Source organism: Acinetobacter sp. 1566109, assembly GCF_000582255.1.
Classification (GTDB): domain Bacteria; phylum Pseudomonadota; class Gammaproteobacteria; order Pseudomonadales; family Moraxellaceae; genus Acinetobacter; species Acinetobacter nosocomialis.
This window is the reverse complement of sequence record NZ_JEYB01000015.1, coordinates 1-57,671: the sequence shown is the minus strand read 5'-3', so window position 1 is coordinate 57,671 and position 57,671 is coordinate 1. Positions and strand designations below refer to the sequence as shown.

The 57,671-nt window shown below is 39.5% G+C and carries 57 protein-coding genes and 1 other RNA gene (1 of these 58 running past the window's edge); 17 read left to right on the top strand and 41 right to left on the bottom strand.

Annotated features, from left to right (window positions below):
* The 19 genes from J582_RS12820 to J582_RS12745 all read right to left on the bottom strand — a co-directional run.
* Window positions 1-193, bottom strand: partial view of a phage head closure protein gene (locus J582_RS12820; RefSeq protein ID WP_032048019.1) — the 5' portion only. It extends 167 nt beyond the left edge of the window; the window shows 193 of its 360 coding nt (coding positions 1-193); its start codon is at window positions 191-193; its stop codon lies off the left edge, out of view.
* Window positions 193-480, bottom strand: a complete 288-nt coding sequence (locus J582_RS12815; protein WP_032048018.1) for a head-tail connector protein — start codon at window positions 478-480, stop codon at window positions 193-195. The genes J582_RS12820 and J582_RS12815 overlap by 1 nt, the downstream gene beginning before the upstream one ends.
* Window positions 480-2,027 carry a terminase large subunit gene (locus J582_RS12810; RefSeq protein ID WP_032048017.1) on the bottom strand — a complete coding sequence of 516 codons (1,548 nt, stop codon included), beginning with the start codon at window positions 2,025-2,027 and terminating at the stop codon, window positions 480-482. Before J582_RS12810 ends, J582_RS12815 begins: the two co-directional genes overlap by 1 nt.
* Window positions 2,002-2,394: a hypothetical protein gene (locus J582_RS12805; RefSeq protein ID WP_050674835.1), complete on the bottom strand. Its 393-nt coding sequence runs from the start codon at window positions 2,392-2,394 to the stop codon at window positions 2,002-2,004. The genes J582_RS12810 and J582_RS12805 overlap by 26 nt, the downstream gene beginning before the upstream one ends.
* Before the next feature lie 13 nt (window positions 2,395-2,407).
* Entirely contained in the window at window positions 2,408-2,791 is a 384-nt protein-coding gene (locus J582_RS0104655; protein ID WP_050674834.1) for an HNH endonuclease, read from the bottom strand.
* Window positions 2,769-3,917, bottom strand: coding sequence for a phage portal protein (locus tag J582_RS12800; protein ID WP_050674833.1), 1,149 nt, complete (start codon window positions 3,915-3,917; stop codon window positions 2,769-2,771). The genes J582_RS0104655 and J582_RS12800 overlap by 23 nt, the downstream gene beginning before the upstream one ends.
* The gene (locus J582_RS12795; protein WP_032048013.1) at window positions 3,914-4,423 is read right to left on the bottom strand and encodes an HK97 family phage prohead protease; all 510 of its coding nucleotides are present in this window, start codon (window positions 4,421-4,423) and stop codon (window positions 3,914-3,916) included. Before J582_RS12795 ends, J582_RS12800 begins: the two co-directional genes overlap by 4 nt.
* Complete coding sequence (locus tag J582_RS12790) at window positions 4,424-5,629, bottom strand: phage major capsid protein (RefSeq protein ID WP_032048012.1); 1,206 nt, start codon at window positions 5,627-5,629, stop codon at window positions 4,424-4,426.
* Between the two features lie 431 nt (window positions 5,630-6,060).
* Window positions 6,061-7,746 (bottom strand): AAA family ATPase, encoded by a 1,686-nt coding sequence (locus tag J582_RS12785; RefSeq protein ID WP_050674832.1) that lies wholly within the window; start codon window positions 7,744-7,746, stop codon window positions 6,061-6,063.
* The gene (locus J582_RS12780) at window positions 7,747-8,055 is read right to left on the bottom strand and encodes a hypothetical protein (protein ID WP_032048008.1); all 309 of its coding nucleotides are present in this window, start codon (window positions 8,053-8,055) and stop codon (window positions 7,747-7,749) included.
* On the bottom strand, window positions 8,048-8,320 hold the full coding sequence (locus J582_RS0104645; protein WP_032048007.1) for a hypothetical protein: 273 nt from the start codon (window positions 8,318-8,320) through the stop codon (window positions 8,048-8,050). Before J582_RS0104645 ends, J582_RS12780 begins: the two co-directional genes overlap by 8 nt.
* Window positions 8,317-8,517: a helix-turn-helix transcriptional regulator gene (locus tag J582_RS12775; RefSeq protein ID WP_032048006.1), complete on the bottom strand. Its 201-nt coding sequence runs from the start codon at window positions 8,515-8,517 to the stop codon at window positions 8,317-8,319. Before J582_RS12775 ends, J582_RS0104645 begins: the two co-directional genes overlap by 4 nt.
* A 142-nt stretch (window positions 8,518-8,659) precedes the next feature.
* Window positions 8,660-9,415, bottom strand: coding sequence for a hypothetical protein (locus tag J582_RS12770; RefSeq protein ID WP_155766477.1), 756 nt, complete (start codon window positions 9,413-9,415; stop codon window positions 8,660-8,662).
* Between the two features lie 10 nt (window positions 9,416-9,425).
* Window positions 9,426-10,637 carry a tyrosine-type recombinase/integrase gene (locus tag J582_RS12765; RefSeq protein ID WP_032048004.1) on the bottom strand — a complete coding sequence of 404 codons (1,212 nt, stop codon included), beginning with the start codon at window positions 10,635-10,637 and terminating at the stop codon, window positions 9,426-9,428.
* A 181-nt stretch (window positions 10,638-10,818) separates the two neighbouring features.
* Window positions 10,819-11,178: a transfer-messenger RNA gene (gene ssrA / locus J582_RS25695) on the bottom strand.
* A 162-nt stretch (window positions 11,179-11,340) separates the two neighbouring features.
* Window positions 11,341-13,326, bottom strand: coding sequence for a gamma-glutamyltransferase (gene ggt, locus J582_RS12760; protein WP_032048003.1), 1,986 nt, complete (start codon window positions 13,324-13,326; stop codon window positions 11,341-11,343).
* Between the two features lie 303 nt (window positions 13,327-13,629).
* Window positions 13,630-15,153 (bottom strand): DHA2 family efflux MFS transporter permease subunit, encoded by a 1,524-nt coding sequence (locus J582_RS12755; protein WP_024438424.1) that lies wholly within the window; start codon window positions 15,151-15,153, stop codon window positions 13,630-13,632.
* A gap of 6 nt (window positions 15,154-15,159) precedes the next feature.
* On the bottom strand, window positions 15,160-16,311 hold the full coding sequence (locus J582_RS12750) for an EmrA/EmrK family multidrug efflux transporter periplasmic adaptor subunit (protein WP_032048002.1): 1,152 nt from the start codon (window positions 16,309-16,311) through the stop codon (window positions 15,160-15,162).
* 267 nt (window positions 16,312-16,578) lie between these two features.
* Window positions 16,579-17,076 carry a thioesterase family protein gene (locus J582_RS12745; protein ID WP_004703260.1) on the bottom strand — a complete coding sequence of 166 codons (498 nt, stop codon included), beginning with the start codon at window positions 17,074-17,076 and terminating at the stop codon, window positions 16,579-16,581.
* A 142-nt stretch (window positions 17,077-17,218) separates the two neighbouring features.
* Between J582_RS12745 and hemB the strand changes: the two genes are divergently transcribed.
* Together hemB and J582_RS12735 are read left to right on the top strand one after the other, a co-directional pair.
* Window positions 17,219-18,232, top strand: a complete 1,014-nt coding sequence (hemB, locus tag J582_RS12740) for a porphobilinogen synthase (RefSeq protein ID WP_000222569.1) — start codon at window positions 17,219-17,221, stop codon at window positions 18,230-18,232.
* Window positions 18,233-18,257: 25 nt separating this feature from the next.
* On the top strand, window positions 18,258-19,373 hold the full coding sequence (locus J582_RS12735; RefSeq protein WP_032048000.1) for an NAD(P)/FAD-dependent oxidoreductase: 1,116 nt from the start codon (window positions 18,258-18,260) through the stop codon (window positions 19,371-19,373).
* On the opposite strand, the gene J582_RS12730 is transcribed toward J582_RS12735, so the two are convergent.
* Both J582_RS12730 and J582_RS12725 read right to left on the bottom strand, forming a co-directional pair.
* Entirely contained in the window at window positions 19,365-20,270 is a 906-nt protein-coding gene (locus J582_RS12730) for a TIGR01777 family oxidoreductase (protein WP_032047999.1), read from the bottom strand. The two genes, J582_RS12735 and J582_RS12730, sit on opposite strands and share 9 nt — an antisense overlap.
* Before the next feature lie 83 nt (window positions 20,271-20,353).
* Window positions 20,354-20,806, bottom strand: coding sequence for an ABZJ_00895 family protein (locus tag J582_RS12725; RefSeq protein ID WP_032047998.1), 453 nt, complete (start codon window positions 20,804-20,806; stop codon window positions 20,354-20,356).
* A 380-nt stretch (window positions 20,807-21,186) separates the two neighbouring features.
* Between J582_RS12725 and J582_RS12720 the strand changes: the two genes are divergently transcribed.
* On the top strand, window positions 21,187-21,564 hold the full coding sequence (locus tag J582_RS12720; protein WP_001059437.1) for a VOC family protein: 378 nt from the start codon (window positions 21,187-21,189) through the stop codon (window positions 21,562-21,564).
* 73 nt (window positions 21,565-21,637) lie between these two features.
* On the opposite strand, the gene J582_RS12715 is transcribed toward J582_RS12720, so the two are convergent.
* Window positions 21,638-22,111 carry an OsmC family protein gene (locus tag J582_RS12715; RefSeq protein ID WP_032047997.1) on the bottom strand — a complete coding sequence of 158 codons (474 nt, stop codon included), beginning with the start codon at window positions 22,109-22,111 and terminating at the stop codon, window positions 21,638-21,640.
* A gap of 164 nt (window positions 22,112-22,275) precedes the next feature.
* On the opposite strand from J582_RS12715, the gene J582_RS12710 reads away from it, so the two are divergent.
* Together J582_RS12710 and J582_RS12705 are read left to right on the top strand one after the other, a co-directional pair.
* Complete coding sequence (locus J582_RS12710; RefSeq protein ID WP_032047996.1) at window positions 22,276-23,544, top strand: exonuclease SbcCD subunit D; 1,269 nt, start codon at window positions 22,276-22,278, stop codon at window positions 23,542-23,544.
* 9 nt (window positions 23,545-23,553) lie between these two features.
* Window positions 23,554-27,150, top strand: a complete 3,597-nt coding sequence (locus J582_RS12705; protein ID WP_032047995.1) for an AAA family ATPase — start codon at window positions 23,554-23,556, stop codon at window positions 27,148-27,150.
* Window positions 27,151-27,272: 122 nt separating this feature from the next.
* Here the strand turns inward: J582_RS12705 and J582_RS12700 are convergent, their stop codons facing one another.
* Window positions 27,273-28,115, bottom strand: a complete 843-nt coding sequence (locus J582_RS12700; protein ID WP_006581385.1) for an undecaprenyl-diphosphate phosphatase — start codon at window positions 28,113-28,115, stop codon at window positions 27,273-27,275.
* A gap of 106 nt (window positions 28,116-28,221) precedes the next feature.
* Entirely contained in the window at window positions 28,222-28,914 is a 693-nt protein-coding gene (locus J582_RS12695; RefSeq protein ID WP_032010894.1) for a YggS family pyridoxal phosphate-dependent enzyme, read from the bottom strand.
* Window positions 28,915-29,040: 126 nt separating this feature from the next.
* Here J582_RS12695 and J582_RS12690 point away from each other — a divergent pair, with 126 nt between their 5' ends.
* Together J582_RS12690 and J582_RS12685 are read left to right on the top strand one after the other, a co-directional pair.
* Window positions 29,041-30,078, top strand: a complete 1,038-nt coding sequence (locus tag J582_RS12690) for a type IV pilus twitching motility protein PilT (protein WP_006581387.1) — start codon at window positions 29,041-29,043, stop codon at window positions 30,076-30,078.
* Window positions 30,079-30,105: 27 nt separating this feature from the next.
* On the top strand, window positions 30,106-31,224 hold the full coding sequence (locus tag J582_RS12685; protein ID WP_031997952.1) for a PilT/PilU family type 4a pilus ATPase: 1,119 nt from the start codon (window positions 30,106-30,108) through the stop codon (window positions 31,222-31,224).
* A gap of 70 nt (window positions 31,225-31,294) precedes the next feature.
* Here J582_RS12685 and fur read toward each other — a convergent pair whose 3' ends face one another.
* The gene (gene fur, locus J582_RS12680) at window positions 31,295-31,732 is read right to left on the bottom strand and encodes a ferric iron uptake transcriptional regulator (RefSeq protein ID WP_002052029.1); all 438 of its coding nucleotides are present in this window, start codon (window positions 31,730-31,732) and stop codon (window positions 31,295-31,297) included.
* Between the two features lie 111 nt (window positions 31,733-31,843).
* Here fur and J582_RS12675 point away from each other — a divergent pair, with 111 nt between their 5' ends.
* A complete protein-coding gene (locus J582_RS12675; protein ID WP_001170994.1) occupies window positions 31,844-32,242 on the top strand; it encodes an outer membrane protein assembly factor BamE in 399 nt (132 codons plus the stop codon).
* Window positions 32,243-32,297: 55 nt separating this feature from the next.
* Here J582_RS12675 and J582_RS12670 read toward each other — a convergent pair whose 3' ends face one another.
* The 10 genes from J582_RS12670 to J582_RS12625 all read right to left on the bottom strand — a co-directional run bounded on the left by J582_RS12670 (window position 32,298) and on the right by J582_RS12625 (window position 42,300).
* Window positions 32,298-32,621 carry an RnfH family protein gene (locus J582_RS12670; protein ID WP_032047993.1) on the bottom strand — a complete coding sequence of 108 codons (324 nt, stop codon included), beginning with the start codon at window positions 32,619-32,621 and terminating at the stop codon, window positions 32,298-32,300.
* Complete coding sequence (locus J582_RS12665) at window positions 32,621-33,688, bottom strand: membrane protein (RefSeq protein WP_032047992.1); 1,068 nt, start codon at window positions 33,686-33,688, stop codon at window positions 32,621-32,623. The genes J582_RS12670 and J582_RS12665 overlap by 1 nt, the downstream gene beginning before the upstream one ends.
* A gap of 152 nt (window positions 33,689-33,840) precedes the next feature.
* The gene (locus tag J582_RS12660) at window positions 33,841-34,296 is read right to left on the bottom strand and encodes a bacteriohemerythrin (RefSeq protein ID WP_000782976.1); all 456 of its coding nucleotides are present in this window, start codon (window positions 34,294-34,296) and stop codon (window positions 33,841-33,843) included.
* A gap of 252 nt (window positions 34,297-34,548) precedes the next feature.
* Window positions 34,549-35,397: a class II glutamine amidotransferase gene (locus J582_RS12655; protein ID WP_032047991.1), complete on the bottom strand. Its 849-nt coding sequence runs from the start codon at window positions 35,395-35,397 to the stop codon at window positions 34,549-34,551.
* Window positions 35,398-35,505: 108 nt separating this feature from the next.
* The gene (locus J582_RS12650) at window positions 35,506-36,288 is read right to left on the bottom strand and encodes a GNAT family N-acetyltransferase (protein WP_004710230.1); all 783 of its coding nucleotides are present in this window, start codon (window positions 36,286-36,288) and stop codon (window positions 35,506-35,508) included.
* Window positions 36,289-36,406: 118 nt separating this feature from the next.
* Window positions 36,407-37,315 (bottom strand): acetylglutamate kinase, encoded by a 909-nt coding sequence (argB, locus tag J582_RS12645; protein WP_002052003.1) that lies wholly within the window; start codon window positions 37,313-37,315, stop codon window positions 36,407-36,409.
* Between the two features lie 14 nt (window positions 37,316-37,329).
* Window positions 37,330-38,748, bottom strand: coding sequence for a phosphomannomutase/phosphoglucomutase (locus J582_RS12640; RefSeq protein WP_032047989.1), 1,419 nt, complete (start codon window positions 38,746-38,748; stop codon window positions 37,330-37,332).
* 188 nt (window positions 38,749-38,936) lie between these two features.
* Window positions 38,937-39,389, bottom strand: coding sequence for a dUTP diphosphatase (dut, locus tag J582_RS12635; protein WP_002052045.1), 453 nt, complete (start codon window positions 39,387-39,389; stop codon window positions 38,937-38,939).
* Between the two features lie 24 nt (window positions 39,390-39,413).
* Complete coding sequence (locus tag J582_RS12630) at window positions 39,414-41,453, bottom strand: UvrD-helicase domain-containing protein (protein ID WP_002052000.1); 2,040 nt, start codon at window positions 41,451-41,453, stop codon at window positions 39,414-39,416.
* Between the two features lie 193 nt (window positions 41,454-41,646).
* Window positions 41,647-42,300 (bottom strand): OmpA family protein, encoded by a 654-nt coding sequence (locus J582_RS12625; protein WP_032047988.1) that lies wholly within the window; start codon window positions 42,298-42,300, stop codon window positions 41,647-41,649.
* A gap of 245 nt (window positions 42,301-42,545) precedes the next feature.
* Between J582_RS12625 and J582_RS12620 the strand changes: the two genes are divergently transcribed.
* The 6 genes from J582_RS12620 (at window position 42,546) to J582_RS12595 (ending at window position 46,906) form a co-directional block, all read left to right on the top strand.
* Window positions 42,546-43,472: an acyltransferase gene (locus tag J582_RS12620; RefSeq protein ID WP_002051994.1), complete on the top strand. Its 927-nt coding sequence runs from the start codon at window positions 42,546-42,548 to the stop codon at window positions 43,470-43,472.
* Between the two features lie 14 nt (window positions 43,473-43,486).
* Window positions 43,487-44,533, top strand: a complete 1,047-nt coding sequence (locus J582_RS12615; protein ID WP_004710238.1) for a hypothetical protein — start codon at window positions 43,487-43,489, stop codon at window positions 44,531-44,533.
* A gap of 121 nt (window positions 44,534-44,654) precedes the next feature.
* The gene (gene minC, locus J582_RS12610) at window positions 44,655-45,377 is read left to right on the top strand and encodes a septum site-determining protein MinC (RefSeq protein ID WP_032047986.1); all 723 of its coding nucleotides are present in this window, start codon (window positions 44,655-44,657) and stop codon (window positions 45,375-45,377) included.
* 70 nt (window positions 45,378-45,447) lie between these two features.
* Window positions 45,448-46,260: a septum site-determining protein MinD gene (minD, locus tag J582_RS12605; protein WP_032047985.1), complete on the top strand. Its 813-nt coding sequence runs from the start codon at window positions 45,448-45,450 to the stop codon at window positions 46,258-46,260.
* Window positions 46,261-46,262: 2 nt separating this feature from the next.
* Entirely contained in the window at window positions 46,263-46,535 is a 273-nt protein-coding gene (gene minE, locus J582_RS12600; RefSeq protein WP_000896934.1) for a cell division topological specificity factor MinE, read from the top strand.
* An 83-nt stretch (window positions 46,536-46,618) separates the two neighbouring features.
* Window positions 46,619-46,906: a PA4642 family protein gene (locus J582_RS12595; RefSeq protein ID WP_001218560.1), complete on the top strand. Its 288-nt coding sequence runs from the start codon at window positions 46,619-46,621 to the stop codon at window positions 46,904-46,906.
* A 49-nt stretch (window positions 46,907-46,955) separates the two neighbouring features.
* Here J582_RS12595 and rhtC read toward each other — a convergent pair whose 3' ends face one another.
* Together rhtC and J582_RS12585 are read right to left on the bottom strand one after the other, a co-directional pair.
* A complete protein-coding gene (gene rhtC, locus J582_RS12590; RefSeq protein WP_004888379.1) occupies window positions 46,956-47,576 on the bottom strand; it encodes a threonine export protein RhtC in 621 nt (206 codons plus the stop codon).
* A gap of 150 nt (window positions 47,577-47,726) precedes the next feature.
* The gene (locus J582_RS12585; protein ID WP_032047984.1) at window positions 47,727-50,759 is read right to left on the bottom strand and encodes a DNA translocase FtsK; all 3,033 of its coding nucleotides are present in this window, start codon (window positions 50,757-50,759) and stop codon (window positions 47,727-47,729) included.
* 269 nt (window positions 50,760-51,028) lie between these two features.
* Between J582_RS12585 and trxB the strand changes: the two genes are divergently transcribed.
* The 3 genes from trxB (at window position 51,029) to J582_RS12570 (ending at window position 53,661) form a co-directional block, all read left to right on the top strand.
* Window positions 51,029-51,976: a thioredoxin-disulfide reductase gene (trxB, locus tag J582_RS12580; protein WP_002052068.1), complete on the top strand. Its 948-nt coding sequence runs from the start codon at window positions 51,029-51,031 to the stop codon at window positions 51,974-51,976.
* 119 nt (window positions 51,977-52,095) lie between these two features.
* Entirely contained in the window at window positions 52,096-52,827 is a 732-nt protein-coding gene (aat, locus tag J582_RS12575; protein WP_032047983.1) for a leucyl/phenylalanyl-tRNA--protein transferase, read from the top strand.
* An 18-nt stretch (window positions 52,828-52,845) separates the two neighbouring features.
* Window positions 52,846-53,661: an arginyltransferase gene (locus J582_RS12570; RefSeq protein ID WP_002052085.1), complete on the top strand. Its 816-nt coding sequence runs from the start codon at window positions 52,846-52,848 to the stop codon at window positions 53,659-53,661.
* Window positions 53,662-53,704: 43 nt separating this feature from the next.
* Here the strand turns inward: J582_RS12570 and rimI are convergent, their stop codons facing one another.
* From rimI to tuf, 4 genes are all read right to left on the bottom strand, one after another.
* Complete coding sequence (rimI, locus tag J582_RS12565) at window positions 53,705-54,160, bottom strand: ribosomal protein S18-alanine N-acetyltransferase (RefSeq protein ID WP_032047982.1); 456 nt, start codon at window positions 54,158-54,160, stop codon at window positions 53,705-53,707.
* A gap of 108 nt (window positions 54,161-54,268) precedes the next feature.
* Complete coding sequence (locus J582_RS12560; RefSeq protein WP_032047981.1) at window positions 54,269-55,144, bottom strand: metal-dependent hydrolase; 876 nt, start codon at window positions 55,142-55,144, stop codon at window positions 54,269-54,271.
* A 239-nt stretch (window positions 55,145-55,383) separates the two neighbouring features.
* Window positions 55,384-56,265, bottom strand: coding sequence for a metal-dependent hydrolase (locus J582_RS12555; protein WP_004710249.1), 882 nt, complete (start codon window positions 56,263-56,265; stop codon window positions 55,384-55,386).
* A 203-nt stretch (window positions 56,266-56,468) separates the two neighbouring features.
* On the bottom strand, window positions 56,469-57,659 hold the full coding sequence (gene tuf, locus J582_RS12550; protein WP_002157016.1) for an elongation factor Tu: 1,191 nt from the start codon (window positions 57,657-57,659) through the stop codon (window positions 56,469-56,471).
* Window positions 57,660-57,671: the final 12 nt, after the last annotated feature.

Sequence of the window (57,671 nt, the reverse complement as noted above, 5' to 3'; positions counted from 1 at the left end):
GGGTTAAAAGTCTTGCCTGAATTGTGCTTTTTATGGCTTGAGCTGCCAAAATATCTTTTGTTGATAAAGGTTGATAATCGCCATAAATCCGTGTGTATTCACTCCATGTCTTAGTAATAGCCCCAGTATTCGGATTCTGTGTGCTTGTCGATTTTTCCACAATAACAAGTTTGTCCATTGCACCTATATTCATTAGTACACCTCTTTAGTGATGTAGGGATTTAAAAGCAAATCAAATGCACGATTGTTATTTAGCACCTGATCTGCCTGCATAGATCGGTTTAAATAAAGGTCTGCGCCCAATAAAAGAATTGCTGATTTAATGGGCGCTGGTGCATCTACAACCTTACCCCAATCTAAACCAAGAAAGTTTTTTATATGCTGTTCGGCACTGTCCAGATAAATTTGAATCGTTGCATCATCAAAATCATGCAATATTCTAAGGTGTTGTTTCATCTCGGTTAAAGTAACTAAATTCATTAAAATATTACCTCGTCATTTACGTCTAATTCGATGTTCGCCATTGCTCGCCCTAAAGCCATAATACTGGCGACAATGCCATCTATTTTTTCACTTGATTTCTTTTTACTTGGTTTTGTGTTGCCTGCTGCATCAATTTCGACAACAGTATTGGCACACATCCAATTTAAAACTGGGTTGTTAGGATGTTGAAAATCTCCATTAATTAACATTGTTTCAAATTGTTTTGATGGGGCTGACATACTGCCATAACCCTGACCGAATCCAACAACCTCAAATCCATCTGCTTCTAGGTCTGTCATCAATTGGCTGGCATTCCATCTATCTATGGCAATTTCTTTAATCTGGTACTTCTCACCCAGTTCATGGATTTTTAATCGAATAGCTTGCTGATCAACTGCTTTAGAATCTGTTGCAATCAAATATCCATTTTCTACCCATTGCGGATATGGAACTTTATCCTTTCTCGATCTCTCCCAGATTTGAATCTGTGGAACAAAGAAATACGGAACTACATAAAATTTACCATCAATTGGAAAACCTAAAACAAGGGCGGTAATGTCCTGAACGGATGAAAGGTCTAAACCTATGTAACAAGGCAATCCAGAAAAGTCTGGATAATTTTCATTTTTACAGTCATCCCAAACCGAAGAACTCAACCAACGTGAATCTGATTCTGTCCATTGATTCAGGTACAAGCGTCTAAAAGTGTTTTCATATGCTGGGACTTGCTGGGCTTTCAAACATTCTTGTTCATAAAAACTTTGGTCTACAGTGTGTCCCATACTTGGACAAGCTGCTTTCCATACTTCTGGGTCTGTCCAATCTGCATCATCTGGGGCTGAATAAATGCAAGGCAGGAATGTTGGGTCATCTATGATTCCATCTTGAACTTTTAAAGCATAGTCCCAAATCTCAAAACAAATAGAATTTTTATCAAAGCCTGCTGTGCTGGTATATAAAATAAGGCTGTTATTTCGTGCCAATGTACCAGTTGTAAAAACGTCTACAAGCTCACGATCATCAATACAGTGTAATTCATCAATGCCACAATAATGGACATTCAATCCATGCTTGGTACTAGCTGAACTAGATAAAACTCGATAAACACTCCCAGTATTCGGAACAACAATAGAACGCTTATAAATTTCTGATCTGGTACTTAATTCAATTTCATTTTCAGTCATAGCCTTTGCAGCATTAAAGCAAAGTGCTGCTTGATCTGTGTCTGCTGCTACATTAAAACATTGTGCTGCTGGTTCATTTTCACAGTGCAAACAATACAAAGCGATAGCTGCTGCAAGTTCAGTTTTCCCTTGCTTACGACTGATAAATAAAGCTGATTGCCTATAACGTCTTTTACCATTGTCCAATCTTCTCCAGCCGAACAATTCTCTTAAATATTTTATTTGCCACTCTAGCAGTTCAAATGGTTTTCCACGCCATTGTCCTGTGCTATGTGTAAGACATTCAGAAAAGAAGTCGATAACTTTATCGGCTTCATCTTCATCAAAATAATAGTTAGCTAAAGAATCTGGACTTGTCATTTTTCTTTCCTTTTTCTGGTGCAACTATTCCGCCTTTACTCGATGGGGTAAATCCGAACTCCTTAGCCATTAAGCGCAATGCGTTAAATACTCTCATGTCTGGTATTTCCCCAGCTCTACGACCTTCGATGTATGCACCTAATAAATCACAGTAGGTTGCTAATGGTTCTACAGTGGCAATATTCAATAATTTATTTATCGCCATTTGTGGGGCTAATTTATTCCATTGAATCAATCCCTCACCAACCAACCAATCGGGGGCTATGGTTTCGGCTGGTAGGAACTCTGGCTCTGCATCATTCAAAGGACGTTTACCAGGATTGCCAGCTAGTTCTTTTAGGGCTGTTGGTTTTCTTGGATTTGCCATATTTCAAAATCCCTCAACTGCGTTCATAAAAATGTGATTGGGTGGGCGGTTCTCTATCAAAAAGTTTTTCGTGATTTTTTGACGTGTTCCAGTGGTGGTTCGGGTCAAGTGGTCGACCTTTCACATCACATCCCCAATTCACATGCTTACCCATATCTTGTGCTGTTTTAATCGAATGACATTCATGGCACAGCAACATAAGGTTATCTAATGTGTTGTCATCACCATCATTATTGATATGGTCAACATCAGTTCCCGATACTGTTAGTCCACGTTTAATACATATCTGACATAAGCCACTATCACGAGCAATAACGGCCTGTCTGATCTCCTGCCATAGTCTGCTATTCAATGGGATAGCTCGCTGCTTTGGCTTATACAGTGTGTGATTCTTCATTGTCCTGATCCGCCTTAATGCCTATTGGTAGATTCTCCAGCTCTCGTACTTCATCAATGGTCATCCATTTATTCTGTAATGCTGACTGGTAGAACGCTGCACGATTGGCATTATCACCACGTAACAAGCCATCTAAGTTATGTTCACAATAGAACTGTGATGTTAGGCATGTGTTATTAATTGCCTGTTCCCACATCAATAAATGACGCTTTAATGTTAGGGTCACAAACTGTCTGGCTAACTCCACACTGTTGGAGTAATTGGCATTATCCAAAACACCTACTATGGTGGGCTGAATACGAAATAGTCTGCATACTTCCAATACACTGAACTGCCTACTCTCCAACCATTGGCTATCAATCAAACTCATACTGACTGGTTTAAAACTTGCCCCACTTGGTAGGACTGGTGTAGTCCCATGATTCTTCACACCTGAATAGTTCTTTTTCCAGCTATCAGAAATGTTTTGTGCTTGATCTTTGGTGGTGGTTGGTAGTGTTTCAATTACTCCATTCATTGAAGTACCATTATTAAAGGTATTTGTCCCGTGCTGTTGCTCAGATAATGAAAGGGCTATTGTGTCCTGTGCTACCTGTATCGGGCTTCTTCCTAAATATGGTGTGCTGTCGCTTGGGTGGTAGCGTAAATGTAGGACTTCATCTTGTAGTAGTCGTTTAGTGCTACCATCATGTAAAACAATGTCATATACCAAATTCCCATTATGATTGAGTAGGACAGTCACACTGTCTGGATGTAATGGAATTAATGCTTTAATCCCTCGGTTATCTCTCACAATTTCAGCATAGCCATTGCCACGTAATAAAACATGACGCTGTAGCATTTCCCTAAATTCTAGGGCTGTTTGCCAACCATTCGGCTTGTCATGTATTAATTTATACAAGGGATGTTGCTTGGCTTTTTCTCTGCCGGTATCTGTTCGTTTATAGACTTCAAAAGGTAGACTGGCTATCGTTTCAGATATTGCAGATATACAAGCATAAACAGTGCTAATACTCTCGGCTGTTTTAGCATTGACTAAAGGTGTGTTTAATACATTGGCAAAATAAGTGTCATATGCTGGAGTATTATTCCTTTGCTCAATTTTCTTTCTTTGTCGTTTATTCATCGTAAACATTCCAGATATTTTTTAGCATGGCTTAGTTTTGTGGTTTTACGCTTTGATCGTAAATCTACACTTGTCGCTTCATAAGCTGGGTCACTTGTTAGAGTGATTTCAAATAGATCAACGTCCAAAAGTTCACGACTGGTATTTGTCCAATTTTCTGATCGAACAATAAAACCAAAACTACAACCTGATAGATCACCACGCTTGACCAATTCAGCTACATCATTACCCAGTGTGGTGTTAGGTAAATCAAGTTCAAATCTCAAGCCTTTTTCATCTTCTGAAAGTCGCAATGTGTTTGAACCTAAACGCCCTAACAATTGGCTGGTGTCATGCTCATAAATCGCTTTAATTTTTGGGGCATCCAAAGAGGAAAGGGAACGTGTAAACGCCCCCTTTCTAATTACTTCTTGGATATTCCCTATCATGGTTGGGCTGTCAAATACGGCTGCATACCCTGATAAGGTGCGCCCCTTAGATTCAATACTAAAAGAACGCTTTTCCATTTATGCACCTGCTACCAAGAATGCTTTAGGGTGTCGGACTGCTACATCACAAGTCGCCATTGCACGAACTTGGATACCGCCACGGCTATAAGCTGGTTCTGCATAAGGATTCACTAGAATGTCGATCTCTGACCATACACCAAGTAATACTTGGCTAAAGTCCCCTAGAATCAATTTATCTGCAGGCATATTAGCTGATACATTGAAAGGCAATTCACCGACTTGACCGCCTGAATATAAGAACTGTCCTGTTCCAGTGGATTTCTCAATCCCTGCCAATGTAGTTTTAGTGGTGCTTGTACCTAACCATTTTAGATTGGTGATATTTTCATCTTCAATTTTTTGAATCAAATCTAAAACTTCTTGCCATGTCGCTGGGATTGTTCCAGTTAAAACGCCTATAGTATTTAAAATCCCTAATGGGTCTTTAACGCCTGTACCAGACAAAATTGCTTTATCAATATTCTGACCGACTAAATAGCTCAAGTCCTCACGAACAAGGCTTTCAATATCAGGGCTTGATTGTTGAATTAACTGGCGGGACATTTCAGTCTTACCGCCTGTATGTTTTGGCTTTAAGGTAATTGCATCAAAAGACATTTCATCTTCTGGAACTGCTTCACCCTCAGAAATCCAGCCAAGCGATAAACCTGTACCAAATTTAGGAATAACCACATCACCAGATAGTCCAGTTAATGTACGAACGCCCATAGATCGGACAATATTTGAAGCTCGTAATGCCCCAATAAAATCTTGTGGTCTGTAATCAGTGCCGATAATAGGCTTTGCAGTTGTGGTGGTATTTGCTCGTGTTTCCAGCGCATCAAATGGAATGAATGCACCTTGTGCTTTTCGTCCACTGCGTTTTTCTGCTTCTTGGTTATATTCTAGTTCTGCACCAGATAAACCTTGTCCATTCATTTGTGAACGGATGATATTGGATACTGATACTGAACGCTTTAATTGTTCAAAGTCTTTATTTTGTCCATCACCGATATGGTCGGCTGGTGCTGATCGTTCAAGACTGCGTAAATATTCAGTGCGGTCAATTTGTTTTTGGATGCTTCGTTCTTCATTTTTCAATGTGTCGAACTGGGTAGATTCTTCTGCCGTTAAATCTCGGTTTTCTGCCGTTGCCTTATCAGCAATCGCTTTCATCTGATTTACGGTGTTAGATCGTTTTTCAATTAATTCAGTTAAAGTCATTTCTCTGTATCCTGATCAAGATACAGCCTAAATATCATAAGAGATATGCAAAAATCATAGTCTTAGATTCATATAAATCTATATAAAATTTGCTAAATAATTTAGATTTGTTTAACATCTATCTCATGCTTGTTTTACGAAACAAGAGCATAAAAACTAATCCATACATCAACAAGGGTTGCTCTGTTCCGATTGGTCTTTTTAGCCCTGCTATTCTTGCGAATTAAGCGGGGTTTTTTAATGTCTATATACCTTGAGCAAGTTGAGCAACATGAGCAAGTTGACTGTAAAGCTTTGATTTAAATAAAAATTCAAGTTGCTCGTCATGTTGCTCACCCTATTTTAGCTTGAGCAAGTTGAATACTTATATATTTCATATAGTTAACGTCATGTTGCTCATGTTGCTCAACTTGCTCATTGGTGTAGTGAGGTTAAAAGTGGGTTGGCTCATCCAATCTATGAATTTTAGGAAGTGACCAAAACCAGACTTTTTCGCCTTGTGGTTTAAATGGTTTTATGTTTAATTTTTCTTGCGCTCTCCTAATTGAAGCTGGACTAAATCCAGCATCTTTTGCCTGTGCTTGAACTTCTTTGGTTGGCATATTTTCGACTGAACTTAATAGATCAATTAAAAACTCTTTAGCTAAATCTACAGTTGAACTATTGCTTTCGCTTGTTTCAGCCTCATTCAATAATTCTTTGGCTGTGCCCTCAATTGTTCCAAGCCATACTGTTTTTGTTGTTTCGATATGCTCTAAAACAGTTTCAGATTCGATTTGATAACGTATACCTCCCTCTAAAATTGAATTATTACTTTTGGCACGAACAAGAATACAATCGCCCTCATCTTCTCGTTTAGCTGCACTCCAAGCCATACGAGCAAGGGCGGTAAAAGCTTGTGAACCTATAATCCTATCTGCTGGACTACTTCCAGAAGTACCTTTAGCAAAATGGGTTATCCCCAGCACTGAAAATTTATATTCATTGGCTAAATCTACTAAAGGCTGTAAAGATCGTCTTACATCGTTTGCTTTGTTCATATCCCCACTGACTGCGGAAATAATCGGGTCAATCATTAAAAGTTTTACATCAGGATTTAATTTGATGTATTCCTCAATTTTAGGGAAGTCTTGTGCTGGGTCAAAAGGCTCTAATTCTCCTTTCTCGTTGGTTCGACCTGAAATGATAGATACCTTAGTAATATCTGCACCATTGGCAATCAATCTAGGTTTTAAAGTATCTGCTGGGTCGTCCTCTGTTGAATAAATTAAAACTTTACCAACATTGCTACACTGTGAACCATCAGGAAATACACCTCCAGTTGTAATAGTGGCAATCAAAGCAAGTGTTAAGTTTGTTTTTCCACATCCACCAGCACCAGCTAGAATTGTCATTTTTCCTAATGGCAACCATCCATCCCAAAGCCATGTAATTGGCTGGGCTTCAATGTCACTCATATTCACAATCTGAAGTGTGGTATTAGAATTGACTTCTGTTGGTTTAATCTCAGAAGCCTTACCTAACAAAATGGATTGAATTTGCTGATCTGTTAAACCAGAAACATCAGAATCAAAATGAACTTTTAAATCACTGTTGTAATTAAGTGATTTATTGGTAGCAATAATTCTTGGTTTCTGATCATCAAAATAGTTATCCACCAATTCAAAAGCTGCATTAATACGGCTATGAAATACAGCAACATAATTTAGTTGCGATAATCTAAAAAATAAGTTTAAATTGTCTGTAGCAATAAAACTTGATGGGTTTGATTTGCCAAAGTTACAAACTGGAATCCCAGCACCTACTTTAATAGGCTGGGATTTCTTTTTTGTATTTAGCAATTGATAACCAATTAATTGACTACTCTCCAAATCATATAAAGGAATTGCCTTGTAGCCTGAGATATCTCTTTTATTAAAGATAGTTTCATCAGCTACAGTTCTAAAATTTCCCTTATCTTCATTCTGAACCAATACATTTAAATCAAAATCTTGAATCGAATAACTATGTACTACATTTTTAGTGTAGTTATGCATGTGTGAGAAAATAGGCTTTTGTTTTGGGTCTATTTCCTCAAACATATCTACAGTTGTATCCCAAGAGGGTTTTATATTCATTTATTCCCCCTTATTATCATCAAAAGCTAAAGGTAGGATTTTCTCAATCATTTCTAATTTTGTTTGAATTTCGAATATAAGATTGGCAACAATTTCACCTTTCATTACTAATTTTTCACCATCTTCAAAACAGTTCCATGTTGCTATAGATATATTCTTAGCACTGTTCACAAGGTCAACAACTACGTCCTGAGCATTTAAATGATTGGCATCTTTATGGGGTACAAAAAACTCATTCGTCAGACAAAGTAATGGAAAATAATCTTTATTGATTGGATTCGGTTTTCGGGTGTTATTTTGATTAGGCATGATAATGCGCTCCTTGTAGTTTTGGAGCTTTACCATTCACGACCAAGTGAGGGTGGCAAAGCTGAAAAGGGTTGGTCGACAGGTCTACAAGGTTCCCTGCACACTCGAAAGTGTCCCTCTCCAGCTTCACCATAACATGCGAACGCATAGAGATATTACGCACAAAAAAAGCCCTTGCGGACTGTGCGCCTCGTAGAATATAGCCGACCAAAGCTAACTTTGAGATTTTGCTCAAAGCAAGATAACTATAACTAATATTTTTCATGCTGTCACCTCATTACGTGCAGCTTTTTTAATTTCTACCCACTGTTCGATCTCTTTTATGTCGAAATAGACTGGGGCTTGTTTTGTGTCTCCTAATTTAATTGGCTTTGGAAAATCTTTATCCTTGAGCATTATTTTTCGTAAACCGTCACGGGTAACACTCAATAGATCACAAACTTCATTAAACTTTTTAAGCATTTACATAACTCCATACAGTTGATGTATGAAATTATGTTTTTGTTTTTTATATAAAAATAGAAATCCCCTATAATGTAAATTATAAGGGATGGTGTTTATTTTGTTTTCAAAATAAATAAAAATAGTTGATAAAAATCAATAATTAAAATGGTAGGTCTCCCTCAATAATTTGACCATTAGAATCGTCTTTATTTTCTTGTTTATTTGATTGTTTTTTAATCAACCTCATGTGTTGTTTCTCTAAGTTTTCAAAAGCATCTACAAGGCTTCCTTTAATCCTCCTCCCCCCTTTCTCGAAATTGACAATCTCAGCAAGATTACTTATAGCTGTTTCTCCCATATTTTCAAAACCATATTTAGGGCTATGTTCTTTAATCCATGATTCGAGATAATTTTTAACAGTTTGATTGTCTAATTCTGCATATTTTAATTGTTGCCAAGCATCAACTATCAAAGCTAACTTATTGGAATAAAAAGGATGTTCTTCATTTAATATTTCATTATCTGGTTCTAATGGAAATAATGCTTCAGGGTATACCCCTCTTTGTTTAAGCCATTCAACTAATATAGGTTTTTCGATATAAGTCATAACTGGATTAATAATCTTAACCTCATTATTATTACCGTATGAACCAACATTGCTATAATAGCTAATTCTTGAAGTTTCAATTTTATCTAACTCAATACTCCTCAAAAGAGAATTAAGTACAAGCGGAAAATGCCTTGCTGCATTAGTACCATTGTTTATGTAAAATCTATCATGCACATCAAAGTCATTAGTACTATCAGCAGCATCTCTAATTTCATTTGGACTTGCTCCAACAATTAAACAAGCTGACTCTAATAAATTCATTGAATCAAGAAGTTTATAAACCTCAAAATCAGTTAAATTTTTCATAATGTTTCCTCTATTCTTTTGTTTTAATAAGTAAGTCCAACTCATCCGCCCACCATTGCTGCATTTCTATTCTGTCCTCAAAGTGTGCTTCTTTATCATAAATACCTTTAACGCCTTTCTTTAAATGAGCAAGGGCAGACTCTACAACTTGTCCCATTGTCGGATATTTTCTATTCCATGCAGAACTCGCAATATGTCTAAAGCCATGTGGACTTTGTTTATCACCATATCCCATACGGCGCAAAGCCATGATAAAAACTGTATCTGATCTAGGTTTATCTAAACTTGTACGACTTGGAAAAAGCAATTCTGAATTACCACTATATTTTTTTAACTCTTTTAATAGTTCAATAGCCTGCTTAGGTAATGGGATTGCATGTTCAATACGAGTTTTCATTCTTTCGGCTGGTCTTACCCACATTGCCTTTTTAAAATTAAACTCGTCCCATCTCGCTTCCCTCAATTCCGATGGTCGAGGGAAAAGCATCACTAACAATTGCAGTCCTATCCTTACATCTGGAGTTGGATAATTATTAATTACCTGTAAAAGTCTTGGTAATTCCTCTAGGGATACATGCTTCATATTCTTAGATTCTGCTGGGTCTAAAAACTTATTCACACCATCTAAAGGATTGTATTGTATCTTTCCTTTAACTTTTGCAAGGTCATATATCTCTCGGCATAATGAAGCCATCCGCTTAACTTGCTCATTAATTCCCAACTCTCTTTGTATCCCCAGAAGATGCTCAAACCAGTCTTTAGGCATAATATTTCTAAAATCAGATTTACCAAAAGTTGGATAGATATGTTTTTCTAATGCCCCGACATTTCTAGTCCATGTACCCTCAGTCCATCTTTGCCTTTTAGTATCTAGCCATTCTTGTGCAATTTGTTCAAATGTGGAATTAACCTTTTCGATCTCAGCTATACGTTTTTCTTTTTGAGTTGGTATAGGTGTGCCATTAGATGAAGCATTCATTAATTCAAAAGCTAATTTTCTTGCTTTTGCACCTGATACTGTGGGGTATGAACCTAATCCACGCCAAGCCCATTTATTCTCAGGTGTTTTATACCTTAATTGCCAAGACTTAGTACCATTCGTTTTGATACGGAAATAAAGATTATCACCATCTAAAATACGGAATTCCTTTTCATCTGGCTCTAAACTTTCCAATGTGGTATCTGACAAACGCTTACCAGTCTTTACTTCTGATCTTTTCATAGCTATAAAATGTATCCCCAGTTTCAATTATCATAATGGGCTACAAATAGGGATACAATATACCTCGTATTATATGAAGTTAAGTATATTTATTTAAAGTAATAAAAAAGCCCTAAACCGTTGTGGTTTAAGGCTTTCGTACTCATATAAATTTATGTAACAATATATGATTTTGATATTTTGGTGGAGATGGCGGGAGTTGAACCCGCGTCCGCCAGCACTACGCTCGAGAATACTACATGCTTAGATATCGTCTATTGTTTTAACACCAAGTGACCCGACGAACAGGGTACAAGATGCGATCCTCTAAGTTTGGTATAAAGCCCCGAGGCTTGACTCTATACGGACTTGTGTGCGTGCGCTTCAGTCGGGTTCCCAGACCACAAGTATTCTAGGAAGCGGACAAGCGGCCCTTAGGCAGCTAGAGCGTAAGTTTCGTCGTTTGCGACTATTTAAATGCAAATTTTATTTACGAGAGAAAATGCGCTCTCGGCATGCATCTATGAGTTTCATCACCGGCGTCGAAGCCAATAACATCCCCATGAATGTCTGCACATCATAGCATAACTAAAATAAAATGCTGTGCATTTTATCAACACTCTGCCACTGATGAACATACTTACATAATTGAGTGCCTTTTGTTTTTTTCAAGGCCCCTTATAAAAAAAGCTGCCAAAAATGACAGCGTTTTTTAAAGTTTGCTCTATAAGGCACCATTACCTAACACAATACCTTCACGGCGTGGGTCTACCCCACCTGCGTATTTACTTTGATTATTTATATTTACTTTCATAATCGTTGAAATACCACTGGTTTGTGCAGTGTTAGAAATGCCATGCCCTTTTGCTTTTAAACCTTCAATTAAGTCAACTAAGGAAAGCTGTACATTCGAGCTATCAATATTGGTATTTGGACTATTGGTCGCGCCAAAGTTTACAAGCGAAGTGGCCTGCTGTGCATTTAAGTTCCAATCCAATGCACCCACTAAAGTTTTAACTACATATTGAATAATCGTACCGCCACCTGGTGAACCTGTTGCCATATAAAATTCATCTGGCGTGGTGCCTTTAAATACTAAGGTTGGCGCCATAGTACTACGTGGGCGTTTGCCGCCTTCTACACGGTTGGCAACTGGTGCCCCAGTGCTGTCATAAGGGTTTGCGCTAAAGTCAGTTAACTGGTTTGACAGCAAGAACCCATCCACCATGTGGAATGAACCCATGCTCGATTCAACAGTCGATGTCATTGAAACCACATTGCCATAGGCATCTACTATCGTAAACTGAGTTGTACCATGCTCAACAGTGGTGTCTACACCTGCCGCTGTATTGAAATTACCTGCTGGTGCTACGCCCATACTCTGGTTCGGGTTAATCAGTGCTGCACGTTGCTTTAAGTAGTTTTTATCAATAAAACTTGGAATACCCTGTGCTGGCAAACGAACAAAGTCGGTATCTGCCACATATTTATCACGGTCAGCATAGGCCAAACGCTCTGCTTCAGACACTAAATGCACGCCCATGACATCGGGCACACCACCTTCATTTTCAGGGTTTTTAGGTGGATAAAGCGACATATCAAAGTTTTCTAAAATACCTAGCGTCTGTGCAACTGCAATTCCTCCCGAAGATGGAGGTGGCATGGTACATACATAGTAACGGTCACGGTACGTCGTACAAATCGGGTCGCGTTTTTTCACCTGATAGTTCGATAAATCCTGCAAGGTCATCAAACTTGGGGTAATAGGAGTTTTTGCTGGGTCGTCACCCACGGTTTGCCCTGCTTTTGCCACAATGGCTTGCGCAATTGGACCAGTGTGCAGTGCGTTTGCCCCTTGTGAAGCGAGTGCTTCAAGTGTTCTAGCATAGGCTTTATTGGTCATGGTCTCACCGACTTTACGTGGTGATCCATCTGGGTAGAAATAGGTCGCGATTGCATTTGCATCGAGTGCTAAGCTGTTTGCATTACTTGCAATTGCATCTGCCAAACGCCCCGGAATGCGGAAACCGTTGTCAGCCAAACCAATCGCTTCACCAAAAAGTTGGTTCCACTTAAGTTTGCCATGCTCTTTTTGTGCTTGTTCAAGCAAACGCATCACGCCCGGCACACCAATCGAGCGACCGCTACGGCGGGCACTTGGTACAGGTGCAGGTGAATTTGGGTCATATATATTTTGGCGAATTAAATAAAATTCGTTGGCTGCCGCTGGTGCGGTTTCACGGCCATCATAAGCAGTGACTTGTTTGGTTTTGGCATCGTAATACATCATAAAACCACTACCGGCAATCGTACTCGACTGTGGCTCGACTAACCCCAGCACCGCTTGTACTGCTACGGCTGCATCGACTGCACTACCGCCTGCTTTTAACACATCACAACCTGCTTTTACCGCAAGTGGCGTGTTTGCCACCACCATATATTTATCTGAATATTTAACCGTGTTACCAAGTTTGTAACCCGATGCACCCTCTGGCGCGGCGGGGTCACCATTTTGGTTTGAACCAACCACCACACTTGAACCGTCTTGTGCCAGTTTGCTACAACTGGTCGGGTCATTATCTACAATTAAATTGGGCGGGGTTGTATTTGAATCATCCTTGGGCTGATCTGACGAGGAGTCATCTCCACATCCTTGTAATAAACCGACTGCTAATAAACTACTGAACAAAAATGAATATCTTTTATTCACGTGATAACTCCAATATATACGCCTGCCTATCCATGCAATTGCCATGCAAGCTTCTTTGTTTTCAGGTCTTCAGTTTTTTAATCTTTGATAAAAATAAAGTTTTAATAATATTAAATGATTAAGGGTGTTTATTTTGTGCTCTGTGTGATGTCTCCTTAGTTGTTATCACACTCTTTTATAACTGATTTGCCCAATTCTGGCATGCTTTATTTCTTTAAATACAGGCAAAATCTGCTATTTATAAACCTGCTCATTTTGTAGTAGGCCTAAAAAAAGCACCTCCGAAGAGATGCTTTTTGATATTTAGTGAGAAGGCATACCGCTAACCTGTTTGGGTTTTGGACACAGCCAAATGACCAGCCCTGCAAAGACAAACACAATCGCAAATAGCAAAAACACATGGTTTGCCGACATGGTAATAGCTTCTTTATCGACAAGGTTTGAAATAATTCCAAGCGTCGAGTCAGCCGTAAAACCATTTTGCAAAAGTGTGTTTTGTACTTCAGTGGTATGTAGGTTTGACACCATTTCACTACGGGCAACTTTGGCATGGTCGTCCCATACCGTTACAGCAATTGAAGCGCCAATCGCCCCTGCCATAGTTCTTAAAAAGTTCATGAGGCCCGCAGCAGATGCAATCTCTTGCTGGAGTACCGAACCAAGTGCAATGTTAGATAGTGGAATAAAGAAGAACGGTACTGCAAAACCTTGCAAAATTTGCGGCCAAGCCAGTGCCATAAAGTCGGCATCTGTAGTCCAGAATGCCCGCATTAAGGTCACTATACCCAGCAAAATTAAACCAAAGCTCGCCAGCGCACGCGGGTCATGTTTGGTCGAAAGTTTTGCCACAATCGGTGACATGGTCAAACTACCAAAACCCATGGTTGCGGTTAAATACCCGGCCCACGTGGCGGTATAGGAAAGGTTCATTTGTAGCCACTGCGGTATCAATACAATACTGCCAAAGAATGCGCCAAAGCCAAGCGACAAGGCCAGTACCGAAATTGCAAAGCCCCTATGCCTAAAGACTTTGACATCCACCACAGGGTGTTTGTCGGTGAGCTCCCATATCAGGAACACCACAAAGCCAATAGCGGCAGTTAAGCCTAAAACAATAATGCTCGTGCTGTTAAACCAATCTCGTTCGTGCCCCAAGTCGAGCATAAGCTGTAACGCACCAATCCACAGAATTAATAGACCTAAACCAACAGTGTCGATTCTTAAAGAAATGGTTTCTGTTTCGGCTACTCTTAACAAGCGCATTGCTGCTAATACACAGACAATACCAACCGGTAAGTTAATAAAGAAGATCCAGTGCCAAGACAGGTTGTCACTAATCAAACCACCCAAAATTGGCCCTAAAATTGGTCCAACGACTGTGGTCATTGCCCATAGGCCCATCGCCTGTGCATGTTTTTCTTGAGGGAAAATACGCATAAGCAAGGTTTGGCTGAGTGGCATAAGTGGACCGCCACAAAGGCCCTGCCCAATACGGAAAAACACCAACATTTCTAACGATGTTGCCAAACCGCATAGGAAAGAAAAGACCGTAAAGCCAATTAAACCAAAAATAAAGACCCGTACCGTCCCAAAACGACCAGCCAGCCAGCCCGTTAAAGGTACACAAATCGCTTCTGCAACTGCATATGAAGTAACGACCCATGTTCCTTGTGTACTTGAAACAGCAAGGTTACCGGTAATGTGCGGTACAGAAACGTTGGCAATGGTCGTATCAAGTACGACCATAAAGTTCGACAAGGCAATAACAAACGCTGCCAGTAGTAAACGTCCACCGCTTAACTCGGCAAAAGGTGTTTGCGTTTTCATAAGCGTTTACTTCGCAGATAAGTCGACTTTTGCTTCCATCGACAAGCCAACACGTAATGGGTGTTCAGCAAGTTCTTTCGGGTCAAGTGCAATACGAACCGGTAAGCGTTGAACTACTTTAATCCAGTTACCTGTTGCGTTTTGAGCCGGAATTAAGGCAAAGGCAGAGCCTGTACCACCAGAGAAGCCCACCACTTTGCCGTGGTATTCAACATCATCGCCATATAAATCTGACGTTAATGTCACTGGCTGACCTGGGCGGACTTTTTTCAGCTGACTTTCTTTGAAGTTAGCATCTACATATAAATCGTTGAGCGGCACAATCATCATCATGCTTGTACCCGGTGCAACGCGTTGACCAACTTGAATATTACGGCGTGTAATCACACCATCAACTGGTGCACGAATCACGGTACGTTCCAAGTCAAGCTGAGCTTGTTCTACATGCGCTTGTGCAACCTGTACATCTGGAGTCGATGTTTCGCTTACACCCTGAATTAACGCTTCGTTAGCAGCTAAAGTACTTTCGGCAGCTTTACGGCTAGAAGTCGCTTGTGCCAAGCCAGCTTTAGCAAGCTCTAGTCCTGCTTTAGCAGTTTCAACTGCACTTTGTGCTTTGGTGAGTTCTTCTTTAGATACCGCACCAGAAGCAGCAAGCTGCGCACGGCGATTAAGCTCTAAAGCAGCTTTGTCATAGTCGGCCTGTGCTTGTGCAACTTGTGCTTTGGCACTGTTAATTTCGTCAGCACGAACCACAACTTGAGAGTTTAAAGAACTACTGTTTGCCGCAGTCTGTTTGTATTGGCGTTTTGCTTTGGCAAGTTCTGCCTCGGCTTGTGCCAATGCAATTTTGGCATCACGGTCATCAATACGAACCAGCACATCACCCCGATGTACTGTTTGAGTATCATTTACCAAAACCTGAGCGACCTGACCACTCACCATTGAGGTAATTTGCGCGGTTTCTGCACCGACATAAGCATTATCTGTACTCACCGAGTGATTTAAAAATAATGCCCAAATTGCATATAAAATAGCGGCGATCAATAAAATCAGCGCAAAAAAACCAAGAAATTTTTTGCGCTTGTTTTGGTTGTTGTCATCCGAGGCAGATGTTGTTGGCACTGTTTCTTGTACATTGCTTTGTGCATCAGTCATGGTATGTTCCTAAAGATGAGTTGGCTTTGCCATCAATCTTGCACTACACCTTGTTATAGAGTTTTTATTATTCTATAAACAAGACATATCGCATTGTCAAAGCAGTCAATTTTAACGCTAAAACCTCATGATGTGAGAATAAAAAAATATAACTCATGCGTTCGTTCTAATTAAATTAATGTTTATCTCAAGATTTTTATGAAAATTCCAGCTTTTCAAGCATTAAAAAAAGCGCACATGGCGCTTTTAAATCGTTCAATTCATCGCCTAATAGGCATATGAAGCGATACCCGCAGCGATGGCTTTATCTTCATCATTGACCATCGTCATACGCATAGTGCAGCCCTTACGTCCTAAACGTAACACTTCCGCGCGTGCAATAAAATACTTACCGCGTCCCGGCGCTAAATAATCTACACGCATATCTACAGTTGCCAATCGCGATACTTGCTTAATGGTTTCGGTTAAAGTTTCTGGGGTCGAACGGCGATAGAGATGTTCCATTGCTACAATTCCACCAATACTGTCGAGCAAAGTTGCAGCAACGCCGCCATGCAAAATCTGAAATGCCAGATTACCAATCAGGTTAGGTTGCATCTCGATATAACCTTCAATGTGACCATCTACCACACGCATAATCATTCCACTATGCTTAAAAAAAGGAGAGCTATTAAACGCCTTACATAATTGGTTGAGCACCACAGTCAGGTCAGTTTTTGCACCTAAATGGATGTTCCCAGTCCAATTTTTCTTTTCATCACTCATACGTTGCCTAAATTTAAAAGCATGATAAACACCCATAATTTTGTACAAATCCAGCATTATGGGGCTACAATACAGCAGTCGGTTGACAGTAATGGAATATCCGCCAACCTATCCTAGTGTAATACCGAACATCGAGATTGTTATGACTTATACGTTCAATCGTCCTGCATTTCCAGCTACTCGCATGCGCCGTATCCGTAAAAATGACCAGTTGCGTGCGATGGTCAGCGAAACACAGCTCACTACCAATCACTTGATTTATCCAGTATTTGTATTACCGGGACAAAATCAGACCCAAGATATTCCAAGTATGCCAAACATTCAGCGTTTGTCGGCAGATTTGTTACTGAAAAAAGCTGAAAGACTTCTGGAATTGGGCGTATCAAAACTGGCTCTTTTTCCAGTTACCCCGCAAGAAGATAAAAGCCTCACCGCAGAAGCTGCATGGCGTGAAGATGGTTTAGTTCAAACCACTTGTCGTTTGCTTAAAAAAGAATTACCAGAAATGGTGTTAATTACTGATGGTGCCCTCGACCCATACACCACGCATGGTCAAGACGGCATTATTGATGAAACTGGCTATGTGCTAAACGATGAGACTGTAGAGTGCTTAATTAAACAAGCGTTAAGTCACGCAGAAGCAGGTGCCGAAGTGATTGCACCAAGTGACATGATGGATGGCCGTATTGGCGCGATTCGTCAAGCTTTAGAAGCTAATGGTCACATCTACACCAACATCATGGCCTACTCTGCGAAATATGCGTCTAGCTTCTATGGTCCGTTCCGTGATGCTGTTGGCTCTGCATCCAACCTCAAAGGTGGTAATAAATATAACTACCAGATGGACTTTGCCAACCGTGCCGAAGCGTTACATGAAATCGCGCTTGATATTCAAGAAGGCGCCGACATGGTGATTGTAAAACCGGGCATGCCATATCTGGATGTGGTACGTGAAGTGAAAGATACCTTTGGTATTCCGACATTCATTTATCAAGTGAGTGGCGAATACGCAATGTTAGCTGGCGCAATTCAAAATGGCTGGTTATCAGACTCAGTCATTTTAGAATCACTCATGTGCTGCCGCCGTGCTGGTGCAGACGGAATCTGGACTTACTTTGCAGAAACCGCTGCTGAAAAACTCAAGGAAATGAACTAAGTTCGCAGAGAAAGGATAACACTGCATGCATATTGCAATCATTGGCGCGGGCATAAGTGGATTAATGTCTGCGCTGGAGTTGGTTGAACAAGGCTGTACCATCAGCATTTTTGATCAACAACAAGCGGGACAAGCAGCCTCTTGGGCTGGCGGAGGCATTCTCTCTCCGATGTACCCGTGGCGTTATGTGCATGCAGTGAACCAACTTGCTCAATTTGGTAAAGCCTCTTATCAAGCATGGAACCAAAAGCTCTACCCTATTACAGGGATTGATTTTGAAATTCATGACACAGGCATGCTGATTTTTGATGAAGAAGATTTTGACGTTGGTTTGTCCTACGCCGAGCAACATCAAGAACCGATGCAGCGCTGTGAATATTTACAGCGAGATGCGCTAGAGCAAGTCAATCCGCATATTTCCGATCAGTTTCAAGAAGCGATTTATTTCCCTGAACTATCTAATATTCGCAACCCACGCGTATTACAGTCGCTGATTCGCTATTTAAAACAACATCCAAATGTTGAGTTTTTTGAACACACTCCTGTTAAAAAACTGATTCAACAAGGTGATGCCATACAAGCGCTCCAAACTGAAGATGGTCGTAAACATACAGCAGACCATTTTGTAATAACTTCGGGCGCTTGGAGCCATTACTGGAACTCTCAATTACAACTCGAAATTCCAGTCGAACCTGTTCAAGGCCAAATGCTGTTATTTAAAACTCCTGCTCACTGGCTACCGACCATGTGTATGAATCGAGTCATGTATTTGATTCCACGTATGGACGGTCATATCGTGTGTGGGTCAAGCATGGCACATCGTGGTTTTGACACCTCTACCGACGAAACGACTCAGCACAATATTTTAGAAGCATGTTTAGAAATGGTGCCTGAACTGGCCGATTTCCCGATTGTACATCGCTGGGCAGGACTTAGACCAAGTTCACCAAATGGCGTTCCGTACATTGGCAAAATGCCTGAAATGGATAACCTATGGGCAAACTTTGGTCACTTTAGAAATGGTTTGTGTATGGGCACAGGTTCTGCACAATTGCTTCGTCAGCTTATGCTAGGGCAACCAACTTTAGTTGATGCCAAAGCATATTCACCAGAGCGTTTGCAAAATAAAATCTTAGCCTGAGGCGAGTATATTCTCTAAAGCCATTTTTAATTGAGGATAAGCAAACTCAAATCCTTCTGCTTGTAAGGCAGCGGGTTTAACGTATTGCCCATTCAAAATCAATTGCGACTGCTCTCCTAACAAACAGCGGAAAACTGTGCTCGGCGCCGACAACATTGGTTTCTTATTTAAAACTTGTGCAGCTTGTTCAACAAAAGCTTGTTGGGTCACATTTTCTGGCGCTACCACATTATGAATTTGAGCAGATTGAGGATGCTGAAATATAAACTCGATGGCATTTAACACATCTTCAATATGTACCCAAACCACAGGCTGGTGCCCGTGACCAATTTGACCGACTAAATTGAGGCGTATAGGAAATAATATTTTAGGCAAAATGCCGCCGCCCTGCCCGAACACTACACCTAAACGAATAATTTTAGTATTTTGCTGAGCGTCTGCTAAAGCTGCGCGTTCCCACTCTTGGCAAAGCTCGGACATAAAAATAGGCTGTGGCGAGCTTTGTTCAGTGCACACCTCTGTCCACTTTTCTTGAGCATCTATGCCGTAATAGCCAATTGCGGAGCCAGAGACAATCACTTCGGGAAAAATTTGAGATTGCTTAAGCCACGCATAAAGTTTTCGGGTCGTATTTACACGGCTTTCAATGAGTTGTTTTTTACGTGACTCGGTCCAGCGTTTCTCACCAATATTGGCACCCGCCAAATTCACTACATAATCAATTTTATGGGTTGAGATATCTTCGAACTTTCGTACCCACTGCAAGGCAGGATGGTCAGATTCCTTTCCAGCCTGCCGTGTCACCGCAATCACGTTATAATTTTTTTGTAATAGGAACTTAATTAAATGCGTTCCAATAAAGCCACTGGCACCAGTAATTAATACATTCTTATTCATATTTCCTCCTAAGCTGAGGATTCAAGTTTTATTTTATTGTATAAGACTCATTTATATTTAATCGTATGAGTTTTCGTAGTGATCTATTGCACATTAAACATTTTGTCTGCCATACGCTGTGCCTGTTTGCCATAAAACCAGTAAGTAATTAAATACAGCGGAATAGCCAACATTAAAATCATAATGACCATAATACTTAAGAACTGAGGCTGCTTGAGGTAAAGCATAAAGTTTTGCAAAATTTCAGGGTCTTTTCTTGAAAATAAAAACAGACCGAACAAAACACCACACAAGTTATAGCCCCAAAATATGAGGGTAAAGCCTAAAGTAAATTTCTTTTTTTCTGATACAGTCGGTGCACGGCGTTCTTTCTTTAAAAATCTAAATAAGACAAAAATCATTGCGCCTAAGTATGGAACGGCTGTTAAAATACCGCCTACACTCGCTGGTAATAGTGCTGCAATTACACCTACAATTAAGGTAAGCACGAGGCACAAAGCAAAAAACCAGAGAAAGTAAGAGCGTAATTTGGTCATATTTTTGCCTAATTTATGGGTTCAAAAAATAATTATAAATTTTTTTCGATTTTTTTTCATTTTTCTGTCAACCAATCCTGATCTCTTGACGTTATATAGGGTAACAAGGTCGCAGCAACCGAATACTTCCTTTGCACGGCATCCGCAAAATTGTTTCGGTGACCTTTCATTACGACTCTTTCTTCCTTCGGATTAGGTTTTGTTAGCAGCCGAAACCCTTGATGAAGTCTTTGACCGACGATTCTCTCATCACTCGAATCGTCGGTTTTTATTTTCTAGCATTTTCATTTATTTTACGCTCACCATACACAATAGTGCTTTCGTGGCTATAAAGGCTATGCGTATACTTTTTAACATCATAAAAATATGATTTAAATAATATGAACAATATTGCCTATTTCGAAATCCAGTCTTCAAACCCTGCACGCGATGCGCAGTTTTACCAAGCTGTGTTTGGTTGGCAATTTAAACTCGATGAAAGCTTACCGATTGAATATTACCGCATAGAGACACCTTCAATTATGGGTGGGCTATTAAAACGCCCCGCTCAAACACCTCCAATGGAATATGGCACCAATGCATTTACCTGTTCGGTTCAGGTGGAAAACTTCGATGAAGTGGCTGCAAAAATTTTAGCGCAAGGTGGTATTGTCGCAATGGATAAATTCGCTATTCCGGGCCGTGCTTGGCATGGTTACTTTGTCGATTTAGATCACAACGTTTTTGGTATTTTTCAAGTCGATGAAAATGCAGCTTAAAGATTTTATTTAACGACTTTAATTATTTTTAATTTATAGCCACCGCCTCTTATCGGTGGCTATTTCATATTAATTATTCAGCAAAGCTAAAACTCGCTTCACATATAATTGGAAAATTTACCGAATTGGCAATCATACATTCGTGATGTGCTTCTTCATGCAGTTTTGCTGCAAGCTCTTGATCAGCACCTTTTTCTAAAACAACCTCGGGTCTTAAAATAATTTGGGTAAAATGACCACGTTTGACCGGATCTGTATCTTCCATAAAACCAAGTGCATGATCGACATAACTCACAACGTGAATATGATTGACTGCACAAAGGTGTAAATACCAAAGCTTATGACAAGCAGAAGCTGACGCGACCAATAAATCTTCCGGGTTCCATCTGGTCACATCGCCTAAATAGGCAGGGTCTGATGAACCAAGAATAGTCGTCTTTTGAGGATGCTGAATACTAAAGTCTCGTTTATATGAACGATAAGATGAAGTGCCTGTGCCTGTATTGCCTTCCCACTGTATTTTTACTTCGTATTTATGAATAGTCATTTTATTCTCAAAGTTCATGGTTTGACCTGATAGTAACAAAGCAGAGTTTAAAGTGAAAAATTTAATTCAAGTTTTACTATGGGCTTAAATAACGAGCACTTTAAAATGTCTTGATAAAATCTCCTGCCAATTTATGCTAACGTATCTGTGTTTATTTTGGCTTGATGTCTGTTTCTATGTCCGTACATTTTCTACATACTTCTGACTGGCATTTGGGGCAGTTTTTTTATAATCACTCTCGACATTACGAACACCAACAATTTTTAAGCTGGTTGCTCACTCAAATTCAAGAAAAACAACCACATGCCCTGCTTATTGCTGGCGATATTTTTGATGTTATTAACCCGGGTTCACAAGCACAAAAACAACTCTACCAATTTTTAGCAGATGCGCACCGCATTGCACCGCACATGCAAACACTCATGATTGCGGGTAACCATGACTCAGGCTACCGTATTGAACAGGTCGAACCGCTTTTAGAAAAATACAATGCGAAAACTGTGGGCGTGGTTCGCTGGAATGAAGATAAAACTCTAGATCTCGATCGGCTACTTTTACCTATTTATAATCAAAATCAGGATATTGTGGCATGGTGCCTTGCCCTGCCTTTTTTACGCTCGGCCGAAATTACGGGCTTTAACGAACATACCACTAATAGCAAAAACGCGATTGCTTATTTGCACCAGCAACTCATTGCAGAAGCCAAACGTCGTAAGACACCGGACCAAGCCCTTATTTTGATGTCACATGCCCATATGCAAGGTGGCGAGACATCCGACTCTGAACGCCCAATTATTATTGGTAATGAAGAGGCGCTTTCAACGACATTATTTGAAGATGCGGTCGACTATGTCGCTTTAGGACATCTACATAAACCACAAAAAGTAGGTCAGCCACACATTCGTTATAGCGGTTCACCCATTCCACTTTCTTTCAGTGAAATTAACTATAAACACCAAGTGGTTGAGGTCAAAATTGACCCTTCTCAAGATACTGACAACCGTTTGCAATTTGAAGCTATCGAAATTCCACGCTGCATACAATTGCACCGTATTCGTGGTGAGCTAAACGAAGTACTGCAACAACTCAAAGCCTTGCCACACGGCGTGATTGAAAATATTGACCACCGTGAATATGTCGATATTGAATATTATAGTTTAACGCCGCCACAGCCGAACTTACGTCAGCAGTTTGAAGCTGCTCTACCACCTGACCGCTATCGTTTAGTGCGTATTTCACGTCAATACGTAAACAAAGACACGACTAATTCAAATACTACCCAGCACATTGCACTTGAACCGCCAACACCGGAAAAGCTCTTTCAAAATATTTGGGAAAAACAAGGTTACAGCGCCGATGATGCGGTCTTAAAAGATTTTCTGAGCCTGGTACAAGAAGCACAAAAACATCTTGAAAATGATGCAAGCCATTAAGGATATGTCATGAAAATTTTATCCATTCGAATAAAAAATCTGGCATCGCTTGCTGATGAGCATTTTATTGATTTTGAAAGCGCACCTCTGGCCCATGCAGGTCTCATTGCAATTGTGGGGAAAACTGGCGCAGGTAAATCGACCATTTTAGACGCGATGTGTCTAGCCTTATTTAATCGGGTTCCTCGCCTTAAAGACAGCGATGGTAAGTTAAAAGATGTTGATGGTTCCGAGTTACTCACTAACTCACCTTTAACTGTCTTACGCCGTGGTACAGGCCATGGTTTTGCTGAGCTTTGCTTTATTGCGCAAGATCAAAAACGCTATTTGGCTCGTTGGGAAATTAAACGTGCACGTGAAAATCCAAATGGCAAATTACAAAGCGTGCAGCGTCACTTAAAATGCCTAACCGATGGTGTGGTACTTGCCGACAAAGCCAAAGCGGTTGATGAAAAAGTTAAGCAAATTACCCAGCTTTCTTTTGAACAGTTTACGCGTGCCGTATTACTTGCTCAGTCAGAAGTCACTGCATTTTTAAAAGCTAGAGACAGCGAACGCGGTGAATTACTTGAGTACCTAACCAACTCCAGCATTTTTGCTAAAATTGGTGAACTGGCTTTTCGTAAAACAGCCGATATTGCAAAGCAGCGTAAACAGTTGGAAGAATTTTTAGGTCACATTGAAATTTTGTCTGATGAAGAGATTGCTGCATTTACCGAGCAATACCAGCAAGCTGAACAAAACTATCAACAGTTAGAACAACAAAAACATGTCTTAGACAAACAGCAACAATGGTTTGAACGCAAAGCAAAACTTGAACAAGAAGTTCAAGCGAAACAGCAACAGTTTCAAACTCAGCAAAATCACCATCAACAATTGACTAGTGAGCGTGAGCAATTAAAACGTCTCGAAGTTTTCTCTGAAATACGCCCACAAGTTTTTCAGCAAGCTCAAAATTTACAAACACTACAACAACTTGAGCCGCAAATTCAGCAAGCTCAAACTAAGTTTAATGACCTGCTACAAATTTTTGAAACGGGACAAAAACAATATCAACTTGCAGAACAACAGCTCAAACAAACCCTCGATTTTGAGCAACAGCATCAACATGCTTTAAATCAAGTTCGACAGTCCATTCAAGAACGCGCTTTTATTGCCGATGAATATAAAAAGTGCAAAGAAAAAAGACAGGTACTTGAGCAAAAGCTAAGCCCATTGCAACAACAGCAAAACGCTGTACAACAGCAGATTGCACAGCTTGAGCAGAACAAAATTCATTTACAACAGCAGCTGATCCAGACTCAGCAATATGCTGTATTAGATAAGGGTCTTTCAGCACATCTACATCAGCTTGGGCAATTTATTCAAAATTACCAAACGATTGAACAACAGATTGGAAACCCTACCCTTGCTCGCCAAAAGCTATCGGAAGCTAAAAGTGAACTCGAACAACTCACAGCTTCACTAGGCACCATTGAACAGATTGAGTTAAAGCTTGAACAACAGCGAAAAGATAAAGATCAGAAACTTGCTCAAGTCACGCAGTTAGATCTAATTCAACAGAAAATAAAAATTTATCATGAGATATATGCTGAGCTTCAGCAATTCACTGAAAAACATACTCAAGCCTCCGCGCAAGAAGAGCAACTTAAGACCGTTTGCCAATTAGCTGAACAAGACTACCAAACAGCAAAAACTGAACGTGAAAAACTACAACACATCCTACAACAGCAGCGTTTACTACACACCGAAAATATTGAGCAGTTACGGGCCAATCTTAAAGAAGGTGAAGCGTGTTTAGTCTGTGGAAGTACCCATCACCCCTACCGTGTTGATGACAGTGCGGTCTCCAAAGCCTTGTTCGATTTGCAGCAACAGCAAGAGCAACAAGCTATTGCACTCGAGCAAACTAAGTTTAATGCATGGCAAACCCAGCAACATGCACTTACTCAGTGCCGTGCCGAGCTTGAACAAGTTCAGAAATACCTAGCTCAACTGCAAGTAAAACAAACGCACTTACAGCAAGAACTTGAGCAAGGGTTTAACCTCAATCAATTACACATTGAGCTTAATCAAGCACCTGAACAAATCTTGCAAACGCTTAACGAACTCAGACAAGCAGCACAAACTGCCATAAGTTCATTTGACTCAGAAAATGTGCGTTTAACCCAAGCCATTAAACAACACAATCAGCTTGTTCAAACGATTCAGCGTAATGAAAGCTTGCTCAATACGGCACAGCAATGGCAACAACAAGTTCAGCATATTGTTGATTGTTTATCAGAAACCGAACAACACGCATGGCAGCAGTCGAGTAGTCAAACGGCTAAGCAGACTTGGGTTATTCTGGATGCACGTGCTAAGCAACTTGAACAACAAGAGCAGCTTTCACAGCGTTTTGAACAACAGCAGCAAGAACTTAAAATGCTGGCTGCCAGCCTTGAACAAATGGCCAAGCAAATTGATGAGGTCGATCAAAACCTCCAAGAGATTACGCTTAAAGGTCAACAAAATAACGAAAAAGCGGTATCGCTCATTCAGCAAATGACGGGCCGTTCGGATATTAAGCCGCATGAATGGTTAATTGAGCATGACGCTAAACGTCAGCAACAACAAACGGCGTATCATGAGGCTAAACAGCGTTTCGAACAAACCAGACAACACTTTGAACAGCAAAAACAATCGCTCGATCAACTTAAACATCAGTATAAACACACAGAACAACATCAACAGCAGATTGATGGGCAAATTCAAAACTGGTTAAAAGCCCATACTGATTTTCAGGCATCTGATCTTACGGCGCTCATACAGATTAATTCAGCACAAGAGCAAGACATTCGTAACCGTCTTAATCATGCCGAGCGTTTATTAAGTGAAGCCTCTTCTGCCCTTAAAACGATGCAAGAGCAATTAAGCGAGCACTTACAAACTCAGCCAGATATTGAATACGAAAAGCTCGTTACCCTCATTCAAGACAATATTGCAAAGCTCAAAGCACAGCTTGAAGTGCGTGACGGGCTAAAGCTGAAGCTTGAATTACATCAGCAAAACCTTGCCAAACAGCAACAATACGCCGAGCAAATTCAAAATATTCAGCAAGAAGAACACCGCTGGAGCAAAATTTCAGGCTTGATTGGTGATGCCAAAGGTAAAGAGTTCCGTGACTACGCTCAGCAATATCACCTAGATATTTTAGTTGAACATGCCAACCAACAACTGGCGATGCTTTCTCAGCGTTATACGCTAAAACGTCTTGATCAGTCCTTAAGCCTTGCCATTATTGACCACGATATGGATGGAGAAACCCGCTCCGTCGCTTCTTTATCTGGGGGGGAGTCATTCTTAACTGCACTGGCCTTGTCTTTAGCAATTGCCAATATGGCGTCGGGTTCAATGAAAATTGAATCACTGTTTATTGATGAAGGCTTTGGTACTTTAGATGCTTCTTCTTTGCACATGGTGATGAATGCTTTGGACCAACTGCAAAATCAGGGACGTCAGGTCATTCTCATCTCACACATTCAAGAAATGCATGAACGTATTCCAGTACAAATTCAGGTGAAACCACTTGGCGCTGGCGCGAGCACTATTGAAGTCGTAGGTTAATTTAATCTAGGTAGTTATCTTAAATTTGATTGAATCTTATATAACAAAGGGGCGTATGAATTACGCCCCCTCTTTTATTGTATGGTCTTGTACTAATTTTTTATTTTTTAAACATCAAAAAATTAATTCACGCAGAGTACGACAATTGCGAAACCAATACAGTACAAACCAAATAAATGCCAGCGTCCATGTTCTAACCATGAAGACAACCATTTTAATGCTAAAAGGCCAGCACCAAAGCTAAAGCACATCCCTAATAAGCTTGGAACTATCGAATGGAATACTTGTCCATGAGCTACGGTTTGTAAGCCTTGAGCGTGAACTAAACGATATAATTCTTTTAGAATTACTGCTGGCGTTAATACCACAGCCAATGCAAAACTGAACTCTTCAGCTTTTTGGCGAGATACACCTAAAAATAATCCTGTAGAAATTGTAGCGCCAGAACGTGAAAAGCCACGGAAAGGTAAACATAACGCCTGTACTGCCCCAATAATAGAAGCACTACGCAAACTGATTTCACCTGATTGTCCGCGATCTAAACGCGAAGATAAAATAATCAGGACACCTGCCGAAATCAGTGCAGCCGCCATTAATTTTGAGTTACTAAACAAATGCTCAATTTCGAAACTGCTCGCGCCGCCGAAGAATACATGTTTAATAATAGATTGGAGCGCTAAACCGAGTACACCAGTAATTAGGGTTGCTAAAATAATATAGAAGGCTTGTTTTTTAAAACTTTCCCAAGAAGAAAAATAAGTCTTTTTCCAAGATTTCCAAAAGTAAACGATCACGGCAAACATCGTACCTGTGTGCAACATCACAAGTAAGAAGGTCATGTCAGGTGCAGATGGATCATACCCCATTAACTTTTCAGCTAAAATAACGTGTGCGGAACTAGAAACTGGCAATAATTCAGCAAAGCCCTGAATAATTGCCAGAATGAAAACATGCAACAAATCCATACATTACACACTCAAATATTAAAATATCTGGTTTATAAATGAGGAAAATTAAATTTAAATTAACCGATTACAGTTTCTCCACAAAATATTTAACTAAACCTTAAAGTTATTTTTTTACAACAGGATCACGTTTTCCAAACAAAGCAGTTCCCACACGAACCATAGTTGAACCTGCAGCAATTGCAGCATCCAAATCGCCTGACATCCCCATACTTAACGTGTCCCAGTCTTGCGCGTGGGCATGTTGCTCTTTCACCTCATCAAATAGTTTTTTAGCATCTGCAAAAGCGGCAGTATTGTCTGGTGCCGGAATTACCATTAAGCCACGCAGCTTGATTTTTGGCAGTTGACTTATTTGAGCAACCAATTCGGCAACTTCTTCCGGTGCGCAGCCATCTTTAGTGTCTTGCCCATCAATATTGACTTGCAAACAAATATTAAGTGCAGCTTGGTCATCACCACGTTGGTTAGACAAACGCTCTGCAATAATTAAACGATCTACTCCATGCACCCAGTCAAACTTTTCAGCCAAATGCTTGGTTTTGTTACGTTGAACATGTCCAATAAAATGCCATTCAATATCTAAGTCATGCAGAGCTTCTATTTTATCCAAAGCTTCTTGTAAATAATTTTCGCCGAATGCTCTTTGTCCCGCTGCATACATTTCACGCAATCTTTCACTCGGATGTGTTTTAGATACGGCTAAAAGTTGCACAGTTTCAGGCGCACGCTGAGCATGTTCACAAGCAGTTCTGATTTGCTGTAATACGTGCTGCCGCGCATCTTGCAGGTAATTCATTGACAAGGTTCTCATTTTCAAAAAACTTTTTTGCTTTTCACCTAAAGCGAGGTGTTGGTAAGCCTCGGTGAAAGCCGTATATTATTCTACAAAATAATGACATATTTTGATTTACTTGGGGAAATTATGGATATTACAGAGCTACTCGCCTTCTCTGTGAAAAATGGCGCGTCCGATTTGCACTTATCAGCTGGTATGCCACCAATGATTCGGGTCGATGGTGAAGTTCGTCGTATTAACTTGCCAGCCTTAGAACATAAAGATGTCCACCGCCTCGTTTATGACATCATGAATGATAAACAGCGCCGTGACTATGAAGAAAAACTCGAAACTGACTTTTCTTTTGAAGTACCGAATGTTGCGCGTTTCCGTGTAAACGCATTTAACCAAAACCGTGGTGCTGGTGCAGTATTTCGTACCATTCCATCTAAAGTCCTCACCATGGAAGATCTAGGTCTAGGGCAAATCTTTAAAGATATTTGCGACTATCCTCGTGGCATTGTACTGGTCACAGGACCAACAGGTTCGGGTAAATCAACTACGCTTGCAGCAATGCTCGATTATATTAATGAAAACCGCTATGACCATATTTTAACGGTGGAAGACCCAATCGAATTTGTACACCAGTCTAAGAAATGTCTGATTAACCAGCGTGAAGTGCATCGTGATACACATGGCTTTAATGAAGCCCTTCGTTCAGCACTACGTGAAGACCCAGATATTATTTTAGTCGGTGAGATGCGTGACCTTGAAACGATTCGATTAGCACTTACTGCTGCCGAAACAGGTCACTTGGTATTTGGTACGCTTCACACCACATCGGCTGCAAAAACCATTGACCGTGTGATTGACGTATTCCCTGCCGAAGAAAAAGACATGGTTCGTGCCATGCTGTCTGAATCTTTACAAGCCGTTATTTCTCAGACCCTGCTTAAAAAGAATGGAGGTGGTCGTGTTGCGGCACATGAAATTATGATTGGTATTCCGGCTATTCGTAACTTAATTCGTGAAAACAAAGTCGCACAAATGTATTCAGCTATTCAGACTGGTGCTAACCATGGCATGACAACCCTCGACCAAAGCCTGAAAGGTTTGGTGTCACGTGGGGTAATTAGTCCACAAACAGCCCGTACAGCGGCGAAACAGCCTGAATCATTCCTATAAAAACAATAAAATAGCGAGAGTACAATTATGGATTTTAATGACTTGCTCAACCTGATGGTTGAAAAAAAATCATCCGATCTGTTTATTACAGATGGTGTTGCACCATCAATGAAGATTAACGGGCAAATTGTTCCAATTTCAAAAAATAGCCTTTCAGGTGAAGTAATTGGTCAACTCTTACATTCCATCATGAGTGAAAAACAACGTAAAGAATTTGCAGAGACTCGTGAATGTAACTTTGCCATCATGAACCGCGATAAAACGGCGCGTTTTCGTGTCAGTGCTTTTCAGCAACGTGACATGCCGGGTATGGTACTACGTCGAATTGAAACGAAAATTCCTTCAATTGATGACTTACAGTTGCCGCCTGTGCTTAAAGATTTATCGATGACCAAACGCGGCATTATTATTTTCGTAGGTGCAACAGGTACAGGTAAATCGACTTCATTGGCTTCAATGATCAGCCATCGTAACCATAACTCTAAAGGCCATATCATTACCATTGAGGACCCGATTGAGTTTATTCACGAACATGCAGGTTGCATCATTACTCAACGTGAAGTCGGTATTGATACGGACTCTTTCGAAATTGCTTTAAAAAATACATTACGACAAGCACCCGATGTCATCTTAATTGGTGAAATCCGTTCTCGTGAAGTCATGGACTACGCAATTGGCTTTGCTGAAACAGGACACCTTGTATTAGCTACAATGCACGCCAACAATGCCAACCAAGCACTCGACCGTATTATTCACTTTTTTGAAAGTGACCGTCATAGCCAGCTTTACATGGACTTGTCTCTTAACTTAAAAGCCATGATTGCACAGCAGCTTATTCCAACACCAGATGGTAATTCACGCCGTGCAGCGATTGAGATCTTAATTAACTCACCATTAATTTCAGACTATATCCGTAAAGGTGAAATTCATGAAATTAAGGACTTGATGAAACGCTCACGTGAGCTTGGTATGCAGACCTTTGACCAAGCTTTATTCGACTTATATAAAGCAGGCCAAATCACTTATAAAGATGCGCTTAAACATGCCGACTCACCAAACGATTTACGTTTAACGATTAAGCTTGCAAATGAAGGTCCTGATCAAATTACAGACGAAAAACAGCATTTAACTTTTGATCGTCAGTAATTTCTTCATAAAAAAAGGAAGGTTAAACGTAACCTTCCTTTTTTTATTTGTTTTCTTTGTGTGAAAACGATTATTTCTTGCGCAATGCATCCTGACATTCAGGTTCATTACAGTAACCATAGAGATTTAATGAGTGACCCGTTAAGGTGAACCCATGTTGTTCTGCTACAGAATGCTGTTCTTTCTCGATAACATCATTAGTAAATTCAATAACTTTGTTGCAGTTTTGGCAAACCAAGTGATCGTGGTGGTCTTCTTGCATAATTTCGAAAACAGAATGATTATTTTCAAAATGATGACGTTGAATAATACCCGCAGCTTCAAATTGTGTTAACACACGGTAAACTGTCGCAAGTCCGACATCTTCCCCTTGCTCTAACAAAGTCTTGTAAATATCTTCAGCGCTAAGATGATGTTGTTTTGAATTTTCTAATAATTCCAAAATCTTAATTCGTGGAAGGGTAACTTTAAGTCCAGCTTTGCGCAAATCTTGATTGGAAATAGGCATGAAAAAAGGTCTCTCAACAAATCTCAAGTTGGAATAGGCAATAGAATTTATATGAAGTATGATCTATCCTTTGATCAAATGCATCATAATTTATTGGGATAGTGTAGCAAAATGCAAAAACTCGTGCTGACGTTATTCGTCACTTCACTCCTAGCTGGTTGTTCAATCTTTGGTGTATATAAGGTTGATATTCCTCAAGGGACTCCATTGACTAAAGCTCAAGCCTCTCAAGTACAGGTCGGCATGAATTTCCAGCAAGTGCGCTTTTTGCTTGGTAGCCCAACAGTGACTGATCCCCTCAATCCACAACGTTGGGACTATATCTACAACTATATCCCGGGAACATATGCTAAAAAAGCGAAAATCCCCGCAGCACATGGTCAGCATTTAAAAATTTACTTTGATGGAACTGGAACTGTAACTAAAATTGAAGGTTTAGAGACTATTCCAGAATCGCAACCAGGTTTACCTGCTTCTAAAGAAGCAATTTTAACTGCCCCACCACTATAATCGTTTTTTCTAATAAAAAGAAACCCCTCAAGTGAAAAAACTTGAGGGGTTTTGCTTATTGAGCTGATTGCTTAAAGCGATTGCCTTTAATGTATCTGCCTACAGGGTTCTTCGCGGCACGTTTTCTACGAATATCTTTTGGATTAATCGTTAAAGGTCTATAAACCTCAACTCGATCACCCGCATTTAATGCTGTATCCGTTTCTACTTTTACTCCAAAAACACCGAGCTGAAGGGGTTCTGGCAATTCAACTTGATTTAACAAACCACTTGCTTGTACTGCCTGCAAAGCACTCATGCCCTCTACAAATGGAATAGAAATGAGAAACTGTTGTTCTGGTGCGGCAAAAGCCACCCAAACTTGCTGAGTGCGTTCCATTAAATACTTTGTCCAATTACGGCAACCATTGCCAGAACAATTGAAAGTGGCAAAACAATTCGTACAGCAATACGCCATAAATTATAGAAAAGCTCGTTGCTGAAATTCATTGATTTACGCAAATGGCTAATTTTCATAATCCAGCCAGCAAAAATGGCATAAATCAAACTAATGAGTAAGCCCCAAAGCATAAGAATTAGCGTAAATAAGTGATGAAGTTCAGGCACTGCCCAAACTGCAATTGCAACAACAATAATTACCCACTGTAAAACAATCATGAGCTGACGCTGAGCTAATTGTTCTCGAGCCAATTGCACAAATAACGCAGATGTCATCACACCTGTAAATATCCACGTCAAAACAGGTAATTGAGCTTGGAGCGAAAAGAAGCCAAAAGCAATTACAGCAATGAGCTGAGCCAACCAAATTGGAAGAACAGTTTTAGTTGCACCTTCTTGAGTCTGAACAGTACCAACACTATTTTGCCAGTAAAGTCCTAAACCTAACCCGCTCGCTACAAGTGCAAGTACGGTTGCATTACCCCACTCTTTAAACTCTACATTGGTCCAATGCCAAGGCTGTAACGTGGTACCCATCATATTTGCCAACACAATAGAAGCGATTACCCCTATGGTCATTAACAAAACAAGAATTTGACGAGGAATAAATGATAAGACCAAGGCAGCAACTGCAAGGCCCGCAAAAATGATTTGACCGGAAACGCCTGGGGCAAACTGCGCAACTAATATATTGCTTGCAGTGCTCAGTACATTACCCGCTAAGAAAGGAATAAAAACAACAGCAAGCCAGCCAACCACGCGCCATTTAGGTGAACTATCTGCTTCACGAGTTAAACTCGATAACGCATTTAAAGCGGTTGTTTTAGATCGTTTTGCTAAAGCAATTTCCAAATAACAAACTGGTAATGCCAATAACAACATTGTGCCAAACCACAATAACCAGAAATCGAGCTGACGATCAATCTGGATGCCCATGGTTGGTGCCAAAGTGGCCATGATGACAAAAGATAAGCAAAACGCCATAAGAGGCGATAACCAACGTGACATAGGTATGTCCTGCATTATGCATTCCTTGAAAAAGTCTTTAGATATTTTGCCCGTCTCATGCATGAAAATCAAAGTCTGCACAATAAAAAAAGCAAACCACCGAAACGATAGTTTGCCGCGCTAACTGTATATTAGAGTTTTTCGAGTTAAATTTATGAGAAAAAACGGGCGAACCAGTTCTTTCCTTTCTTCTTTTCTTTTTCTCTAATAATCCCCATCATATTTTCTTTTACTGCCCCTACATAATCAGCATCATCATGTTGAATATGATTAATTAACCATTTAGCCAAAATTTCTTGTAATTCAGCTTCTATAGTATGCCCCATTTCAAAACGCTCACGATATAACTCTATTTTTTTAATAAATAAGTCATGTACGCGTTTATGAGGTACTCTATATTTATAATCAGCTTCTTCTTGCAAACTTTCTTCAAACGTAAAATGTGACTGTGTATAATCAATAATATTGTCTAAAACATCTTTAATACGACGTCTATCTTCATCATCTTTTACATCATCAATCTCATTAATATAATCGAGTATTCGTTTATGTTGTTCATCAATAACATCAATACCCGTATTATATTCTGAAGCCCATTTCATTTTCATACACCACCCCCAATGATGTTCAATGACTGTTGCATAAAACGCATCTTATCTTTAAAGGGTATAAATAAAAACAAACCTATTTTGTCGGCTTTATATAAATAAAAATAAATAATTAATTAAGCTTTTGATTTATAAAATATTTAATAATATTAACCAACTAAAACAATAAAGTATTTTTTAAACAAAATACATTATTATTAATTAAGTGAAATATATATTAGTCAAGCAATTACATTTATTTTTACTGAAGATTTAATACTGATCTGCACGAGTAATACGTTTAAGTTCAGGATTTTTTTCTTCACGTATTAATCTTTCAACATGTGTTATTGATTTTTTTATAGGCTGGCCATGTTGAAATAAAATCATTTCACCAGGTTGATATGCTGTCCAAGTTTCATTATGTGTTAAAGGCTCAGTGGTTATTACTGCAACCCGATCTTCAGGAGTCGTTACTTGACTAAAATCGACTTCGACATCTAAATCAATTAAATGCGCATTATTAAATGGATATTCACGAACGAGCCAATGCAATTTAGTAATTGCATAACTAAATAAAGCTTTGCCATTAGATAAACAGAAATTAAATGTGCCATATTCTGCAATTTGTGGAGAAATTTTCTCTAGCACTTCAAATATCTGTTCAAGACTTGGTTCTTCATAGCCAAATACTTCTACAAGCTGGTCTAATAAATAACAAAATGCTCTTTCACTATCAGTATTTCCTACTGGTGTAAAACGCCCACTCAAGGGTGGATTAAAATCATGTAAATCGCCATTATGAGCAAAAATCCAGTGACGTCCCCATAGCTCACGAATAAAAGGATGTGAGTTCTCAAGTGTAATTTTGCCTTGGGTTGCCTTACGAATATGCGCGATTACGTTACGTGATTTGATAGGATAATTACGTATAAGATCAGCAATTGGTGATTCAACTGCAGACTGGTTGTCTACAAATAATCGGCATGCCTTGTCTTCAAAAAAGGCTATACCAAAACCATCACTATGGTCAGAGGTAATTCCTGCGCGCTGTGAAAAACCACGGAAAGAAAAAGTGATATCCGTTGGTGTTGCACAATTCATTCCTAATAGCTGGCACATATTGTTTTAAACTTTTCGCTTCATTACCTCATACATACTATTGTGCATGAGAGTAAAATAGCTTGTAAATCCCAATATGCGCTCGCTATTACAAAATATAAGATATCTTTATCGCTGAGCCATTTTGTTCATTACAAAAGAAGTTGCGATTTTATTCACTTCCAAAAATACAAAATAGTCGAGACAGTTAAATTCAGCATCAAAAAAGGCATCTTTAGATAGTTTAGACTGCATACTCAAATACATTTGAAACAGTTTCGGCATGCGCTCATCTTGAGGAAAGCTAAACTCAGGATATTCAGGTTCATAAATTTTTTTAGAACGAATATCGATGGTTTTACTGTCTGGTAATTGCTGAATCTGACGGTGCGTATAGTACGCTCTGGCCAAGTTATCTTGCAGATGAATACTGACACAGCCCATTAAATATTTAGCGCGCATTGACCACAACACTTTAGGTGCAAGATTCAACCATAATGTTGAAAGGGCCTTTCCATTACGGAAACGTGGATGTACACAGGTACGCCCTATTTCCAATACATTTGGCAAATGTGATAAGTGGGGAACAATATCAAATTCATGAGCACTATAGCTTTGTGCAATTTCATGGCCCTGAAAGAGTTTGAGGCGTGTATAAGCTACAATCTCTCCCGTCCATTTCTCACGTAATACTGCATGCTCACAGCTAAAGTCGTAAATATCTTGATCTAAGTTATCTTCAAAATGGATACCGAACTGTTTACTAAATTGTTGTGCACGAAACCGTTGTACATCTTGTAATTCTTTTAAATTATCAACCCATTCAAAGCGAAATTGTGTTTGATTCGTAGCCTTATGGCGATTTAGAGGTAAAGTCCACGTTTGGCGATATTGATTAAATTTTTCCAGCATAATGAACGCTCCTAGTGACAACCCCTACACTAGTCAAAGCTCATGACAAAAAAATGACCAAAATTAAATGGCATAAAAAAAGACCACTTAGCGTGATCTTTTAATGAAAATAATAATTTTAGTGGGCTGAATGAGTACGGTTAGAAATGAGCGTACCTACACCATGATCTGTAAAGATTTCAAGTAATGTCGCGTGCGGTACACGGCCATCAACAATATGAGCACTCACGACACCGCCTTTTACAGCATCTAATGCACAACCTACTTTAGGAATCATTCCGCCGTAAATCACACCTGTCTCAATTAAACGGTCAACTTCTTGTGTGGTTAATCCGGTTAAGAGATTTTTGTTTTCATCTAATACGCCGGTAATATTCGTAAGCAGAATTAATTTTTCTGCACCTAATGCTTCAGCAACCTTACCAGCTACTAAGTCAGCATTAATGTTGTAAGTATTACCTTTTTCATCAACGCCTAAAGGAGCAATAACAGGAATAAAGTCACTTTGAGTAAACATCTCCAATACGTCTGTTTTTACCCCAGTCACTTCACCCACCATACCTAAGTCGATATGTTTGATAGAACCGTCTTCTTCGTGCTTTTCCATTAATAATTTACGGGCACGTAAAAGATTGCCGTCTTGACCTGTAAGGCCAATCGCACGTCCACCATGTTTATTAATTAAATTGACAATGGATTTGTTTACGCTACCGCCTAATACCATTTCAACCACTTCCATAGTGGCTTCATCGGTTACACGCATACCGTCAATACGGTCAGATTCACGACCTAATTGTTTCAAGAAGGAGTCAACTTGTGGGCCACCACCATGTACAACAACCGGGTTTAAGCCCACAGTTTTAAGTAAAACGATATCGCGAGCAAATGAACTTTCCAATTCCGGATCAGTCATCGCATTACCACCGTATTTCACCACCAGCGTCTTACCAGAAAAACGTTGAATATATGGCAAAGCTTCAATCAAGATTTTTGCTTTGTCGACGCCGAGATGCTGATCTTGTGGCATTGCGCCTCTCCTTATTAGGCCTCAGAAAGTTCTTGTGCAATTTGCGGGTAACGCTCTTGCAACATATCAATAAATTTTTGCTGGATTTCCTTTAAACGCAAAGGACTATCAGCGTCAAATCTTACGGTAAAATACTCACCCGTATTTGATGCTCGAATAATGCCAAAACCATCATCAAAATCAAGACGTACGCCATCAATTTTACTAATATGAGCGCCTAAACGATGGCTCAAAATTTCAATGTCTTGCAGTACATGCTTAGGATCTGATTGGTGAGTACTGATATAGGTATCTTCGGTACAGCATCTTTCAGGATAAATAGAAAATAAATCCGAAACTGTTGCTGCACTAGACTCGGTGAAATATTCCATTACACGCAGTGCAGCATATATACCATCGTCATACCCAAAACCACGTCCGTCATTAAACACATAGTGGCCAGCATATTCGCCACCAAAAATGGCTAGGCCTTTGGACTTAGACAAATATGAACGCAGGAAACTACTACCCGTACGAATCATTTTCGGTTTACCACCGAGTCGCTCTACGGTTTTTTGAACCATAAGCGAACATTTCACATCAAATACAATTTCTTTATCGGGCTGCTGTTCCAGACACATTTGTGCAAATAGCGACAGTAACCGATCAGCTGTAAGTATGTTGGCTTTTTCATCGAGTAATACGACGCGGTCACCATCACCATCAAGCGCAATACCAATATCTGCTCTTTGTTCGACAATTGTTTTACGCAACTCTTTCAAATGTGCAGCATGTGAAGGGTCTGGCGCATGATCAGGGAATTCACCATTTGGCGTCGTACGTAAGGCAATAACCTCACAGCCAATCTTTTCGAGTACCAGTTTCGCACAGTGCCCTGCCGAACCATGTAAACCATCCAGCACTACTTTTAATGGACGTTTCAGTTGAATGTCGTCAAAGATGGCTTGCTGATATTTTTTGCAAAATTCTGATTGAAATTGAGGGGTTGATAATTCTAATAATGAAATCGGATGAGTAGGAACATAAGTTTGCGCAAATTCACCTACTTGCTGAATCATTTCTGGAGATGGGGGTTCGCCTCTTAAAATCCACTTAATACCATTATCTGATTTTGGATTATGGCTAGCTGTCACCATAATTCCATTACCGCCAAACTCACGTGCAATGTAATACATCATCGGAGTTGAGCAGCAACCAATGTTTGTAACTGTGAGGCCCTGCTCTACTAATATCTCTTCAATTAAATGCGCATAAGCTGGGCTTGTGAGACGAGCATCATAACCAATGACCAGTTGAGTTTGTTCTGCTTGTTTATATTGTTGTGCCAATCCATAGGCAATTGAACGGACGACATCCGTAGTTAAATAAGAAAGTTTGCCTCTAATATCGTAAGCACGGAAAATATTTTTTGGGAATGAGTGTCTTACATTCATAGCGTATCTTCTATTTAAAGATCAATGTGATCTATCGCAAAAATATAGAGTATTCAAAAGGGTATTTGCTAAAAAAGTTAAAAGAGTATGAGTAAAGCGTGTTGTAATATAATTCATTGTAACATTCAATGTATAAAAAGAAACACCTGTAAAACAGGCGTTTCTTTTCATTATTTTTTATAAGTTAATTATTGTTTACCAGTGTGACCAAAGCCACCAACACCGCGTAAAGTTTCTTCAAATTCCTCTACTTGTTCAAACTCAGCCTGAACAACTGGGACTAAAACATATTGTGCTAAACGTTCACCTGGTTCTAAACGGAATGTGGTTTGACCACGGTTCCAAACTGAAACCATCAATTCGCCTTGATAGTCTGAGTCAATTAATCCGACCAAGTTACCAAGAACAATGCCGTGTTTATGACCTAAACCTGAACGTGGCAAAATTAAACCAGCAAAATTCACATCATGAATATAAATTGCCATACCTGTTTTAACTAATACAGTTTGGCCTGGTTCAATATCAATTGCTTCATCTAAACAGGCACGTAAATCTAAACCTGCTGATCCTGCTGTTGCATACGAAGGTAAAGGCCATTCTTTACCTAAACGTGGATCGAGCAATTTAACTTGAACTTTCATGGGATTTCCTAAAAATTAAAAAAATTAACGCTTTAATAAAGCTTTTAAATTTGCCAAATATTGTTGAGCCTGTTCTTTAGGATCAACATTTGCTGCAATTTTCTTTTTACGCCCTAACCATTCGAGTTCGTCTTGTGGAAGCTCATCAAGGAAACGGCTTGGGGTCATTTGTTTCATTTGACCACCATTTTTACGCTGTTCTGCCAAAGTTAAAGTTAAGCCTTGACGTGCACGGGTAATTCCCACGTACATAAGACGGCGTTCTTCTTCAATGGTTTCAGCTGCAATCGAGTTCTTATGCGGCAAAAGCTCTTCTTCAAGTCCCATAATATACACAAATGGGAACTCCAAACCTTTTGCTGCATGCAAAGTAAGTAGGTTTACTTTGTCAGTGTCCTCTTCTTCTTGCTGTTGTTCTAACAAATCGAGCAAGACCAGTTTTCGAATAACGCTTTCAATGTTCTTTTCATCAACATCTTCTGCACGATTAATCAGATTTTGAATACTGGTAAATAAATTCTCGATGTTATCAAGCTTACTTTTCTCTTGAGCAGGTGTTGCAGACTGCTCACGAATATAGTCGATATAACCTGCCTCATTCATCATTTGACGAACTTTAGGCACAGGCTCATCATCTTCTAGCAACTCACGCGTAAATGTCGCGATAAAGTCAGCAAACTCATGCAATTGAGTTTCTGCTTTTTTAGGAAGGACCATGCTTAAGCGTTGGTCAGAAGAAGCACCAAGTAAAGACAAATTATTTTCTTGCGCAAATAAACCTAACTTCTCAAGAGTAACTGGGCCAATTGCACGTTTAGGGGTATTAATAATACGTAAGAAAGCACTGTCATCTTCAGGGTTAATAATAAGACGCAAGTAGCTCATTACGTCTTTAATTTCTGCACGAGCGAAGAATGATGTACCACCAGAGAGCTTATACGGAATCTGCATTTGGCGAAGCTGGGTTTCTAATACACGCGCCTGAAAGTTTCCACGGTATAACACAGCGTAATCTTTCCAGTTCTTACCATTCATAAGTTTATGAGTCAGCAAGTCTTTAACTACGCGTTCAGCTTCATCGTCATCATTACGACAAGTAATAATTCTAATGACCTCGCCATGGCCTTTATCACTCCACAATTTCTTATCAAAAATATGCGGGTTATTTTGAATCACACAGTTTGCAGCTTTCAAAATACGGCTGGTCGAACGGTAATTTTGCTCAAGCTTAATAATATGTAAATTTGGAAAATCCTGTTTAAGCAAAGCCATGTTTTCAGGCTTCGCCCCTCGCCATGCATAAATCGACTGGTCATCATCACCAACGGCAGTAAACTGCCCCATTACACCAACCAATAGTTTCACTAAAATATATTGTGCAGTGTTGGTATCTTGATATTCATCGACCAATAAATAACGAACACGGTTTTGCCATTTATCACGTACCTCTGCATTTTCTTGCAGTAATCGTGTTGGCATAACAATTAGATCATCAAAGTCGACTGCATTGTAGGCACGTAAATTACGCTCATAAAGTTGGTAAAGATGGGCAAATTGAACATCTTCGGGTGTTTCACACGTCGAATGTGCTTGTTCTGGCAAAATCAGATCATTTTTCCAATCTGAGATTTTCTTCATTGCCTTGGCAATTAACTCTTTACTCTCTGCACCTGATAAATTATCGCGATGCATCAGATCCATCAAAATACGTTTACAGTCATCTGCATCCAAAATCGAAAAATTGGCTTTTAAAGGTAAATTTTTAAGTTCTAAACGTAAAAGATTTAAACCAAAAGTATGGAAAGTCGAGACTGATAAACCTTTTGCTTCTTCGCGTGATAAAAGCTTGGTTACACGCTCTTTCATTTCACGTGCAGCTTTATTGGTAAAGGTCATCGCTGTAATACGATGCGCTGGAATACGGCAATGTTGCACCAAATAGGCAATTTTACGAGTAATTACCGATGTTTTACCTGAACCAGCACCAGCAAGCACCAATAAAGGGCCTTGAGTATATTTCATGGCTTCTTCTTGCTTGTCGTTCAATTGACTGGCAGATGACATCGTGTATTACCTCTTAATTTTTCGAGCATGATTATAGTCATCTCTTTTTTAGAATCCCAATAGTAAATCTACGGATATGTATAAATGATGTCTAATAATGCAATTTATGCGCCGCACAATGTCGTGATTATTTCTTGTACTGCACCCATAAAAAAACCACCCGAAGGTGGTTTTTGAAACAATAAATTAAATCTTATTGTTTAGCATAAATGCTGATTTCTACACGACGGTTTTGTTCACGACCAGAAGCAGTTGAGTTGTCTGCGATTGGGTTAGAAGAACCATAACCTTGTGCATCGATACGGCTTGAAGAAACGCCTTTACCAGCTAAATAGATTTTAACTGATTGAGCACGTGCTTGAGATAATGGAATATTGATAGAGTCATTACCTGTGTTATCTGTGTAACCAGTAACTAAAATCGCACTCTTGTTATCTTCAGCCAATGTTTGCGCTACTTTGTCCAAAGTTGCATAGAAGTTTGGCTTGATGTTTGATTTGTTCGTATCAAAAGTGATGCTACCAGGCATGATCAATTGAACAGAACCATCTGGGTTACGGCCTACTTCTACACCAGTACCCGCCATTTGTTCACGTAATTTTTTCTCTTTTTGGTCAAGATATAAACCACCAGCTGCACCAAGAACTGCACCGATTGCCGCAGCACGGTTGTTTTGACGGCTAGAGTTTGCACTTGATTTAGAAATACCATAACCTGCTCCTGCGCCGATTAATGTACCTAATGCGGCTTTATCGTATTCAATTCCACCAAGGTTGTTACCTGTTGTCTGACAACCAGAAAGTACTACTGCTGCCCCTACGACTGTTGAAATAACTAATGCACGCATTGCATGCCTCCTCACTTTGTGTGTTTTGTTGTCTGGATGAATAATGAAACAAAAAGGAAGTATAAAACATTGATATTTTGTTAATAATAAACAGTTTAGTTATTTTTTTGTAATATTTTGATGCACTTTAAGACGTGCACTCATCACAATTTCTTCATTGTTGTCTAAGATACCGTTGTATTTCATTTCATGATAGTTATAGTTGAACAACTTTCTATGGATTTTGGATATTCGGGGCCATTTATATGTCAACTGCACCCAATAAGCAATCTGCGCTAAAAAAAATTACACGTGGACTCACTGTCGGTACAGTCATTACAGGTAGCACCTTTTTTCATGGACCACCTGTATTGGCTTTGGGTTTAACCAAGTTATTTAAAAAATCATCCAAAGTAGATGAAACCAACATTCAAATTACAAATAGCTGGCTCAGTGTCAACAATTGGCTCATTGACCATGTTCTACCTAATTTAAAATGGGACATTACGATCGATGAAGGTCTTGATTTAAGTATGCAAGGCCGTTACTTAATGACTTGTAACCATCAAAGTTGGGTTGATACGACTGTAAACCAGTATTTCGGCTTAACCCGTATGCCACTTACCCGTTTTTTTACCAAGTGGGAACTCATCTTTATTCCATTCGTTGGTCAAGCATTTAAAATTTTAGGCTTCCCAATGATGAAACGTCATACCAAAGAGCAAATCGCGAAAAACCCTGAATTAAAAGACCGCGATATGATGGAAGCACGTAAAGCATGCGAACAGCTCTTAAGCCAACCTTTTACATTATTAAACTATTTGGAAGGTACACGCTTTACTCAGGAAAAACATGATCAACAAAATTCGCCATATAAACACTTACTAAAACCTAAAGCAGGTGGTTTGGCACTGGCTTTAAATATTTTAGGCGACAAAATTGATGCTTTAGTTGATATGACGATTGTCTACCCTGACGGTGTACCAGGTTATGGCGATTTCTGGTTAGGTGATGTTTCACAAATTGCGGTAAATCTTCGTAAAATTGAAATACCAGCTTGGGTACTCGGCGGTAACTACGAAGATGACCCAGTTTACCGTGAGCGTTTTCAACAATGGGTACATGAACTCTGGACTGAAAAAGATCAACTCATCGAACAAATGAAAGCTCGATATACTACTTCAACTCATTAAAAGCATTTATAGCTATGCAAAACAGTTCCAGAAAACAAGCACAATATTACCATATGGACCCAAACAGCATTTCATTTAAGCTGTTTTTGGTTTATGACATCTTTATGGTGTTTATTATTATTTTCAATCTGTTCTGTCTTGCAGCAAATTTCTTTTTAATGAGCAGTATTGGGGCATGGTTTTTCGAACATATTCACTTGCCCCAAGTACTCAGCTTTTATAAAACCTATTTACACCCATGGGTAATTACGACAGAAGCTTGGTTTATTGGCTTTTTAATTACTGAATTTTTTGTCCGTTGGGGCATTTCTATTGTTTATAAACACCATAAACGTTGGTTCTTCTTTCCATTTATTCACTGGTATGAAATTTTAGCCATCATTCCGCAATTGCGTTTTTTACGTTTGTTTCGTGCCGGCATTATTGCCTATCGCTTATATGAATTAGGCTATCCGGTTATTCCTGAAAGCTGGAGAAAAAACGGTTTATTTTATTATCGTGTCGTTATGGAAGAGCTATCTGATCGCGTGGTTATTACGGTTATTGATGGCATTCGTAATGAGCTTCAAACAAGCTCAACACATAAGCAAATTATTCATGAGCTGGTTAACCATCATCGTGAACAATTTACGGTTACCCTGACCTCCATATTACAAGAATCCTTAGCTACAGCATTAAAAGAACAAAAGCCCGCAATTACAAAAGGTGTTGGACAAATTGTTGATCAAGCCATAGAAGATACGCCAGAATTAACCCAATTATTACGCTTAATTCCTTTAGTCGGAGGCCGTATTGAACAGCAAATTCAAAGTATTGGTCAAAGACTTGGGGAAAATATCAGTGCAGGTTTAATAGAACCTTTAATTGAAGGGTCAAAAGAACAGCCCAATGCAACTTATCAATTAATTTCAGAAAAAATAAGTAACGTGAATATTAATAACCGTGAGCTTGAGCAACTTGTCGAGTCTGTGGTATTTGAAAGTCTCGAAGCAATTCGCAAACAAGTTAAAGTCAAACAGTGGCAACAAACCCTTGCGGAGCATGATCGAATCAAAGAATAAGCATTTACTTAATTTTTTATGAAACACGCTAGAGAATTGGCACGATTTGTTCTAGCATTTGCTCTATTTACAATAAACTTAACGATATTACAGCTCGTTTTAACGCCTTGAAGGAAGACTTATGGCTGATATCCGGATTACCGGCAGAATGGTTAACTTTAGCAGGATAACCTTCGATACGAATGATCATGATGTGATCCGCCAGCAATTATCAAATATTCTAAATGAAGGTTCCTATCAGGGAACTGTCGTTATTATAGATAGTACTGTTGAGCAAGAGCTCATTGCTTTAATTCAGTTGTTAGTCAGCTTAGGTTTACAGCCTATGGCGGTTATTGACGGTATTTTAGGTGATGAAGCACGCGCCATTCAGTTCCCTGTATTACCGGCAGACCAGCCATTACAACGCATTAAAGCAACTGCGGAGCAAGTTGCAATTGTAGAGAAGCCTACCTCTGCACAAGCTTCAGTAGAAACAAAAAAACCACTAAATAATAATGCAGTTGCCCATATTACCTCTTATCATGATGAAATTTTGCGTACAGGCCAATCTCTTGTACAAGACCAAGGCGATATTATTTTAAAAGCTGGCATGAATAGTGGATCTGAAGTGATTGCTTCAGGAAATATACATATTTATGGCACGGTTCGTGGTAGAGTCATTGCTGGTGCGGGTGGGCACGCTGCTGCACGCATTTTTTGCCAATCTTTAGAGGCTGAACTCGTTTCCATTGCCGGAACATATTGTGTCGCAGATGATATCCCTAAACATGTGGTAAAAAAGCCAGTACATATTTATTTAAATGAAAAGCAAGAGCTTGAATTTGAAGCTCTAGAACTTTAGTTTATTAAGCAAATCACCAAAAAACAGCCCTTTTAAGGGTGTATGTATGACCATAATAGGAGTGGATTCGGTGGCCAAAATTGTTGTCGTAACATCAGGCAAAGGTGGTGTAGGTAAAACTACAACGAGTGCATCTTTTGCAACAGGTTTAGCCCTTCGTGGTCATAAAACTGTTGTGATTGACTTTGATGTAGGCTTACGTAACCTTGATTTAATTATGGGGTGTGAGCGTCGTGTTGTTTATGATTTCGTCAATGTAATTAATAATGAAGCACGTCTGCAACAAGCCCTTATTCGCGATAAAGATATCGAAAACCTTTACATTTTGCCGGCTTCACAAACCCGTGATAAAGATGCTTTGAGCGACGAAGGTGTTGCTCGTGTAATTGATGAGCTTTCTCAAGAATTTGATTACATTATTTGTGACTCACCTGCGGGGATCGAGCGTGGTGCGATTTTAGCAATGTACCATGCAGATGAAGCAATCATTGTGACAAACCCTGAAATTTCTTCAGTACGTGACTCTGACCGCATCATCGGAATTTTAGACAGCAAAACTAAAAAAGTTGAACACAACGAAGGACGTATACGTAAGCATTTATGTATTACACGTTTTAACCCTGAACGTGCTGACCGTCAGGAAATGCTGACGATTGATGATATTTCTAAAGATATTTTACGCGTACCGACATTAGGTGTTATTCCTGAATGTCCAAGTGTATTACAAGCATCAAACGAAGGTAAACCAGTTATTCTGTACTCAGAAACTAAAGCTGGCCAAGCGTATGATGACTTGGTTGCTCGCTTTCTTGGCGAAGACCGCCCTTATCGACACATCACAGCTCAACCTAAAGGCTGGTTAGCACGACTATTTGGAGCGTAGATATGGCAGGATTCTGGAGTAAATTATTTAGCAGTGAAGAAAAACCATCAAGTGCTCAAACTGCCAAAGATCGTTTAAAAGTTATTGTTGCATCAGAACAAGGTTTAGGCCGTCGTTTAAGCCAAGACAAGATTGACCAAATGAAGAAAGAAATCATGCAGGTGGTCAGTCGTTATGTCAGCGGTGTAGGCGAACAGCATATCCAAATGCAAGTTCGTTCTGAAGCAAATATCGAAATGTTAGAAATGAATATCAATTTACCTGAAGAACGATAATTCTATTTCTGACTATTCAATAAATCAGAATCAAGGCAAAATAACGCAAGTTATTTTGCCTTTTTTAAAATGAGGAGATTGTCATGGCATTATCACAGCCAGCAACTTTCAATGAAGAATGGTCCGATGAGCGTGTTTTTGCCTACCTCAACCAACTTCCTCCAAATGGTGTGAACGCAGACTTTCATGTGCTCTACCATGCTTTCAAACATATGCGTCCAAATGACTATGAACGTCTTTTGACTAAATTCGTTGCAGATGGACGAGATATCAATGCAACAAATCCTGAAGGCGAACGTATTCATGATGTGATTGCTAAATTTCCGCGTCAATCAGCGCCGTTTTTAGAAGTTTTAGCAAAATTTGCTTAAGCTTAAGAATAAAAAAAGCCTCTTTAAGAGGCTTTTTTATTGTCTGGATTTACCGGTTTCCAATCAAGAAAATACCAAACACGGTGAAAATACCACCTGAAATCCCATCAATCCATTTTGAAAAATTACGGTAAGCCACTCTGAAACTCGGTAATGAGAAAATAAAAGTCACAAAGCAGAACCATAAAATCGTTTCAACCGACACAATAATAAACAGTAACCAATGAACTTGATCAAGCTGAGGGTTAGCTAAAAATAAAGAGAATACACTACCAAAATAAATCACGGCTTTAGGATTCGATAAATTGGTAAGTAATCCTTTCATAAAAAATAAGTAAGGTGCTTTAGGCAACTCAACAGTTGTCACCTCTTGCTGCTGATCTTTTGAAAATGCTGAACGCAACATTTGATAGCCTAACCAACATAGGTACAAACCACCTGCGATGAGTAACCCTTGCTTTAACCATGCCATTTTCTCAAAAATAATATTTAAGCCCATCAGTGCTAAAGAAGCCCAAAACATAACACCCGCTGTTATTCCTGCCACAACCAACATGGCTTCTTTACGAGAGCGGCTCACTGCGGTCTGTGATACCAGAAAAAAATCAGGCCCTGGAGTAATAAGCGCACAAAAATGAATAAAAGCTAATGTAATTAACGCGACTAACATGTTGTCCTCCTGATTTGTTTCATTGTTTTTTATTTAGAAACACACATTAGCATTTTTTACTATTTGATAAAATCTCAAACTGCCGCTGAATAATGATTATTTTTAACCATAAAAAAAGCCTCCGAAGAGGCTTAATTTTAAATGTAGATATTAAACTAAAATATCTCGCTTACCATTGGCGCCCATAGCACTCACAATACCGTTCTCTTCCATTTGGTCGATAATACGGGCAGCACGGTTATAACCTAAGCTAAACTTACGCTGTAATGATGATGTAGATGCCTTACGAGTTTCTAGGACAAACGATACACATTGATCATAAAGTGCATCACGGTCTGAAGCACCATCACCCTCTTCAAAGCCACGCGAAGCTGGCTCTTCATCAAATGGTGTTAAGATCTCATCTACGTAGTCTGGTTCACCACGTTCACGCCATGCATCACAAATACGGTTAACTTCATCATCACTAATAAATGCACCATGTACACGTTCTGGCTCAATTTTACCTGGCCCTAAGAACAGCATATCACCATGGCCTAACAAGTCTTCTGCACCACCTGCATCCAAAATAGTACGTGAGTCAATTTTACTGTTTACACGTAAAGCTACACGCGTTGGAATATTGGCTTTAATAAGACCTGTAATGACATCTACCGATGGACGCTGAGTTGCAAGCAATAGGTGAATACCAGCAGCACGAGATTTTTGCGCCAAACGCGTAATCATTTCTTCTGCTTTCTTGCCTACCTGCATGATCATGTCGGCAAACTCATCTGCCACAATCACAATTGATGGTAATGGCGTTAAACGAGGTGCACGCTCTTGTGTCGCTGAATCACTTGGTTTCCATGTTGGATCAATCAAGTCTTCTCCATTCGCAATTGCTTCTTCAACTTTTCGGTTGTAGTCACTTAACTTACGAATTTTAAGGAATGACATAAGCTTATAACGGCGTTCCATTTCATTTACACACCAGTTTAATGCACTAACTGCATCTTTCATGTCAGTGACTACAGGCGTTAATAAATGCGGAATATCGTTATAGTTAGCCAATTCAAGCTGTTTCGGGTCAATTAAAATTAAACGTAATTGATCTGGCGTATATTTAAGTAACATCGATAAAATCATCGAGTTAACGGCAACAGATTTACCCGAGCCAGTTGTACCCGCAACTAACATATGCGGTGCTTTTGCCAAGTCTGTTAGTACCGGATTACCCGAAATATCTTTACCCATTGCCATACTAATCAGAGCACTTGGGTCACGATATGCTGGTGTTTCCAACAGCTCAATTAAACGTACCATTTCACGGGCACTATTTGGTACTTCAATACCAATATATGGTTTACCCGGAATAACCTCTACAACACGTACTGATGCCATAGACATTGAGCGCGCCAAGTCACGGGAAATATTAGTCACTTTAGATGCTTTCACACCCGGTGCTAAATCTAATTCAAAACGTGTAACAACTGGACCCGGCTGAGCTTCAACAACCTGCGCCTTCACATTAAATTCTTGTAATTTAATCTCAAGCAATTCAGACAAACGCGAAAGCTGCTCTTCGGTAAAGTTAACTTTCTTATTTGGGTCAACCTTATCAAGTAATTCAAAACCCGGTAATGTTGGTAAATCTAAACGCTTTTTGGCTACCTGCATTGCACGCGACATTGGTCGACCTGATGCATCTGTTAATGGCGCATCAAAATCGAATTCATCCTCAAAATTGTCTTCTGGCTTTCCAGCAGTTTCTTGCCAAGCTTCAATAAATTCTTCTTTTGAAAGCTTCTCTGCACCAATCGTAGTTTGAATAGGAGCTTTTACAAATGCTGAAGATTGCGCATAGCTACTTGCTTTAACCGATTGAGGTGCTGGGGCAATATCTTCATCAATTAATAAGTCATCAAAATCATCAAATACTTGTTCATTTGATAAGTTTTTAGGTGACTGATTTAAATTTGATACAGGTGCAGATGTTTCAACTGATGGATGAGATGTTTGCGGTGCTACTGCTGATTCAACGTGATGATCTTGAACGAACGGCGTATGTACATCAGTAGCAGTTTTACTATTTGGAACTGCTGCAAGCAATTCATCAAAAATCTCATCATCATTCCAATCTAAGCCTTGATGAATATTCGATGCTTGAGGTTGTGCTTGTTTAGCCTGATAAGCCGTTTCTTGGAATTGCTCATGACTTGGATGTTCATTTGAATCATCAGCAGCTCTTAACAGTGCATCAATTTCTTGCTTATGACTTGCATCATCGCGCTGTAGGGCACGCCAAACCTCACCTGTCGCTACTAAACGCTCACTGTCTTTTTTAAGCTGTTGAGCTTGTTCAAGCGTACGCTCAAAGTTTTCTGGCTGAGGCGCTGGTTTTTCTTCAATAGTTTCAGGCTGACTTTGCTCTTTCGCTAACACATCGGCAAATAAACGCTCCGCCATTTCATCGTGTCGTGTAGAGCTAGCTTTGGCTTGAGTTTTTTCTGGCTGAACATTTAGCTCTGCTTCATCAGTAACGTCAGCATTAGGCATCTCGGCAACTTTTATCGTTGCTGTTTTATTTGCAGGCTGTGTAGTTAAATCATAAGCAGATTCATTTGGCGATACATTCTTATAGAATAAATCTTGTAAATAACTCGGCATTGCTTTGAGAGTAACCCATGTTTTGCTCCACTGCACCCCAAATGCCAAAGTGAACAATACCACTCCGAAAACCAATAAAAATAAGGTCGCACCATAAATTGTTAAGAGTTGAGATAAGCTCTGCCCTAATTCATAACCAATAATCCCACCTGCCGCATTATCTAAAGTATCTGCAGGTACATTCCAGTGTAAGTAAAGCAAACTAGACACAACAAGAATTAAGAAGAACTGAGCAGCATAACGGAATGGACGGTTTAGAAAACTATGCGGCCACCAGACTTGAATAGCTTCAACAAATAAGAAAATTGGAATAAGTAAACTTGCCCAACCTAAAAAGCCAAACAGCAAATCTGCAATCCATGCACCGGCAATACCACTTGCATTGGATACTTGCTGAGTATCACTTGAAATATGCATCCAGCCCGGATCAAATGGCGTATATGTTACTGTCGCCAGAAACATATAAATACCAAAAGAGACCAAGAATAATGTCATCAATAAGCGCTGTGCATAAACACTTGACACCGCAGTCATATACTGTCCTGTAACCCATTTAATTATTGGTTTAGAGATGTGAAGACCTACATTTCAGATCTTCAACGAATGAACTTTATATTATGCACCTGTTCTTACAAAAAAGGTGCATGATTCTTTACAGTTGTTGTTAACATAAGGCTCTTCTATATTGTTATATAACTTAATTCGATTGTCCTGATCAATATTATCCACATTGATTTCACGCTATTGGTCGGCAATTTCACGTATAATTTTCAAAATTCTCGAAATAAATAAGGATACCCTCAATGAGTGCTCGTCATTCTCGGTTAATTATTCTCGGTTCTGGTCCTGCGGGTTATAGTGCAGCTGTATATGCAGCACGTGCAAATCTTAAACCAACACTTATTGCTGGTTTACAACTTGGCGGCCAACTTACAACGACAACCGAAGTTGACAACTGGCCGGGCGATCCTGAAGGTTTGACTGGTCCTGCTTTAATGGACCGTATGCAAGCACATGCTGAACGCTTCGGTACTGAACTCGTCTATGACCATATTAATGAAGTGGACTTAAATGTACGTCCTTTTGTTCTTAAAGGTGATATGGATGAGTACACTTGTGATGCATTAATTATTGCAACTGGTGCGACAGCTCAATATCTTGGTTTAGAGTCTGAACAAAAGTTTATGGGCCAAGGCGTGAGCGCATGTGCAACATGTGATGGCTTCTTCTATAAAAACCAAAAAGTAATGGTTGTAGGTGGTGGTAATACCGCTGTTGAAGAAGCGCTTTATTTATCAAATATTGCTGAACATGTAACACTGGTTCATCGCCGCGATTCTTTACGCTCTGAGAAGATTTTACAAGATCACTTATTTGCTAAAGAAAAAGAAGGCAAGATCAGTATTATTTGGAATCATGAAGTTGAAGAAGTCCTTGGTGACAATACTGGCGTAACAGGTGTTCGCTTAAAATCTACAAAAGATGAAAGCAAACAAGATGTACAAGTTCAAGGCTTATTCGTTGCCATTGGTCATAAGCCAAACACTGGAATGTTTGAAGGCCAGTTAAACTTACGTGATGGCTATATTCAAGTACAAAGCGGTACTTCAGGTAATGCAACAGCAACTTCTGTAGCAGGTGTTTTCGCTGCGGGTGATGTTGCTGACAGTATCTACCGTCAAGCCATTACTTCAGCTGGTTCAGGCTGTATGGCAGCATTAGATGCAGAAAAATATCTAGATAATCTTTAAGTTTAGATATTTCAAACAGCCGTTATAAAACGGCTGTTTTTTTATCATTTATAATAATTGCTGGCTGCCTCAAATTAATTTTTATAGCATAACCCTTAAGCACACATTATTTTAGTTTTATGAACATACTACCTCTATCTCAATATATTTTTCCAGATCCAGAGGAAGCCGATCCAGATGGTCATGGTCTAATTTGCATTGGTGCTGACCTCTCCCCTTCTACCCTCTATGAAGCATATACTCACGGACTCTTTCCTTGGTTTAATGAAGATGAACCTATTTGTTGGTGGAGTCCTGAACCACGCTGTGTGATTTACCCTCAAAACTATAAACCAAGTAAATCGCTCATTCGGAACATGAAAAAGCACGATTACACCATTACGGTAAACCGTGCTTTTGAACAAGTCATTCGTTCATGTTCACTACCTCGAAGTTATGCTAACGAAACTTGGATTAGCGAAGATATTATTCAAGGTTACTGCGCGTTGTTTAATTCAGGTTATGGCTACAGCATAGAAGTTTGGCAAGACAAACAGCTGGTAGGCGGTTTATATGGAGTTACGATTGGTAAGGGTTGTTTTGGCGAGTCTATGTTTAGTACTCAAACCGATGTTTCTAAAATGGCTTTTTATACTTTAATGTTAATCGGTCAAGAAAATCGGCTTCCTTGGGTCGACTGCCAACTGGTAAATAGTCATTTAATTAGCTTGGGGGCTTGTACACTTTCTCGGCAGGAATATCTTAAATCGTTACAAGATGTAATTATTCACCCCTCTATCAATTGGAAAAAGTATCAAGAACGTGTATTTTCAAGTAAAACAATAGCATTAAATGCAAAATTAATGGAATGACAACAGGAGGGACCAATCATGAAATCATATCACCCGAAGTCCCTTTTAAATGATCTGCAATACTATATTACTCCACCTCACGATTGCAGCTATTTAGAAAATAAGTCAGCACGTATGGTCTTTTTAGACCCGATTCACCGAATTGATGTGGTGACTCTTTCAGAGTTATCGCGATTAGGTTTTCGTCGTAGTGGTGACTTTGTATATCGACCTGAATGTCATTTATGCAGACAGTGTTTGTCTTGTCGTGTTCCAGTTGCCGACTTCCAAATGAACAGTATGCAAAAAAAAGCATGGAAGCGGAATCAAGACCTTACCATGACTGTTCTGCCAACACGGCAAGCTGCACAAATTCATTATGATTTATATGAACGTTACATTAACGAGCGCCATGCCGATGGTGATATGTTTCCGCCAAGTTTAGATCAATTTGAAAAATTCCTAGTTCATAGTTGTACAGATAGTTTCTTCTTAGAGCTATGGAAAGACAATCGTCTTATTAGCGTTTCTACATGTGATTTAATGGATGATGGATTATCTGCGGTCTATACATTTTTCGACCCAGACGAGCACCGCAGATCTTTGGGTGTTTATTCAATTTTGAATCAGATCGAATATGTAAAATCACTTGGTTTAGAATATCTTTACTTAGGCTATTGGGTACCCCACTCAGCCAAAATGAATTATAAATCTCAATATACTCCACTAGAACTTTTATTAGATGGGCAATGGCGCCGCTTAAATAGATCATTATCGCCTGAAGAGATCAATCAGTTAGGTAACTCTCTCATGACGACATTACCTTCTGAGTGGAATAATTTAATTATTAAATAGCTCGATTCTGTCTTGTTGTTAAGTCCGCAGCAAGACAGCCATTTTAAAATAAAGACGCAAAATCGTCGGTACAGCTTTTTACCATAATAACGGCATTTTCACGCCCACCCTCTTGAGTTGGGTAATAATTGCGACGCACATCAATTTGATGAAAACCTGTTTTTTCGTATAAACCAATGGCTGCTTTATTACTTTCACGAACCTCTAGAAAAATTTGTACAGGTTGATTTTCTAACCGCCCAATCGAGGTTTCCAACAATTGATATCCTAAACCTTTACCTTGCATTTGAGGATCAATTGCCATAAGCAATAAGTTCGCTTCATCTAACACAGGTTGTAAAATACAAAAACCGACGACCTTATTATTTAACTCAATTACCGTACACTGATAAGAGTTCACAGATTCTAGAAATTGCTGCCTAGACCATGGGTGTGTTTGAACAAGCTTCTCAATTTGGGCAACACTATCAATATCGGAGGCTTGCATAGTACGGATCATGAGTTTCAGCACATTTTTAGATTTCAAAGTAAACGTATTATAGAAACTTAAATAGAAAAAACGAGTAAAAAAAAGAGCAATTAAATTGCTCTTTTTCCGGACAGTTTTTTAAAGCCCTAACTTTTCACGCCAAGTGGCCAATAAAGCTGTCGTATCTGAATCATTTGGATGGAATTTTGGTCTTAAGAAATCAAGTAACTCAGGAATTTGACGGGTCATAAAACCTTTACGACCATACATAAACTTAAGCATGTATTTGGTGTCTTTCCAAGTTAGCTTGTCATCAGTCTTAAGTAACTTAGCAGTAAAATAAGATTGTGTAGCGAAGATTAATGTCATCGCAATAATTAAAGCGGTTGAGCGCATAAAATAAGCTTTTGGCCCTTGCCCATACATACTTGTATACACATCAAACGCAACAGCTTTATGTTCATTTTCTTCTACTGCGTGCCACATCCATAAGTGATACATGGTGTCATCTTGGAACATGGCCTGAATTTCAGGATTTTGTAAAAGTTCAGCGGCAATCGTCGATGTAAAATGTTCTAAAGCACAAGTACCTGTCAAATCAATCATTTCTTTAGTATAGCCAAAAGGTTTCATTAACTTGGTTACAACTGCTGTACCCATTTTAATAACTGTACCTGTTTGCTTTTCCATTTTGCGAACATCATACCCATACGCTTGCGCAGAAGCGTTAAATGCTAAATGTTCTTTAGAATGCATAGCTTCTTGACCAATAAAAGCACTTATTTCTTTTTGAAGAGCCGGGTCAGCAAGCTTTGGATCATTTCGTACTGCACGTGTACTATTTACAAAGAACTGCTCGCCTTCAGGAAAAAGAGCCGATAATGCTGTCATAAAGTGAGTTAATCCTGCATCGTAATTTGCCCAATAACGTGGGACTTGAGCAAATTCAAAGTCCATACGACGTACAGGGAAACTTGCTCCGGCACGATTAGAAATATTTACTTTAGCATTCATGTCAGACTCCTTTAAGTGAACCATCAATTCACTTATATCCTTATTTATTTTCTTAATATTTATAATAATACGCCTTTGAAAGCGCTATTTAAGTGCAGATGAGGACAGCAAATTATCAGATGAGGTCATCACTAGCCCCTTTCTGGAGCAAAATGAACATATATCAATTTTAAAAATGAGCAGTGGTTTCAAGACAATAAAAAAGGACTGCTAACAGTCCTTTTCACTTTATTTTTAATTTAAAGTCCAAGTTTGGCTTTCCATGATTTTAATAGGCTAACTGTATCTAAATCATTAGGATGAAAGCCTGGTTTAAAATAAGCCAACATCTCTTTAGCCATACCCGTAATAATGCCTTTCGACGGGCTATAACCATATTTATAAATCACAGACAATTCATCTAAGTTTAATTTTTTATCTTCTCTTAAAAGACGGAGTACAAACGAAGATTGAATTGCGAAAATAAGCGCCATCGCAAATACAAGTGAACTTGTACGTAATGCATAAGCTTTAACACCTTTGCCAAATACGCCTTCGTATACATCAAAAGCTACGGCTTTATGTTCATTTTCTTCTATTGCATGCCAATACCACATAGTTGACATTGTTTTGTCTGTCATAAGCTCTTGAATATGAGTATTAACTAAAAGCTGAGATGCAATCGTTGCAGTAAAATGCTCAAGAGCCGTAGTCGCAGTTAAATCTACCATTTCTTGCGTCATACCAAATGGTTTTACGATCTTTGCAAAAGTTTTACGGGCAGTCTGAATAGCTGTATCAGTAAATTTTTCCAACGACTCTACATCATGACCGAACTTTTGTGCAGATGCATTAAAGTTCACATGTTCTTGAGTATGCATAGCCTCTTGACCAATGAAAGCACTAATTTCTTTTTGTAGCTCTTCATTGTTTTTAATCGCTGGGTGATAACGCACCGCACGTACACTATCAATAAAGAACTTTTCACCAGCAGGAAATAGTGCTGATAATGCTGTCATAAAATGTGTAAGGCCAGCAGAACCATTCATCCAGTATTCTGGTACATCATTAAAGTCAAAGTTCATACGACGTACAGGAAAGCTTGCTCCGGCACGATTCGTAATATTTACTTTAGCGTTCATAGTGAAAGCTCCTTGCTAGTAACCGTAGTTACTTAAACTTTATTGTTCGTTTTCTTGATTCTTATCATACAAAGTTAATAAAAAGGCTTAAGTGCAAATAGGGACATTGAAGTATCAGTTAAGGCCAGCTTTCTATTGAATTGTCGAACAATTAAACATAAAAAAAGCGCCCCAAAAGGAGCGCTTTTTTCACTGAAAAGTGATTATGCAGTTACTTTCGCAACAACACCAGCACCTACAGTACGACCACCTTCACGGATCGCAAAACGTAGACCTGGGTCCATTGCGATTGGGTGGATTAATTCTACTGACATTTCAACGTTGTCACCTGGCATTACCATTTCAACGCCTTCTTTCAACTGAATCGCACCAGTTACGTCAGTTGTACGGAAGTAGAACTGTGGACGGTAACCATTTAAGAATGGAGTGTGACGACCACCTTCTTCTTTAGAAAGTACGTATACTTCTGCGTCGAATTTAGTGTGCGGCTTGATTGTACCTGGTTTAGCAAGTACTTGACCACGTTGTACGTCTTCACGCTTAGTACCACGAAGTAATACACCACAGTTCTCGCCTGCACGGCCTTCGTCAAGAAGTTTACGGAACATTTCTACGCCAGTTACAGTTGTTTTAACTGTATCTTTAATACCAACGATCTCTACTTCTTCACCAACTTTAACGATACCAGATTCTACACGGCCTGTTACTACTGTACCACGACCAGAAATTGAGAATACGTCTTCGATTGGCATTAAGAATGCTTTGTCGATAGCACGTTCTGGTTCTGGGATATAAGAGTCAAGAGCTGCTACAAGAGCAAGAACTGATTCTTCACCGTAAGGACCTGCTTCACCGTTAAGAGCAGCAAGAGCTGAACCACGGATTACTGGAGTGTCATCACCTGGGAAGTCGTAAGTAGAAAGAAGTTCACGAACTTCCATTTCTACTAATTCAAGTAATTCTTCGTCGTCAACAAGGTCGCATTTGTTCAAGAATACGATGATGTAAGGTACACCAACCTGACGAGAAAGAAGGATGTGTTCACGAGTTTGTGGCATTGGACCGTCAGTCGCAGCACATACAAGGATCGCGCCGTCCATCTGAGCAGCACCAGTGATCATGTTTTTAACGTAATCGGCGTGGCCCGGGCAGTCAACGTGTGCGTAGTGACGAATTGGAGAATCGTATTCTACGTGTGAAGTATTAATTGTAATACCACGTGCTTTTTCTTCAGGTGCTGAGTCGATTTGCGAGTAATCTTTCGCTTCACCGCCGTAAGTTTTTGCACAAATAGTTGCAATCGCAGCAGTTAAAGTTGTTTTACCATGGTCAACGTGACCGATTGTACCCACGTTTACGTGTGGTTTATTACGTTCAAACTTGGCTTTAGCCATGATGATCTTCCT

Coding starts and splice junctions, on each gene's coding strand:
- J582_RS12815 (WP_032048018.1), bottom strand. CDS start 480: ATGAATTTAGTTACTTTAACCGAGATGAAACAACACCTTAGAATATTG.
- J582_RS12810 (WP_032048017.1), bottom strand. CDS start 2,027: ATGACAAGTCCAGATTCTTTAGCTAACTATTATTTTGATGAAGATGAA.
- J582_RS12805 (WP_050674835.1), bottom strand. CDS start 2,394: ATGGCAAATCCAAGAAAACCAACAGCCCTAAAAGAACTAGCTGGCAAT.
- J582_RS0104655 (WP_050674834.1), bottom strand. CDS start 2,791: ATGAAGAATCACACACTGTATAAGCCAAAGCAGCGAGCTATCCCATTG.
- J582_RS12800 (WP_050674833.1), bottom strand. CDS start 3,917: ATGAATAAACGACAAAGAAAGAAAATTGAGCAAAGGAATAATACTCCA.
- J582_RS12795 (WP_032048013.1), bottom strand. CDS start 4,423: ATGGAAAAGCGTTCTTTTAGTATTGAATCTAAGGGGCGCACCTTATCA.
- J582_RS12790 (WP_032048012.1), bottom strand. CDS start 5,629: ATGACTTTAACTGAATTAATTGAAAAACGATCTAACACCGTAAATCAG.
- J582_RS12785 (WP_050674832.1), bottom strand. CDS start 7,746: ATGAATATAAAACCCTCTTGGGATACAACTGTAGATATGTTTGAGGAA.
- J582_RS12780 (WP_032048008.1), bottom strand. CDS start 8,055: ATGCCTAATCAAAATAACACCCGAAAACCGAATCCAATCAATAAAGAT.
- J582_RS0104645 (WP_032048007.1), bottom strand. CDS start 8,320: ATGAAAAATATTAGTTATAGTTATCTTGCTTTGAGCAAAATCTCAAAG.
- J582_RS12775 (WP_032048006.1), bottom strand. CDS start 8,517: ATGCTTAAAAAGTTTAATGAAGTTTGTGATCTATTGAGTGTTACCCGT.
- J582_RS12770 (WP_155766477.1), bottom strand. CDS start 9,415: ATGAAAAATTTAACTGATTTTGAGGTTTATAAACTTCTTGATTCAATG.
- J582_RS12765 (WP_032048004.1), bottom strand. CDS start 10,637: ATGAAAAGATCAGAAGTAAAGACTGGTAAGCGTTTGTCAGATACCACA.
- J582_RS12755 (WP_024438424.1), bottom strand. CDS start 15,153: ATGAAAACGCAAACACCTTTTGCCGAGTTAAGCGGTGGACGTTTACTA.
- J582_RS12750 (WP_032048002.1), bottom strand. CDS start 16,311: ATGACTGATGCACAAAGCAATGTACAAGAAACAGTGCCAACAACATCT.
- J582_RS12745 (WP_004703260.1), bottom strand. CDS start 17,076: ATGAGTGATGAAAAGAAAAATTGGACTGGGAACATCCATTTAGGTGCA.
- hemB (WP_000222569.1), top strand. CDS start 17,219: ATGACTTATACGTTCAATCGTCCTGCATTTCCAGCTACTCGCATGCGC.
- J582_RS12735 (WP_032048000.1), top strand. CDS start 18,258: ATGCATATTGCAATCATTGGCGCGGGCATAAGTGGATTAATGTCTGCG.
- J582_RS12730 (WP_032047999.1), bottom strand. CDS start 20,270: ATGAATAAGAATGTATTAATTACTGGTGCCAGTGGCTTTATTGGAACG.
- J582_RS12725 (WP_032047998.1), bottom strand. CDS start 20,806: ATGACCAAATTACGCTCTTACTTTCTCTGGTTTTTTGCTTTGTGCCTC.
- J582_RS12720 (WP_001059437.1), top strand. CDS start 21,187: ATGAACAATATTGCCTATTTCGAAATCCAGTCTTCAAACCCTGCACGC.
- J582_RS12715 (WP_032047997.1), bottom strand. CDS start 22,111: ATGACTATTCATAAATACGAAGTAAAAATACAGTGGGAAGGCAATACA.
- J582_RS12710 (WP_032047996.1), top strand. CDS start 22,276: ATGTCTGTTTCTATGTCCGTACATTTTCTACATACTTCTGACTGGCAT.
- J582_RS12705 (WP_032047995.1), top strand. CDS start 23,554: ATGAAAATTTTATCCATTCGAATAAAAAATCTGGCATCGCTTGCTGAT.
- J582_RS12700 (WP_006581385.1), bottom strand. CDS start 28,115: ATGGATTTGTTGCATGTTTTCATTCTGGCAATTATTCAGGGCTTTGCT.
- J582_RS12695 (WP_032010894.1), bottom strand. CDS start 28,914: ATGAATTACCTGCAAGATGCGCGGCAGCACGTATTACAGCAAATCAGA.
- J582_RS12690 (WP_006581387.1), top strand. CDS start 29,041: ATGGATATTACAGAGCTACTCGCCTTCTCTGTGAAAAATGGCGCGTCC.
- J582_RS12685 (WP_031997952.1), top strand. CDS start 30,106: ATGGATTTTAATGACTTGCTCAACCTGATGGTTGAAAAAAAATCATCC.
- fur (WP_002052029.1), bottom strand. CDS start 31,732: ATGCCTATTTCCAATCAAGATTTGCGCAAAGCTGGACTTAAAGTTACC.
- J582_RS12675 (WP_001170994.1), top strand. CDS start 31,844: ATGCAAAAACTCGTGCTGACGTTATTCGTCACTTCACTCCTAGCTGGT.
- J582_RS12670 (WP_032047993.1), bottom strand. CDS start 32,621: ATGGAACGCACTCAGCAAGTTTGGGTGGCTTTTGCCGCACCAGAACAA.
- J582_RS12665 (WP_032047992.1), bottom strand. CDS start 33,688: ATGTCACGTTGGTTATCGCCTCTTATGGCGTTTTGCTTATCTTTTGTC.
- J582_RS12660 (WP_000782976.1), bottom strand. CDS start 34,296: ATGAAAATGAAATGGGCTTCAGAATATAATACGGGTATTGATGTTATT.
- J582_RS12655 (WP_032047991.1), bottom strand. CDS start 35,397: ATGTGCCAGCTATTAGGAATGAATTGTGCAACACCAACGGATATCACT.
- J582_RS12650 (WP_004710230.1), bottom strand. CDS start 36,288: ATGCTGGAAAAATTTAATCAATATCGCCAAACGTGGACTTTACCTCTA.
- argB (WP_002052003.1), bottom strand. CDS start 37,315: ATGCCACAAGATCAGCATCTCGGCGTCGACAAAGCAAAAATCTTGATT.
- J582_RS12640 (WP_032047989.1), bottom strand. CDS start 38,748: ATGAATGTAAGACACTCATTCCCAAAAAATATTTTCCGTGCTTACGAT.
- dut (WP_002052045.1), bottom strand. CDS start 39,389: ATGAAAGTTCAAGTTAAATTGCTCGATCCACGTTTAGGTAAAGAATGG.
- J582_RS12630 (WP_002052000.1), bottom strand. CDS start 41,453: ATGTCATCTGCCAGTCAATTGAACGACAAGCAAGAAGAAGCCATGAAA.
- J582_RS12625 (WP_032047988.1), bottom strand. CDS start 42,300: ATGCGTGCATTAGTTATTTCAACAGTCGTAGGGGCAGCAGTAGTACTT.
- J582_RS12620 (WP_002051994.1), top strand. CDS start 42,546: ATGTCAACTGCACCCAATAAGCAATCTGCGCTAAAAAAAATTACACGT.
- J582_RS12615 (WP_004710238.1), top strand. CDS start 43,487: ATGCAAAACAGTTCCAGAAAACAAGCACAATATTACCATATGGACCCA.
- minC (WP_032047986.1), top strand. CDS start 44,655: ATGGCTGATATCCGGATTACCGGCAGAATGGTTAACTTTAGCAGGATA.
- minE (WP_000896934.1), top strand. CDS start 46,263: ATGGCAGGATTCTGGAGTAAATTATTTAGCAGTGAAGAAAAACCATCA.
- J582_RS12595 (WP_001218560.1), top strand. CDS start 46,619: ATGGCATTATCACAGCCAGCAACTTTCAATGAAGAATGGTCCGATGAG.
- rhtC (WP_004888379.1), bottom strand. CDS start 47,576: ATGTTAGTCGCGTTAATTACATTAGCTTTTATTCATTTTTGTGCGCTT.
- J582_RS12585 (WP_032047984.1), bottom strand. CDS start 50,759: ATGACTGCGGTGTCAAGTGTTTATGCACAGCGCTTATTGATGACATTA.
- trxB (WP_002052068.1), top strand. CDS start 51,029: ATGAGTGCTCGTCATTCTCGGTTAATTATTCTCGGTTCTGGTCCTGCG.
- aat (WP_032047983.1), top strand. CDS start 52,096: ATGAACATACTACCTCTATCTCAATATATTTTTCCAGATCCAGAGGAA.
- J582_RS12570 (WP_002052085.1), top strand. CDS start 52,846: ATGAAATCATATCACCCGAAGTCCCTTTTAAATGATCTGCAATACTAT.
- rimI (WP_032047982.1), bottom strand. CDS start 54,160: ATGATCCGTACTATGCAAGCCTCCGATATTGATAGTGTTGCCCAAATT.
- J582_RS12560 (WP_032047981.1), bottom strand. CDS start 55,144: ATGAATGCTAAAGTAAATATTTCTAATCGTGCCGGAGCAAGTTTCCCT.
- J582_RS12555 (WP_004710249.1), bottom strand. CDS start 56,265: ATGAACGCTAAAGTAAATATTACGAATCGTGCCGGAGCAAGCTTTCCT.
- tuf (WP_002157016.1), bottom strand. CDS start 57,659: ATGGCTAAAGCCAAGTTTGAACGTAATAAACCACACGTAAACGTGGGT.